This is a genomic window from Novosphingobium sp. CF614 (genome assembly GCF_900113255.1).
Taxonomy (GTDB): Bacteria; Pseudomonadota; Alphaproteobacteria; order Sphingomonadales; family Sphingomonadaceae; genus Novosphingobium.
Genome location: NZ_FOOR01000004.1, coordinates 227,036 through 274,902 on the forward strand (window position 1 = coordinate 227,036; position 47,867 = coordinate 274,902).

General features: G+C 63.6%; 51 protein-coding genes and 1 tRNA gene (1 of these 52 cut by a window edge). 20 read left to right on the top strand and 32 right to left on the bottom strand.

Annotation, left to right across the window (positions count from 1 at the left end; genetic code table 11):
* The 3 genes in view from BM052_RS07135 to BM052_RS07145 are tightly spaced (at most 32 nt apart) and all read left to right on the top strand, a layout consistent with a single transcriptional unit that may run on beyond the window.
* On the top strand, positions 1 to 682 hold the 3' portion of the coding sequence (locus tag BM052_RS07135; RefSeq protein WP_091144903.1) for an acetyl-CoA C-acetyltransferase. It extends 569 nt beyond the left edge of the window; the window shows 682 of its 1,251 coding nt (coding positions 570–1,251); the start codon falls outside the window, past its left edge; its stop codon occupies positions 680 to 682.
* Positions 683 to 714: 32 nt separating this feature from the next.
* Positions 715 to 1,944, top strand: coding sequence for a CaiB/BaiF CoA transferase family protein (locus tag BM052_RS07140; RefSeq protein WP_255406008.1), 1,230 nt, complete (start codon positions 715 to 717; stop codon positions 1,942 to 1,944).
* 19 nt (positions 1,945 to 1,963) lie between these two features.
* Positions 1,964 to 2,764: an NAD(P)-dependent oxidoreductase gene (locus tag BM052_RS07145; RefSeq protein ID WP_091145058.1), complete on the top strand. Its 801-nt coding sequence runs from the start codon at positions 1,964 to 1,966 to the stop codon at positions 2,762 to 2,764.
* A gap of 239 nt (positions 2,765 to 3,003) precedes the next feature.
* Here BM052_RS07145 and BM052_RS07150 read toward each other — a convergent pair whose 3' ends face one another.
* The 9 genes from BM052_RS07150 to BM052_RS07190 form a co-directional block, all read right to left on the bottom strand.
* Positions 3,004 to 3,807, bottom strand: a complete 804-nt coding sequence (locus BM052_RS07150; RefSeq protein ID WP_091144908.1) for an SDR family NAD(P)-dependent oxidoreductase — start codon at positions 3,805 to 3,807, stop codon at positions 3,004 to 3,006.
* Positions 3,808 to 3,883: 76 nt separating this feature from the next.
* Positions 3,884 to 4,687, bottom strand: a complete 804-nt coding sequence (locus tag BM052_RS07155; protein ID WP_091145060.1) for an enoyl-CoA hydratase/isomerase family protein — start codon at positions 4,685 to 4,687, stop codon at positions 3,884 to 3,886.
* 104 nt (positions 4,688 to 4,791) lie between these two features.
* On the bottom strand, positions 4,792 to 5,772 hold the full coding sequence (locus BM052_RS07160) for a DUF2889 domain-containing protein (protein ID WP_091144911.1): 981 nt from the start codon (positions 5,770 to 5,772) through the stop codon (positions 4,792 to 4,794).
* A 36-nt stretch (positions 5,773 to 5,808) separates the two neighbouring features.
* Complete coding sequence (locus BM052_RS07165) at positions 5,809 to 6,690, bottom strand: TauD/TfdA dioxygenase family protein (RefSeq protein ID WP_177198364.1); 882 nt, start codon at positions 6,688 to 6,690, stop codon at positions 5,809 to 5,811.
* Between the two features lie 140 nt (positions 6,691 to 6,830).
* Positions 6,831 to 7,655 carry an SDR family oxidoreductase gene (locus BM052_RS07170; protein ID WP_091144915.1) on the bottom strand — a complete coding sequence of 275 codons (825 nt, stop codon included), beginning with the start codon at positions 7,653 to 7,655 and terminating at the stop codon, positions 6,831 to 6,833.
* A 4-nt stretch (positions 7,656 to 7,659) separates the two neighbouring features.
* Positions 7,660 to 8,661 (bottom strand): LLM class flavin-dependent oxidoreductase, encoded by a 1,002-nt coding sequence (locus BM052_RS07175; RefSeq protein WP_091145063.1) that lies wholly within the window; start codon positions 8,659 to 8,661, stop codon positions 7,660 to 7,662.
* 52 nt (positions 8,662 to 8,713) lie between these two features.
* Positions 8,714 to 9,271, bottom strand: a complete 558-nt coding sequence (locus BM052_RS07180; RefSeq protein WP_091144916.1) for a nuclear transport factor 2 family protein — start codon at positions 9,269 to 9,271, stop codon at positions 8,714 to 8,716.
* 188 nt (positions 9,272 to 9,459) lie between these two features.
* Entirely contained in the window at positions 9,460 to 10,335 is an 876-nt protein-coding gene (locus BM052_RS07185) for a TauD/TfdA dioxygenase family protein (RefSeq protein WP_177198365.1), read from the bottom strand.
* An 82-nt stretch (positions 10,336 to 10,417) separates the two neighbouring features.
* Complete coding sequence (locus BM052_RS07190; RefSeq protein ID WP_218151527.1) at positions 10,418 to 11,653, bottom strand: cytochrome P450; 1,236 nt, start codon at positions 11,651 to 11,653, stop codon at positions 10,418 to 10,420.
* A 182-nt stretch (positions 11,654 to 11,835) separates the two neighbouring features.
* Here BM052_RS07190 and BM052_RS07195 point away from each other — a divergent pair, with 182 nt between their 5' ends.
* Positions 11,836 to 12,822, top strand: a complete 987-nt coding sequence (locus tag BM052_RS07195; RefSeq protein ID WP_091144922.1) for an LLM class flavin-dependent oxidoreductase — start codon at positions 11,836 to 11,838, stop codon at positions 12,820 to 12,822.
* A 73-nt stretch (positions 12,823 to 12,895) separates the two neighbouring features.
* Here the strand turns inward: BM052_RS07195 and BM052_RS07200 are convergent, their stop codons facing one another.
* The 4 genes from BM052_RS07200 to BM052_RS07215 form a co-directional block, all read right to left on the bottom strand.
* Positions 12,896 to 13,636 (bottom strand): SDR family NAD(P)-dependent oxidoreductase, encoded by a 741-nt coding sequence (locus BM052_RS07200; RefSeq protein WP_177198366.1) that lies wholly within the window; start codon positions 13,634 to 13,636, stop codon positions 12,896 to 12,898.
* Between the two features lie 100 nt (positions 13,637 to 13,736).
* Positions 13,737 to 14,336: a malonic semialdehyde reductase gene (locus BM052_RS07205; protein ID WP_091144926.1), complete on the bottom strand. Its 600-nt coding sequence runs from the start codon at positions 14,334 to 14,336 to the stop codon at positions 13,737 to 13,739.
* Positions 14,337 to 14,421: 85 nt separating this feature from the next.
* A complete protein-coding gene (locus BM052_RS07210) occupies positions 14,422 to 15,207 on the bottom strand; it encodes an SDR family NAD(P)-dependent oxidoreductase (RefSeq protein ID WP_177198367.1) in 786 nt (261 codons plus the stop codon).
* A 110-nt stretch (positions 15,208 to 15,317) separates the two neighbouring features.
* Positions 15,318 to 15,884 carry a TetR family transcriptional regulator gene (locus BM052_RS07215; protein WP_218151528.1) on the bottom strand — a complete coding sequence of 189 codons (567 nt, stop codon included), beginning with the start codon at positions 15,882 to 15,884 and terminating at the stop codon, positions 15,318 to 15,320.
* Between the two features lie 463 nt (positions 15,885 to 16,347).
* On the opposite strand from BM052_RS07215, the gene BM052_RS07220 reads away from it, so the two are divergent.
* Positions 16,348 to 17,133: a pirin family protein gene (locus tag BM052_RS07220; protein WP_143084763.1), complete on the top strand. Its 786-nt coding sequence runs from the start codon at positions 16,348 to 16,350 to the stop codon at positions 17,131 to 17,133.
* A 116-nt stretch (positions 17,134 to 17,249) separates the two neighbouring features.
* Here BM052_RS07220 and BM052_RS07225 read toward each other — a convergent pair whose 3' ends face one another.
* Positions 17,250 to 18,554 carry an amidohydrolase family protein gene (locus BM052_RS07225; protein WP_255406012.1) on the bottom strand — a complete coding sequence of 435 codons (1,305 nt, stop codon included), beginning with the start codon at positions 18,552 to 18,554 and terminating at the stop codon, positions 17,250 to 17,252.
* 849 nt (positions 18,555 to 19,403) lie between these two features.
* Here BM052_RS07225 and BM052_RS07230 point away from each other — a divergent pair.
* From BM052_RS07230 to BM052_RS07280, 11 genes are all read left to right on the top strand, one after another.
* Positions 19,404 to 19,724 (top strand): 2Fe-2S iron-sulfur cluster-binding protein, encoded by a 321-nt coding sequence (locus tag BM052_RS07230; protein ID WP_091144937.1) that lies wholly within the window; start codon positions 19,404 to 19,406, stop codon positions 19,722 to 19,724.
* A 124-nt stretch (positions 19,725 to 19,848) separates the two neighbouring features.
* A complete protein-coding gene (locus BM052_RS07235; RefSeq protein WP_091144940.1) occupies positions 19,849 to 20,691 on the top strand; it encodes a CoxG family protein in 843 nt (280 codons plus the stop codon).
* On the top strand, positions 20,688 to 21,557 hold the full coding sequence (locus tag BM052_RS07240; RefSeq protein WP_091144942.1) for an FAD binding domain-containing protein: 870 nt from the start codon (positions 20,688 to 20,690) through the stop codon (positions 21,555 to 21,557). Before BM052_RS07235 ends, BM052_RS07240 begins: the two co-directional genes overlap by 4 nt.
* Positions 21,554 to 22,030 carry a (2Fe-2S)-binding protein gene (locus BM052_RS07245; RefSeq protein ID WP_091144944.1) on the top strand — a complete coding sequence of 159 codons (477 nt, stop codon included), beginning with the start codon at positions 21,554 to 21,556 and terminating at the stop codon, positions 22,028 to 22,030. The genes BM052_RS07240 and BM052_RS07245 overlap by 4 nt, the downstream gene beginning before the upstream one ends.
* Positions 22,027 to 24,348, top strand: a complete 2,322-nt coding sequence (locus BM052_RS07250; RefSeq protein WP_091144947.1) for a xanthine dehydrogenase family protein molybdopterin-binding subunit — start codon at positions 22,027 to 22,029, stop codon at positions 24,346 to 24,348. The genes BM052_RS07245 and BM052_RS07250 overlap by 4 nt, the downstream gene beginning before the upstream one ends.
* A 25-nt stretch (positions 24,349 to 24,373) precedes the next feature.
* Positions 24,374 to 25,354: a thiamine pyrophosphate-dependent dehydrogenase E1 component subunit alpha gene (locus BM052_RS07255; protein ID WP_091144948.1), complete on the top strand. Its 981-nt coding sequence runs from the start codon at positions 24,374 to 24,376 to the stop codon at positions 25,352 to 25,354.
* Positions 25,351 to 26,343: an alpha-ketoacid dehydrogenase subunit beta gene (locus BM052_RS07260; RefSeq protein ID WP_091144951.1), complete on the top strand. Its 993-nt coding sequence runs from the start codon at positions 25,351 to 25,353 to the stop codon at positions 26,341 to 26,343. Before BM052_RS07255 ends, BM052_RS07260 begins: the two co-directional genes overlap by 4 nt.
* A gap of 118 nt (positions 26,344 to 26,461) precedes the next feature.
* The gene (locus tag BM052_RS07265; RefSeq protein WP_091144953.1) at positions 26,462 to 27,295 is read left to right on the top strand and encodes an SDR family NAD(P)-dependent oxidoreductase; all 834 of its coding nucleotides are present in this window, start codon (positions 26,462 to 26,464) and stop codon (positions 27,293 to 27,295) included.
* A gap of 175 nt (positions 27,296 to 27,470) precedes the next feature.
* Positions 27,471 to 28,649 carry a thiolase C-terminal domain-containing protein gene (locus tag BM052_RS07270; RefSeq protein ID WP_091144955.1) on the top strand — a complete coding sequence of 393 codons (1,179 nt, stop codon included), beginning with the start codon at positions 27,471 to 27,473 and terminating at the stop codon, positions 28,647 to 28,649.
* Positions 28,649 to 29,065, top strand: coding sequence for a Zn-ribbon domain-containing OB-fold protein (locus BM052_RS07275; RefSeq protein WP_091144957.1), 417 nt, complete (start codon positions 28,649 to 28,651; stop codon positions 29,063 to 29,065). The genes BM052_RS07270 and BM052_RS07275 overlap by 1 nt, the downstream gene beginning before the upstream one ends.
* Before the next feature lie 65 nt (positions 29,066 to 29,130).
* The gene (locus BM052_RS07280) at positions 29,131 to 30,333 is read left to right on the top strand and encodes a cytochrome P450 (RefSeq protein WP_177198368.1); all 1,203 of its coding nucleotides are present in this window, start codon (positions 29,131 to 29,133) and stop codon (positions 30,331 to 30,333) included.
* A 208-nt stretch (positions 30,334 to 30,541) separates the two neighbouring features.
* Here the strand turns inward: BM052_RS07280 and BM052_RS07285 are convergent, their stop codons facing one another.
* Positions 30,542 to 31,366: a DUF1134 domain-containing protein gene (locus BM052_RS07285; RefSeq protein ID WP_091144962.1), complete on the bottom strand. Its 825-nt coding sequence runs from the start codon at positions 31,364 to 31,366 to the stop codon at positions 30,542 to 30,544.
* 265 nt (positions 31,367 to 31,631) lie between these two features.
* On the opposite strand from BM052_RS07285, the gene BM052_RS07290 reads away from it, so the two are divergent.
* Positions 31,632 to 31,723: transfer RNA gene (locus BM052_RS07290), tRNA-Ser, on the top strand.
* Between the two features lie 127 nt (positions 31,724 to 31,850).
* Here the strand turns inward: BM052_RS07290 and BM052_RS07295 are convergent.
* The 6 genes from BM052_RS07295 to BM052_RS19855 form a co-directional block, all read right to left on the bottom strand.
* Complete coding sequence (locus tag BM052_RS07295; protein WP_091144965.1) at positions 31,851 to 32,231, bottom strand: hypothetical protein; 381 nt, start codon at positions 32,229 to 32,231, stop codon at positions 31,851 to 31,853.
* A gap of 117 nt (positions 32,232 to 32,348) precedes the next feature.
* Positions 32,349 to 32,687, bottom strand: a complete 339-nt coding sequence (locus tag BM052_RS19390) for a hypothetical protein (RefSeq protein WP_143084764.1) — start codon at positions 32,685 to 32,687, stop codon at positions 32,349 to 32,351.
* Entirely contained in the window at positions 32,684 to 33,103 is a 420-nt protein-coding gene (locus BM052_RS07300) for a DUF5681 domain-containing protein (protein ID WP_091144967.1), read from the bottom strand. The genes BM052_RS19390 and BM052_RS07300 overlap by 4 nt, the downstream gene beginning before the upstream one ends.
* 212 nt (positions 33,104 to 33,315) lie before the next feature.
* The gene (locus tag BM052_RS07305; RefSeq protein ID WP_143084765.1) at positions 33,316 to 34,041 is read right to left on the bottom strand and encodes a hypothetical protein; all 726 of its coding nucleotides are present in this window, start codon (positions 34,039 to 34,041) and stop codon (positions 33,316 to 33,318) included.
* A gap of 282 nt (positions 34,042 to 34,323) precedes the next feature.
* Complete coding sequence (locus BM052_RS07310; RefSeq protein ID WP_143084766.1) at positions 34,324 to 36,657, bottom strand: phage NrS-1 polymerase family protein; 2,334 nt, start codon at positions 36,655 to 36,657, stop codon at positions 34,324 to 34,326.
* A 57-nt stretch (positions 36,658 to 36,714) separates the two neighbouring features.
* On the bottom strand, positions 36,715 to 36,906 hold the full coding sequence (locus tag BM052_RS19855; protein WP_091144974.1) for a helix-turn-helix transcriptional regulator: 192 nt from the start codon (positions 36,904 to 36,906) through the stop codon (positions 36,715 to 36,717).
* Positions 36,907 to 37,135: 229 nt separating this feature from the next.
* On the opposite strand from BM052_RS19855, the gene BM052_RS07320 reads away from it, so the two are divergent.
* Positions 37,136 to 37,486, top strand: coding sequence for a hypothetical protein (locus BM052_RS07320; RefSeq protein ID WP_091144975.1), 351 nt, complete (start codon positions 37,136 to 37,138; stop codon positions 37,484 to 37,486).
* Positions 37,487 to 37,507: 21 nt separating this feature from the next.
* Here the strand turns inward: BM052_RS07320 and BM052_RS07325 are convergent, their stop codons facing one another.
* The 8 genes from BM052_RS07325 to BM052_RS07355 all read right to left on the bottom strand — a co-directional run bounded on the left by BM052_RS07325 (position 37,508) and on the right by BM052_RS07355 (position 44,320).
* On the bottom strand, positions 37,508 to 38,797 hold the full coding sequence (locus BM052_RS07325) for a tyrosine-type recombinase/integrase (RefSeq protein WP_218151529.1): 1,290 nt from the start codon (positions 38,795 to 38,797) through the stop codon (positions 37,508 to 37,510).
* 131 nt (positions 38,798 to 38,928) lie between these two features.
* Positions 38,929 to 40,500, bottom strand: coding sequence for a recombinase family protein (locus BM052_RS07330; protein WP_091144978.1), 1,572 nt, complete (start codon positions 40,498 to 40,500; stop codon positions 38,929 to 38,931).
* Positions 40,493 to 40,918, bottom strand: coding sequence for a recombinase family protein (locus BM052_RS07335; protein ID WP_091144980.1), 426 nt, complete (start codon positions 40,916 to 40,918; stop codon positions 40,493 to 40,495). The genes BM052_RS07330 and BM052_RS07335 overlap by 8 nt, the downstream gene beginning before the upstream one ends.
* A complete protein-coding gene (locus BM052_RS07340; RefSeq protein WP_091144983.1) occupies positions 40,915 to 41,268 on the bottom strand; it encodes a hypothetical protein in 354 nt (117 codons plus the stop codon). Before BM052_RS07340 ends, BM052_RS07335 begins: the two co-directional genes overlap by 4 nt.
* Before the next feature lie 126 nt (positions 41,269 to 41,394).
* A complete protein-coding gene (locus BM052_RS07345; RefSeq protein WP_143084769.1) occupies positions 41,395 to 42,156 on the bottom strand; it encodes a hypothetical protein in 762 nt (253 codons plus the stop codon).
* Positions 42,153 to 43,766, bottom strand: a complete 1,614-nt coding sequence (locus BM052_RS07350) for a type IV secretory system conjugative DNA transfer family protein (protein ID WP_177198369.1) — start codon at positions 43,764 to 43,766, stop codon at positions 42,153 to 42,155. Before BM052_RS07350 ends, BM052_RS07345 begins: the two co-directional genes overlap by 4 nt.
* A gap of 70 nt (positions 43,767 to 43,836) precedes the next feature.
* The gene (locus BM052_RS19860; RefSeq protein ID WP_177198370.1) at positions 43,837 to 43,977 is read right to left on the bottom strand and encodes a hypothetical protein; all 141 of its coding nucleotides are present in this window, start codon (positions 43,975 to 43,977) and stop codon (positions 43,837 to 43,839) included.
* 37 nt (positions 43,978 to 44,014) lie between these two features.
* Positions 44,015 to 44,320 carry a hypothetical protein gene (locus BM052_RS07355; RefSeq protein ID WP_091144990.1) on the bottom strand — a complete coding sequence of 102 codons (306 nt, stop codon included), beginning with the start codon at positions 44,318 to 44,320 and terminating at the stop codon, positions 44,015 to 44,017.
* 226 nt (positions 44,321 to 44,546) lie between these two features.
* Between BM052_RS07355 and BM052_RS19865 the strand changes: the two genes are divergently transcribed.
* The gene (locus tag BM052_RS19865; RefSeq protein ID WP_177198371.1) at positions 44,547 to 45,206 is read left to right on the top strand and encodes a hypothetical protein; all 660 of its coding nucleotides are present in this window, start codon (positions 44,547 to 44,549) and stop codon (positions 45,204 to 45,206) included.
* A 51-nt stretch (positions 45,207 to 45,257) separates the two neighbouring features.
* Here the strand turns inward: BM052_RS19865 and BM052_RS07365 are convergent, their stop codons facing one another.
* Positions 45,258 to 45,680 carry a putative toxin-antitoxin system toxin component, PIN family gene (locus BM052_RS07365; RefSeq protein WP_091144994.1) on the bottom strand — a complete coding sequence of 141 codons (423 nt, stop codon included), beginning with the start codon at positions 45,678 to 45,680 and terminating at the stop codon, positions 45,258 to 45,260.
* Positions 45,664 to 45,900 (bottom strand): ribbon-helix-helix domain-containing protein, encoded by a 237-nt coding sequence (locus BM052_RS07370; RefSeq protein ID WP_177198372.1) that lies wholly within the window; start codon positions 45,898 to 45,900, stop codon positions 45,664 to 45,666. The genes BM052_RS07365 and BM052_RS07370 overlap by 17 nt, the downstream gene beginning before the upstream one ends.
* 183 nt (positions 45,901 to 46,083) lie before the next feature.
* Here BM052_RS07370 and BM052_RS07375 point away from each other — a divergent pair, with 183 nt between their 5' ends.
* Positions 46,084 to 47,163, top strand: a complete 1,080-nt coding sequence (locus BM052_RS07375; protein ID WP_143084771.1) for a hypothetical protein — start codon at positions 46,084 to 46,086, stop codon at positions 47,161 to 47,163.
* Positions 47,164 to 47,167: 4 nt separating this feature from the next.
* Here BM052_RS07375 and BM052_RS19405 read toward each other — a convergent pair whose 3' ends face one another.
* Positions 47,168 to 47,749, bottom strand: a complete 582-nt coding sequence (locus BM052_RS19405) for a hypothetical protein (RefSeq protein ID WP_143084772.1) — start codon at positions 47,747 to 47,749, stop codon at positions 47,168 to 47,170.
* Between the last annotated feature and the right edge of the window lie 118 nt (positions 47,750 to 47,867).

Below are 47,867 nucleotides of genomic sequence, written 5' to 3' on the forward strand. Positions count from 1 at the left end.
CCAGGAAGGCCGCTTCGCGAAGTCGCTGGTTCCCGTGATCGACGACGAGGGCAACGTCGTGCTCGATCATGAGGAATATCCCCGGCCGAACACCACGGCGGAAGGACTGGCCGAACTCAAGCCCGCTTTCGCCATGTTCGTCGACATGCCTTCCGCGCCCGACGGGCCGACTTTCGGCGGGCTCATCAACCAGGTCTACCCCGACATCAAGATCGAGCCGGTCCACCATGCCGGCACCTCCTCGGGCAATGTCGACGGTGCGTCGGCGCTGCTGCTCGCTTCGGAAGCGGCGGTGAAGAAGTACGGCCTGAAGCCGCGCGCCCGGATCGTCGCCATGGCCAATCACGGCGAACATCCCACGCTGATGCTGACGGCGCCCTCCGGCGCGGTAACCAAAGTGCTGGCCAAGGCCGGGCTGACCAAGGACGACATCGACGTCTGGGAAATCAACGAGGCTTTCGCCGCGATCGTCGAAAAGGTCATTCGCGACCACGATATTGATCGCGCCAAGGTCAATCCCAACGGCGGTGCCATCGCGCTGGGCCATCCGATCGGCGCGACCGGCACCATCCTGGTCGGCACTGCGCTCGACGAGCTGGAGCGGACGGGCGGACGCTACGGCCTCATCACCATGTGCACCGCTGGCGGCATGGCCCCCGCGTTGATTATCGAACGCGTCTGAACGCGTAACTTTCGAAAAGGTTCTGAACAACCATGGCAGTCAAGGTAATGGAAGGCGTCCGGGTCCTGGAGGTGGCGCAGTTCACTTTCGTCCCGGCCGCAGGCGCGATGCTGGCGGACTGGGGGGCCGACGTCATCAAGATCGAGCACCCGCTGCGCGGCGATACCCAGCGCGGGTTCCTGAACCTTGGCGGCGTGCATCTCGATCCACTGCGCCATACGCTGATCGAGCATCCCAACCGGGGCAAGCGGAGCGTCGGTCTCGACGTCTCGACGCCCGAAGGCCAGGAAGTGCTCTATGAGCTGGCCAAGCAGTGCGACGTGTTCCTGACCAACTACCTTCCCCAGGTGCGCCAGAAGAACAAGTTCGACATCGAGCATATCCGCGCGGTCAACCCGAACATCATCTACGCCCGCGGCTCGGCGCTCGGCAACAAGGGGCCGGAACGCGAGGTCGGCGGATTCGACGGGTCCTGCTTCTGGGCGCGCAGCGGCATCGCCCATACGATGACTCCCGAGGCACTGGACGGCCCGCTTTCACAGGCCATTCCGGCATTCGGCGATTCGATTGGCGGCATGTTCATCGCCGGCGGCATTTCCGCGGCGCTTTATCACCGTGAAAAGACCGGCGAGGCGATCGAACTCGACGTTTCGCTGCTCAGCACGGCGTCCTGGGCCTGCGGCGCGATCATCTCGCAATATCTGGAAACAGGCGTGGTCAACCGGAACACCATGCCGGTTTCCGGCGGTAACCCGGTCAATCCCTTCATCGGCTACTACCGCACCTCGGACGGCGGCACGATCAACTTGTGCACGCTTTCGCCGACCGGCCTGATCCGCAGCCTGTTCGAGCACGTCGGCGTGCCCGAGGCGGCGGACGACCCGCGATTCGCCGATGCGCAATCGCTGTTCAAGAACGCCCAGGCCGCCAGCGCCATCCTCGTCGAGGCGTTCGCGAAGCAGTCCTTCCAGTACTGGCGCGAACATCTCAAGACCTTCAAGGGCCAGTGGGCGCCGGTCCAGTCGATCGCGGACCTGCTGACCGACGATCAAACCCTTGCCAACGACGTCATCTTCGAAGTGGACGCGGCCGACGGCGGCAAGCCGCTCAAGCTGGTGCGCGGGCCGGTGCAGTTCAACGGCGAAGCGCAGGTCGCCACCCGCGCGCCGCAGGCCTCGGAACATACCGAACTGGTGCTGATGGAAATGGGCATCGACTGGGATCGGATAGAAGAACTCAAGGCCAAGGGCGCCATCGCCTGATGCCGGGATGGGAATGGCGATGACCGGCTCGCGGATCGGCTTCATCGGGCTGGGCAACCAGGGCGCGCCGATCGCGCATCGCATCGTCGATGCCGGCCTTGCCCTCACGGTCTGGGCGCGCCGTCCCGAAGTGCTGGAGGCCTATGTCGCCAAGGGCGCGACAGCCGCGACCAGCGTGGCAGACCTCGGCGCGGCCTGCGATCATGTCGGCATCTGCGTCTCCGCCGATGCCGACGTCATCCAGGTGTGCGACGAGCTTGTCCCGGCCATGCGCCCGGGCAGCCGCGTCGTCATCCATTCCACCGTCCTGCCGGAAACCTGCATCGCCCTTGCGCGGAAATGCGCGGCTCGCGGCGTCGCGCTGATCGACGCGCCTGTCAGCGGCGGCGCGGCACGGGCCGAGAAGGGTGCGCTGACGGTGATCTGCGGAGGTGACGAAGCGGTCTTCGGAGCAGTGCGGCCCGTGCTGGAGACATTCGGCAAGGACATCGTGCTGCTCGGCCCCGTCGGCGCGGGACAGCGCGCCAAGATCATCAACAACGCCCTGCTCGCGGCCAATATCGCCACCGCCCACGCGGCACTCGGCGCCGGCGTGGCCATGGGACTGGATCGGGCCGCGCTGGCCCGGACGATCCGTTCCAGCAGCGGCTACAGCTTCGGCCTGGAAGTGAGCGCGTCAACGCCCTCTCCCGCCGATTTCAAGGGTGCCGCGCTGTTGGTCAAGGATGTGGGACTGCTGGAGGCGGCATTGTCCGACGATCCTGGCGCGGCCGTGCTGAGCGCCACCGCGCGGCCTTACCTGACCGAAGCGATGGGATAATCCGACCCCTCATTCTGGCCCTCAACGGGGGGCCTTGCTGCTCTTCTCGCGTGAAACCTGCCCCGGCCCCTCAACGCGTTCTTTGTCGGCGGCCGTGCTGCGAGTCCACGTGGATGAGCTAATACTAACCTGCATTGATAAGAACTCACCCACTTTTCCTTCGTCTTTGTGAGCCGCCGAAGGCGGCGCGGGATGGCGCCGGCCGGTCCATCCCGCTCCGGCGGCATGCCCGAAGATGCTCAGATGGCGAAGCTGTAGCCGCCGTTCACCGGATAAGTCTGCCCCGTGATCCACGCCGCCGCCTTGGAGCACAGGAACGTGGCCATCCCGGCGACATCCTCCGGCTTGCCGTAACGGCGAATGACATAGCGCGAGACATAGGCCTTGGCCCGTTCGGTCTGGACATATTCGGCAAGCTGCTCGGGAGGCATCGGCGGCTCGAGCGTGGACAGCGAGATCGCATTGCAGGTGATGTTCCAGCGCCCCGATTCCTTGGCGATCGCGCGCACGAAGCCCGCCGCGCCGGCCTTCGCGGTGGCATAGGCAGCCAGCCGCGCCTCGCCGACCCTGCCGGCGTCGGAGACGATCGCCACCACCCGGCCGCGCCGCGCTTCCACCATGTTGGGAATGAAGGTGTGGCAGCAGTTCATCACGCCGAACATGTTGGTGCGAAAGTACTTGTCCCAGGCCGAAGGATCCTCTTCCCAGAACATCGCCGAAAAGCCGATGTCATCGACCGGGCCGGCGTTTCCGGCATTGTTGACCAGGATCGTCGGCGTGCCGAGCGTGTCCTTGATCGCCTGGTTGGCCGCGCGCACCGCCGCGATGTCGCCAACGTCGAAGGGCACCGCCATGGCCGGCACGCCGGTGGCGCGGATTTCCCCAGCCACGGCCTCAGCCCGCTCCGCCACATAGTCATTCACCGCGACGCCGCCGACATTGTGCCGCGCCAGTTCGCGCGCGATCGCCCGGCCTGCGCCCTGCCCGGCACCGGTCACGATCGCCACCTGGCCTTCCATATCCAGCAGATCCTGCTCACTCATCACTGTCATCCTTGAATAGTCGGTTCATCGCGGCCGGCGGCCACGCAACGGTGAAATATCGGGCGGACGCCGCCCGTCAGCCGCCCTTGGTTCCCTTGCCGATGTTGGAAACATGGGCGTCGTGAATCTTCGAATAATCCGGCATCAGCATCAGCGCGGAATTGGCCAGGCGTTCGACCGAGGCGGCCTGATGCGCGCCCAGATCGCGCGCAAGCTCGATGGCGATCTTGGCAGTTCCCATCTGCTCGCTGTTCTGCCGGGCCAGATGGCGGCAGAAGGCCATGACCTGTTCGTCGAAGGTTTCCGCCGGGAAAACCTTGTGGACCAGCCCCATCATCCGCGCCTCCTCGGCATCGACTTCCATGTTCGCCATGACCAGGTAGCGCGCCCAGGACGCGCCAACCATGCGCGTGAGGCGGCTGACGCCGTTGGTCGCGGGCAGGATCGCGAACTTGCCTTCGGGAAAGGCATAGCGCGCATTGGTCGATGCCAGGCGGAAATCGCAGGACAGCGACATTTCGAGCCCACCGCCCACGCACGGCCCTTGGTGGGCGACGACGAAGGGCTTTTCGATCGCCTCCATCTCGTCCCAGATCCGGCGCATGTCGGAGGGCATGCGGCGATGCATCTCGCGGATTCCCGAACCGGTCTTCGGGCGTTCGTTGCGCGATTCCTTGAGATCCGCGCCGGCCGAGAAATACTTGCCGGTCGAACGGATCAGCATGATCTTGAGTTCGGGCGTATCGCGCAGGCGGTCCACCGCATCCGAAAAGGTCCGCATCATCGCGATATTGATGGCGTTGTATTTTTCGGGACGGTTGAGCGTCACGATCAGGATGCCGTCATCCTCTTCAACCAGGACCAGCGGCGCTTGCTCCATCGTATCCATCCTTTTCTCGGGCCTTTCCTCGGGGGCCGTCTGTACGTTGCAGCCCGCCATAGCTCCCTATCCCGCCGCCGGCGGAGGGGGAAGGAGTCTTGACCTCATGCGATGGCGGCAAGTCGATCGAACAGCATGCCGATGTCTTCGAGCGCACGGAACGTATCGTTGAGGTGCGTGCAGGTGGATGGCCCCACGAAACTGCGGCGCACCTCGCGGCGAAGCCCGTCGATCGACATGCCCGCCAGCCGCGCGGCGCTGCCGCCCGAAGCCGGGCATTCCGGATAAGGCAGCGGCCCGGCATCGGCACTAACCGAAACGAAGCGCCGCTCGTCCGGATCGAAAGCCACGAGCAGGCGCCATTCGTGGATCACCGTCTCCACGCCGTGGCGGTCGACATGGCTGTCGCGAAAGAAACAGTCGGCACGGCCGAGCCCGTCCTCCTCCCACAGATCGGTCCGCCGCGCGCGGCGCGTACCGTGGGCGGCGAGCGGCGCGAACGCGTGCCACGCAAGCGGATCATGCTCTCCCGCCAGCGCCGGGGACCGGGGGCCGACGAGGAGCGGCGGCCCCAGATCGGAATAGCCGCTCACCAGGGTCCCGCCTTCCGCCCAGCCGGCGCAGAGATCGACCGGCAGCGCGTTCTTGCGTGCCATGGCGATCTTCACGCCTTCGGCCCGCAGCGCGCGGCCGTTACCCATGACGGCGGCCGGAAAATCGTCAAACAACTGCGCGCGGATGGTGTGCGACCCCACTTCGCCTGGCAGCAAGTCCTCGATCGACTTGCGAAATCCGGAATAGGCGCCCTTGCCCGCAAGCGCGGCCAGCGCCGGCTCCGGCGGCTGGCTGGCGATGCCGATGATCGCGACGCGGTTGTAATCGACCGTCGCTTCGATTCGCGCTTCGTCGAGGACAATGGCTTGTCCCCGCACGTCGGTCAGCAGGTCGCGCCCCGAAGCGACATGGGCGACCAGGCCGTCAAGCCCTTCGGGGCGATTGGAATCGTGCGTCGTCGTTCTGCGAATCGAAGCCGCTCGGCGCGGCGGCGTGGCAGCGACCGGCGCATTGCCGGGGTGTTCTGTCATGCCGGTGTCGGTATCACACGCGCCGCGCGGCGCAAGTCAGGCGCCGACAGTCGTGAACCTGGGCCGCTTGCTGGCATTGGCGCTGGGCGGCGGGGCGAAAGTCTTGCGCAAGGTGCGTGCCGGACCTTCATAAGTCACGTTCGGACGCGCATGCTGCAGGGCGATATTGTCCCACATCACCAGATCGCGTTCGCGCCACTGATGCGTGATCTCCGCCTCCGGGCGATAGAGGTGGTCGAACAGTTCGCCCAGCAGCGCCTCACTTTCCGCTTCCTCCATGCCGTCGATCCGCTGCGTGAACTGAGGCGTGACGTAAAGAATGGTGCGGCCCGTGCGCGGGTGGCGATGACCGATCGGCAAGCGGATGGTTTCCGCTTCGTCGAACTTCGAAACCAGCACGTCCGCGTCACCGCCGCTGCGCTGCTGATAGGAAGCATCCTGTCCGTGGATCGCATAAAGCCCTTCCACCCGGGCGCGCAGGTCATCCGGCAGGGTATCCCAGCCATGGGCCGCGCTGACGAACATGGTCGGGCTGGTCGGCTGTTCGACCTTGAGGCCGTAGAGCGACAGCAGACGGAACACATCGTCGCGCCACATGTAGTCCGAATGATAGAGCAGCCGGCCGACGGGGGCGTTTCCGCCCTCTTCCCGGTTCGAGACCAGCAGTTCGCGCCGGGCAGCGGGCGAATCGAGGCTTTCGGCGGGATTGGCCAGCGGGTCCTCGCCGATCAGCAGCAGCGAGAGGTAGGTCTGGAACCGCAGATCGGCATCGATGTCCCTGAACACCAGCAAGCCCCGTTCGTCGAACAACTGCCGAAGCTGCGCGATCACGTCATCGGGCAGCGGCACCTTGGGCTCGACACCCGAGATCTCCGCACCAAAGCCGGGACGGATCTCCTTTACTTGCAGACTTGCCATGGCAACCAATCTCCATCTTGCCGCCGGCATTGGCTCCGCCCGTCAAACGCGGGCGGCCAGCCGGCCGAATATTACATAGCATGTGCTATACGATAGCATCCGGCCGGCACAAGGCGCAAGCGGTACGATACCGCCGCTGTTCAACCTTCGCCGCGCATGCCCTCGAACGCTTTTTCGAGCGCGACATGCCTCGCATGGGCCAGCGGCCACCAGCCTCGGCCATGCGTGATGATATAGGGAGCATTGTCCTCGATGCCACGCAGAACGCTCGCCGCCACTTCATCCGCCGTTCCGATCTCCAGCGGGCTGGAACCCGCATGCGATGCGTCGTCCGGCTCCCGCCCGGCCGGAAGCCGCATGTCTCCGCCAAGCTTCATGCTGCTTTGCGCGATGCCGGTGGCGGTCATGCCCGGACAAAGCACCGAAACCCCGACCCCATGGGGCGCGAGTTCGACACGCAGCGTTTCGGACAGGCCGACGACACCGAACTTGGCGGCCGCGTAGCTTCCGCCGATAGCCTGGCTGGGTCCGCAAATCCCCGCCATCGAGGAGGTATTGACGATGTGGCCATGCCGCCGTCCCCGCATGTCGGCGGCGAACGCCGAAACCCCGTTGAACACGCCGGTCAGATCGACGGCAACGATACGGTCGAACGCTTCCGGAGCCATATCGGCGAGTTCATATCCGAACGAGGCGATTCCGGCGTTGTTGAACAGCAGGTCGACCGGCCCGAAGGCGGCTTCCGCCTCGGCCTTGGCATTGGCCCAGCCGGCCCGGTCGCGGACATCGAGAACGACACCGCGAAACGCCTCCCCGCCGCCGGCCAGTGCGGCGTCGATGGCCTCCGCGTCGACATCGGCGACGGTGACGCGGATGCCCCGTTCGGCCAGTGCCTTGCCTACTCCCAGGCCGATGCCGCTCGCACCGCCGGTGATGAAGGCGTGCTTTGCGCTTGCCAGTTCCATTTCGTTATCCTCTCTGTGATTGAAGTGCCCGCAAGCGCGGCATCGCCTGCTCCAGCAGGCGCAGGCAGCGCCATCCCGCCTCCGGCGATAGCCCGCCCAACAGCGGCATGAAACCCAGCGTCGCATGCGGCGGCAGATTTGCCGCGTATTCCAGCATCTGGTCCGGCGTCCAGACCCGGAATATCCCGGCGGCGCGCATGGCCTCCTCGGTCCCGAGTCCGTGGAACGGCGACTTGTGCATGCCGGTTTCGTCAGCCCAGGCGGCATAGGATGAGGCGACATGGACGGCGTGCGGCAACAATTCCGCCCAGCCGGCCTCGACGTCTTCGGCGAGGTGGATGCACAGCGGCCGGCCCGGACCGTGCATCGCGCGCGGCACCTGGCCGCGCTCGCGCATTTCGGACTCGTACAGCGCGAAGAGCTTGGGATTGGCGGGCGCGAAGCCAAGATCGAAGCGCGCCGCACGGATCGCCGATGCCTTGACGCCGCCACCGACGAGCAGGATGTCCCTGGGATCCTGGACCGGAAGCGGGCGCACCAGGATATCGCGGCCCTCGCCGTCGAAGGCTTCGCCCGAGAGCGCGCGCAGGATCGTCTCGATCCCGCGATCCATCAGCTTGGCCCGATCGTGCAGTGAAACCCCGAACCGCGCGAATTCCGAAGGGACATAGCCCGCTCCGAAGATCACCTCGACCCGGCCCCGGCTGATCTGGTCGACGATCGCGATGTCCTCGGCCACCTTGAGCGGATCGTGCAGCGGCAGCACCACCGCGCCCAGGTTGATCCGGATGCGCCGCGTGCGCGCCGCCACCGCCGCGCCCATCAGGAACGGATTGGCGAGATAGCCGTCGTCGCAGCCGTGGTGCTCCATAAAACCGACCTTGGTCATGCCGATCCGATCGGCGAACTCGGTCATTTCAAGCGCCGCGGCATAGATGTCCCGCACCGGGGCGCCGAACGATGGCGCGCGCATGTCGAAAAACAGGCTCGTGCGGAATTGGCTCATGATCGTGTCACCGTTACTCTCCCGCCCGGCCGCCGGCCAAGCCACCCTGCCCTCAACGCGGCGACGTGCCGCGCGCGTTCCAGAACTCGTTCCAGCTCGGCCAGATGTCCGGCAACTGCCCGACCTTGAGCGCGGCGGGATCGACATTGACGCCGCCGCCGTGGCTGGGCCGGGTCAGCGCATCGGCCAGATACCAGCGCTGGAGCCTGCGCCGTTTGAAATACCAGGTGCCGTCGCGGCGGACATAGTTGTCCCAGTACTGGATCTTCCCGAGGTGCCATTCCCCGTTCATCTCCAGTTCGTCGTGGCAGGTCACCACTCCCGTCGCCTCCTCGGCGGAAACGAAATCGATCACTTGATTGCCGACGAAATGGATCGAAGTGCCGAACCGTTCGAGCGAGCGACCGTACCATTTCTTGATGGCCTCGCGCCCATATTCGTCGCGCCCCACGCGCACATCCTCGACGAACAGCGCGGCCAGATCATCCAGGTTGCGGGTATCGACCGCCAGCGCATAGCGCGAAGCGAGCTGCCTGATCTGATCGAGCGCCTCGACGCGCTCTATGCGCTCCTCGAGATTGGCGGGGCGCCATGTGGTTTGCGCGGCCATGCCGTTTTCCCTCCCATTCGTGATGCGGCAAGCTGGCGCAATTGCGCCCCGATGATCTCATGCGGATTAGACATGCGGTCAGTAGGCTTGCCGACGACCTGCCTGAATCCGCCTCGTGCCGCCGCCGAATGCCAACGCTGGAGGGTGCCGCGGGTTCGCCGCGCTGGCGCAGCGAACCCGCGGAGCGGTCAGGCTTCGGCCACGCTCGCGTATTTCGGTCCCTTAATCATGGACTTGGGGAACGGTGCGAGCGTCTTGCGCAAGGTGCGCGCCGGACCTTCGACAAGGACGTTGGGCCGCGCATGCTGGAGCGCGAGGTTGTCCCAGACGATGAGGTCTCCCTCACGCCAATCGTGGGCCAGTTCCACGCCCGGCGCGTAGAGGTGATCGAACAGCGCCTCAAGCAGCGCGTCGCCTTCCGCCTCGGGCATGCCGGCGATCTTCTGCGTGGTCTGCTGGCAGACGTAGAGAATCGTCTTGCCGGTGCGGGGATGGGTTAAGGCGATCGGTGTCGTCACGAAATCCTCGCCGGTCTGGTAGGTGGACACCAGCACGTCGGGGTCGCCGGCGGCGCGCTTGCGATAGACGTCCTCGTCATAATGCTGGATGGCGGAGCGTTCCTGAACCTGCCTGCGCAGATTTTCGGGCAGCGTCTTCCAGGCCTCGACCGCGCTCACGAACATGGTCGGGGTGGCAGGCTGGCCCACGTCCTTGCCGTAGAGCGAGATCAGGTCGACCCGGTCCTTGGCCGACCACATCTGGTCGGAATGGTAAAGCAGGCGGCCATAGGGCGCCGCCCCCTTCGGTTCACGGTTGGAGATCATGAACTTGTCATTGAGCGGCAGCGCGTCGGGATCGGGCACGTCGTTGCCGATCAGGAGTTCGGACAAATAAGTCTGGAACTTAATGTCCGCCTGGATGTCACGAAACACCAGCAGACCGCGTTCGTCGAACAGCTTCCTGAGCGTGCCGATGGTTTCATCGTCAAGCGGTACGCGCGGTTCCAGGCCGGATACTTCGGAACCGAATGCAGGGCTAAGGTCCCTCGCCGTGATCGCAGGCATTCTCTCATTCTCCATTATTATGTCCGGCGGCAGGCCGGCCGTGTACAGGCAGATTGCAGGAACGCCCTTTGGGGGGCGGACATCACCACGTCAGCAGGACTTTATCGACACCGCCGCCGACGCGGCTATTGTCGACCCGCAGCTCCGCCGGGTCGATCGCCAGGCGCGCGTTGGGGAACCGCCGGAACAGCGACAGGAACACGGTCTTCAACTCCATTCGGGCCAGGCTCATGCCCAGGCAATTGTGTGCGCCGTGCCCGAACGAAAGATGGCCCGTGTTCTTGCGCGTGGGGTCGAATTCCTCGGGCCGCTCGAACACGCGCGGATCGCGGTTGGCGGCGGATTCGGAAATAATCACCAGGTCGCCCCGGCGGATCGTGACGCCGCCGATCTCGATATCCTCGTTCGCGTAGCGCATCAGGCCGAAGTTATGCGCGGAGGTGATGCGCAGCACTTCCTCCACCACCTGATCGATCCGCCCTTCCGGATCGGCCATCAGCCAGTCCCGGCGGGAGGTATCACTCAGCAGATAGAGCACGCCGAAGTCCATCCGCACCACGGTGGTCTCATGACCTGGAAACACCAGCCCGGCGGCGAACGAATCGATGGAGCGGACCTTGAAGAAATCCGGGTCCTCGTCCTGCGCGCGGATGAAGTCGGAAATGACGTCCGGCCCCAGGTGGTCCCGCTTCTTCTCGATCAGTCCGCGCATGTATTGCTGCAGCTCGCCGGCGGCGGCCATGGCGTCCGCGCCATTCTGCGTGGCGCCCATGCGATGGGACAGCCCGATCACATAGTCGCCGTCCTCGATCGGAAAGCCCAGCAGCGCCGCGATCACCAGCACCGGCAGGCGAAAGCCCAGCAGCTCGTGGAAGTCGACCGGCTGGTCGGGATCGCGGTCATGCGCGGCCTGCATGTCATCCAGGCAGCCGTCGGTGAGTTCCTGGACCCAGTCCTTGAGCAGCATGAGCCGGCGCGGCGTAAATCCGGGCGCGAGCAGCTTGCGCAGCCGCACCATCAGGTCTTCGAAGTCCACGCCGCCCATGGGATGGGAATGCATCGCCGCATCCGACATGCGCGAGGCGTTCTTGGGATCATGGTGCGTGTAATAGCCGAAGCGGCGATCGGCGAAGACCTGCTTGGCCTCTTCATAAGCCACGACGACCCAGGCCGGATCACCGGTCGGCGTCGTAACGGGAATGATCGGTGCCCGCTCGCGCAAAGCGGCATAGATCGGCGAAATCCGCAGCACCTCATCGCGTGGGAACGGCATTTGCATCGTTTGCATTGCTTCGATCACCGTTACCGAATCCGCCATCCTGCATTCTCCCAATGCTGACCCACACGGCTCCGTCTAATTACAGGACCATGATATAATATGTGAGTCGACAAACACATTGTACTAGACTGCTAAATTAAGGCAAGCTACCACGACGCGCAACCATCAATCCGCGAGATCCGCCAAGCCGGGCTCGTCCCCAACCAACCAGCCGGAGCAGCATGACACCCCTATCGATCCTAGACCTTTGCCCGATTGCCGAAGGCGAAACCGCGGCGGATGCCCTGCGCCGGTCCCGCGAACTCGCGCAGGCGGCGGAACGGCTCGGCTATCATCGTTTCTGGGTGTCCGAGCACCACAACATGGGCGGCACCGCCAGCGCGGCGACGGCGGTGGTCATCAGTCATGTGGCCGCCTCGACGCGGTCGATGCGCATCGGATCGGGCGGAGTCATGCTGCCCAACCACGCGCCGCTGGTCGTCGCCGAGCAGTTCGGCACGCTGGAAGCGCTCTACCCCGGCCGCATCGACCTGGGGCTTGGACGTTCTCCGGGCACCGACGAATTCACGGTGCGGGCACTGCGGCGCGATCCACGCGGATCGGAGCGTTTCGCCGCCGATCTCCAGGAATTGCAGGTGTTCCTTGGCAAGGCGAGCCCCGGCCAGCCGGTGCGCGCGATCCCCGGCGAAAGCACCGACCTGCCGATCTGGATCCTCGGATCGAGCCCATCGAGCGCCCGCCTTGCGGCGCAGAACGGGCTCGCCTTCGCCTTTGCCGCGCATGTGACACCCAACGGGCTGCTCGAGGCGATCGAACTCTACCGGTCCAGTTTCATCGCCCGGGACGGACGGTCCACCCCGCGCTTCATGCCCTGCATCAATGTCTTCGCGGCGGATACCGATGCGGAGGCGCGGTATCATTTCTCTTCCGCGCAGATGGGGCTCATCAATTTCTTTCGCGGCAAGCGAGGCCCGGTCCACCCTCCGGTCGATGACATCGAGGCGATATGGACGCCGCAGGAAAAGGCCATGATCGAACACATGCACCGCCTTACCATCGTGGGCTCCGGCCAAGCCGTCCGGGAACGCCTGGAAGCCTTCGCCGCCGCCACCGGCGCGGACGAGATCATGATCGCCGGCAACTTCTTCGATGCCGGCGCACGCATCCGGTCGCTTGAACTGATCGGCGCCATGAACGCAGGCACCTGAACGCCGGCACCTGAACGCAACGAGGCGGCCGTGAAGACCGCCTCGTCATTATGCCTGACAAGGCCCGGCGACCTCAAGCGAGCATGCAGCCCCAGCCGCCGTCGAGCGGGATAAGCACGCCGTTGATGTAGGCCGCGCGATCCGATGCCAGGAACGCCGCGAGTTCAGCCGCGTCTTCAGCGGCGCCGGGCCGGCCAAGCGGATTGACCGTCGCACGCTTGGGCTGCGCCTCATATCCCGCGCGCCCCATGCCCTCGGTCAGGATCATGCCCGGGCAGACCGCGTTTGAACGGATGTTGTACTTGCCTGCCTCCACCGCGAACTGCCGCGTCATCATCGCCACGCCGGCCTTCGCTATGTTGTAAGCACCGCTGCCGACCGAAGGGATGAGGCCCGCCAGCGACGACCAGTTGGTAATCGTTCCGCCGCCGGTTTCCTTCATCGCGCGCACCGCGTGCTTGGCGCCGAAGAACATGCCCTTGAGGTTGATGTTGAGCATCTTGTCGAAATCGGCCGCCTCAAGGCTTTCAAGGAGAGCGCCCGAACCGATGCCGCCGACGTTGAGCATGGCATCGAGCCGGCCGAACTTGCTGACGGCAAGGTCGATCATCGCACTGACCTGCGCCTCGTCGGAGATGTCGCACCGCGTGGCGACGGCCTGGGCGCCGATGTCGGCCGCCGTCTGCTCCTGGGCACCGCTGATGTCGGACACCAGCACCATGGCACCCTCACGCGCGAAAATCCGCGCGCAAGCCTTGCCCATGCCGGAGCCTGCGCCGGTTATGGCCGCGACTTTTCCTTCAAGAAATCCCATCGGATTCTCCATCCCTCACCGCCCCCGGAAAGGGGGCCTTTCAAATTGTATGCAGCCGGTCGGCCCGATCAGCCTTGCCGCGGACCGGCCGGCTCCATCGTCACAGGATCCGGCACGCCTCTTCGAACGACAGGCGCGGATTGCGCGGCCAGACGCCGGCGGGATCGCCATGGCCGATCGCACAGATGAAGTTCGATTTCACCACGCCATCGGGAAAGAATTCCGCGTCCACGCCGGCATTGTTGAACCCGGAGATCGGCCCGCAATCGAGCCCCAGCGCACGCGCCGCCATGATGAAATAGGCGCCCTGCAACGAACCGTTGCGGAACGCGGTTTCGACCGCCAGCGTCTCGTTGCTGGCGAAGTAGCCCTTGTAGGCATCGCCGCCATGCGGAAACAACTGCGGCAGCTTGTCGTAGAACTGGAGGTCGTGGGCAACGATCACGCTGACGGGGGCCGCCATGATCTTGTCCACATTGGTCGGCAGGATATGGGGCTTGAGACGCTCCTTGGCCTCGGCGCTCGCCACCATCACGAAGCGCGCCGGACAGCTGTTGGCAGAAGTCGGCGCCATCCGCGCAAGATCGTAGACCTGCCGCAGCAGTTCCTCGCTCACCGGATCGGGCTTCCAGGCGTTCTGTGTCCTCGCTTCCAGGAACAGCTGGTCGAGTGCTTGGTCGTTGATTGCCGTGCCGGTCACTGAAATCTCCTTGAATTCAAAATTGGTCTGAAGGCGAGGCCCGGCGGATTCCGCCAGGCCAGCCCTTGCAATCTGGCGTCCCCGTTCAAAGGTCGGGTGAGATCGGCCTCATTTCCTCGACATCGCCGCCATGGATCGGCATCAGCGCACCGGTGATGAACGAGGCCGCCGACGAAGCGAGATAGACCGCCCCCAGTCCAATATCCTCGGGCGACCCGAGCCGCCTCATGCGGGTGGAATTCTTGGCGACATCGCGGATTTCGGGCCGTTCCTCGAAAACCTTGGTCAGCGCCGGCGTTTCGATCGGGCCTGGAATGATGGCGTTGACCCGCACCTTCGGCCCGAGATCGGCGGCCATCAGCTTGGTCATGTGAGCCAGTGCGGCCTTCGCGACATAGTAGGACAAGTTGCCGCGCGGCGCCCGGTAGGCCCCCGGCGACAGAATATTGATGATCGAGGCGCCAGGCCGCTCCAGAAGATGCGGCAGCGCCAGGCGTGACAGTTCGAACGACATCGAAACGATCAGGTGGAAATGCTTTTCCAGCAGTTCGTAGCGGGTATCGACGAAGCTGGGGGACATGCCGCCGCCGGCGTTGTTGACCACCACATCCAACCCGCCCAGTTCGGAAACCGTTCGGTCGACCAGGCCGGGAAGCTGCTCGGCATCGGCGATATCGGCGGCAATGGCCACCGCGCGTCCGCCGGAAGCGCGGATTTCGGCCGCGATCCCGTCAATCTCGCTGGTGGTGCGGGCCGTCACCGCGACAGCGGCGCCCGCCTCGGCGAACTTGCGCGCGATGCCGGCGCCGATGCCGCGCCCGCTGCCCGTGACAAGCGCGACCTTGCCTTCAAGCGAAAGGCCGACCGTCATCGCGACAGCTCCTTCACATGAACGAAAGGCGCGAAGCATTCGCGGTTTTTCAAGCCGATCACCCTATTCTCCCATTTTCGTGTGTCTGTGTGTTTAAATGGTTCGTGTACTTAAACGGTCCGCGCCCATTCGGCGCCCCATTCGGCGCAAAGACGCGTGAGCGCGGCGAAGCCTCGCTCAACCATCGTGTCCACTGTTTCTCCGCACTCGCCGTTGCCCCAGGCCCTGATCGCCTCGTTGAACACGCCAAGCGCCACGCGCGCGGTAATCATCACTTCCTCGTCAGGACTGGAAAGCCCTTTCCGCTCGGCCAGCGCTTCGGCAATCCCATCGAGCCAGGTGCGGTTGAGATCGTTGTAAAGCCCGCGCAGCGTAGCCGAGTTCGCCACCGCCAGACCGGCGCGCAGGGTATGTTCCGGATCCACGTTGGGAACCCAAACCTGAAGCATTGCATGGCGCACCGCCGCCAATCCGCTCTCGCTCGCCGGACGCGAAAGGATAACCCTGCGCAGCTCCGGCAAATGGCCGTCCTGCTGACACAGAACGACATCCGCCTTGCTGGGGAAGTAGCGAAAGAAAGTGGTGGTCGAGATTTCAACCTGCGCGGCGATCTGCTCCACGGTCGTCGCTTCGTAACCCTGGCTGGCGAAGAGATCGAGCGCGGCCTCCTCGATCATGATCCGGGTCTTCGCCTTCTTGCGTGAACGGAGCCCCTCCGCGGGCTCATCGACCCTTACAAATTTCACCTGTGACGTCATGCCGCGAAGGCTGGCACAAAACGGGGGGCAATGCAAATATATTGGTTCACATGCAAGTGTGGGTAAGCTCACGTTATTGAGTTGAAAGTCGACTCCGGGCTACCCCGGCCAATGGTCATGCACCTGCTGGACTTGTCTATCCGCGACGCTGCCGACATAGTTGGATGATTCGGCGTTCATAGCATGGTCCGACTCGCAAGGACTGTCGATACGCCAGCAGTGCGGGCAACGCGCAGGCGACCGGGAGAGAGATTGTGAGAATGACGATCTACGCCTGCTTCAGGCCCGCACCGCCGGGCCGGAAGCGATGGCGCGGGCCGTCGCCGAGGCCGGCGCGACTTTGGCCAATCCGCGCAAGCGCATTAGCGGCAGGGGAAGCACAATGCCGAAAGTCTCAGTAGTTCCGCTGGAAAAGATCGTGCCGGTCGAAACTCCCCCCGGGTTTTCGGGCAAGGCAAGCACGGCTGCCTACCTTGCGGGCGGCAGGGACCCGCTGCACTTGCATCTCCATTCCGTCGAACCGGGCGCCAGCTTGCGCATCGGCCCGCTGGCCGTCGATTGCCTCGCCTATGTCTGGACCGGTGAAGTGGAAGCTGACGGACATCGCCTCGCGGCGGGATCGAGCCTGGTGGTGGAACACGGCGCCGCTCTTGCCATCACCGGCGGCCTCGCCCCCGCAAAGCTTCTGACCTTTGCCGCCGCCGATGTTCCGCAGAGCGCGCGACCGGGCGGGCATGTCCATCTGCTGCCGGTGGAGCGCGTCGAACGTGTCTCCGGCATGATGCAAGGCGTCAATGGGGGCATGCATTTCGATTCGGCGTGCCCCACCTGCGAAATCTGGCTGCACGAAAACGAGTTCACGCCCGCCTTCCTCACCCCGGAAACGGAGCGGCGCAGCCCGCATTCGCATACCGAGGATGAAATCATCTTCGTGACGGCAGGCCAGATGAAGCTGGGCAACCGGCTGTACGGCCCGGGCACCGCGCTCGCGGTCTCGGCCGAGACCATGTATTCCTTCAACCCCGGTCCGGAAGGCCTGAGTTTCATCAATTTCCGGGCCGCCACCCCCGGAGACATCCGCCGCGCCGATGGCAATTCATCCAGCGAGACGGGCGGGTGGCGCCGGCAGCTCGGCGGCAAGCGGCCGGACTATATCGAGCCGGCATAAAGCATCGATCAAGCTCGGCCCGACTGGGGACCAACCAGGGACCAGCCGGGACCGAGGCGTGCTCACGGCGTCGAAACGCTTGCCGGGCGGGGGGACGCCCCCGCCCGGCCTGCCGTTCAGGCGGCCTCGGCGTGGCGCGAGAACATGCCCACGATGTCGCCCGAGGTGACGACGCGTTTGTCGCCGGCCGCCAGCGGCGCCTCGCCGCCCTGCGATTTGGGCGTGGTGTCGACGCCCTTGGCCCTGGCGGCGGCGCGTAGCGCGCCCACCGTCAGATCCTCGCGCTTGTTGTACTTGAACATGTCGAAATTGAAGAAGCGCATCGCGTTGCGGTGCGTGATCTTCTCGATCTGTTCGTCGGTCAGGTGGTTGACCGTGCTCCAGAGCCGTTCCGGCGCTTCCGGCCACAGGCAGTCGGAGTGCGGATAATCGCATTCGTAGGCGACCATGTCCTCACCGATGTCGGCAAGGTTACGCAGGCCGAACTCATCCTCGATGAAGCAGTTCAGGAAGTGCTTGCGGAACAGCTTGCTCGGCTTCTCGTCCTCGAAGGTCGAATGAGTCCAGGCGTGGTGCCGCGAATGGCTGAAATCGCAGCGCTCGAGGAAGTAGGGAACCCAGCCGATGCTGCCTTCGGACAGCGCGATCTTCATCGACGGATAACGCTTGAGCGCCTCGAGGTTGAGCCAGTCGGCGGCACCGACGGCGATCGCCATCGGCATCGTGCTGATCCACGCCTCGATCGGCGTTTCCATCGAGGCGTGCGGCGCCGGGTTGCCGGTGCCGATGTGCAGGCACATGGTCATGTCGGCGTCGGTGATCGCCTTCCAGAACGGTTCCCAGTACGCGTTGTGGATCGATGGCAAGCCGAGCATGGTCGGGTTGTCGGTCAGCGAGACCGAGGTGCAGCCCTTGGCGGAGAGGCGTTTGATCTCCTCGACAGTGGCATCCATGTTCCAGATCGGCAGGATGCCGCACGGGATGAACCGGCCGGGATGGGCGGCGCACCATTCGTCGACATGCCAGTCGTTGTAGCCGCGCAGGTGAACCAGCGCCTGGTCCTTGTCCGGCACCTTGCTGAACAGGCTTCCGTCGAAGCTGACGAAGCTGCCGAAGCAAAGCGACGCGGCGATGCCGTTGACGTTCATGTCGTCGACCCGGGCGTGGACGTCGTAGACGCCTTCCCGCAACTGCTCGAGCGAGGTCGGCTCCATGCCGAATTCCTCGAGCGGCCGCCCGACGACGGCGTTGAGGCCCACCGACGGCAGCTTGCGGCCCTGGTATTCCCAGTAGCTGGTGCCGTTGTCGGTCTTCCTGAACTTGGGCGCGGTGGCATAGGCATCGCCCGACAAGTGCTTGTCGAACATCTCGGGCGGTTCGCTCATGTGATCATCGACGCTGATGATGACCATATCGTTCATTTCCACAGGGACTCTCCTCGAATTCAGTTTCTGTCCGGATTGCGGACATGACACTCCGGACGCCGGATCATGTCAATTCCCGTCCGGAACGTTTCCGTCTGGCCGCGCCGGAGCCGGATCGATCCCGCACCGAATCAGCGATGTTCCGCCGCGACCAATGCCCCGGCGGAAACGCAGCCGCCGGGCATCAAGGCGACCGAATCGCACGGCGCCAGCATCGACAATTCTATCCACGGTTTCACATGCATCCAATCGGCTTGTCAGCGGGTATGTCAATCAGACATGAAGCAATGCCCGTCTCGGCCAAAATCGCCCTCGCCACGGCATTCGCGGCCGGTTTCACCGCACGCAGCGCGTGCTCCCGCCTCGCCTCGCGATCACGCCGGGGGCCGCAAGATTCGGACCATTTGGCGGAATGCCGCGGCGGCGCAGACGCGGTGCCGGGCGGCAAGGCCGCCAGAACCGCAGCGCCCGAGCGTGTTGCCCCGGTACACTCCGAACCGCCGCGCCGGTCTTCCGCCCCCGCCTGTTCATATTGACCGGTCCGCACCATCCCAATACGCACGATTCAAATCAAAGCTGCCCAACGTTCACGGGTTCCCGCGCGCGTCATGCGGTCGTTGCCGCCGGTCGGAGGCACTGGCTGGCGATCGGCACGGGCCTGGGGACGATCCGTCGCCGGTCATTCGGAGCAGCCCCCCGCGATCTGCGAAGAGGAGGAAGAATTGTCGTTATATAAGGGTTTACCAGACAACTGCGCAGTTTGGTCGGTTACCGCGGTTGCCGGGAAGCCCGCGATGACAGGTTCCTTGAACGGGGCTAAAACCCCTACCAAGGAGGGCTGAGCCGATGGCCAAGGTGACTTACGTTACCCATGACGGCACCGAGAACGCGGTTGAAGTGCCCGCCGGGCTCACGCTCATGGAAGGCGCCATCCAGAATGGCGTCGAGGGGATCGAGGCGGTGTGCGGGGGCAATTGCTACTGCGGCACCTGCCGCATCTATGTCGCGGCGGAGTGGCTGGAAAAGCTGGTGCCGGCGGCGGAGGAAGAACTTGCCATGATCGAGGCTTCGGGCGAGGAGGCTCCCAACGCCCGCCTCGCCTGTCAGATCCCGATGACCGACGCCCTCGACGGCATCAGGGTGACGACGCCCGAATTTCAGAAATGACATTTCACGCATTGCCCCCGCACGGCGAAGCGGCAGCCTCGCCTTGCAGGACAGCAGCAGTTGAACCGCTCGCAGGGTCAGAATTCCGAAAAGGCCAGAAATCCGCCAAGGAGCGTCGCGAACGATGAAAATGAATGGCGAGCAGGTGATCGCCGCGCCGCGCGCGCGGGTCTGGGATGCCTTGAACGATCCGGAGGTGCTCAAGCAGTGCATCCCCGGTTGCCAGTCGCTGGAGAAGGAGGCCGATGATCGGCTGAAGGCCACCGTCGCGATCAAGATCGGGCCGATCGGCGCGCGCTTCAACGGCGCCGTCACTTTGTCCGAGCTTGACCCACCCAATTCCTACGTGATTTCCGGCGAAGGCCAGGGCGGCACCGCCGGTTTCGCCCGGGGCGGCGCGCGGGTCACGCTGGCGGACGAGGGCGGCGCGACCCGGCTGACTTATGCCGTCGACGCCGAAGTGGGCGGCCGCCTGGCGCAAGTCGGCGGCCCGATCGTCGATGCCACCGCCAAGCAGCTCGCCGGGACATTCTTCAAGCGTTTCGGCGCGATCGTGGCGGCCAGCGAGGAAGCCGCCTCGGCGCCCGCAAGCGCGGGTGAAGCGCCGAGCGCGGCGCAACCCGCCGCGACGGCGGCGGCGCCCAGTCCGGTTCCAGGCCCAGTTTCGGGCCCTGCCCCGACCCCCGTCCCAAGCTTCGCCCCGGTAACGCCGATGCCGCAGCCGCAATCCGCACTGCTGCCCTGGATCGTTGCCGTGCTGCTTGCCGCACTCGCCGGATTCCTCGCGGGCGGTGCGGGCGGCGGCCATTCGCAGCCTTGGCAAGGTGCGGTCCTGGGCATCGCCATCGCCGCCGTCGCGCTGATGGGCTATCTGTGCGGAAAGCGCTCGGGGCCGGTGGTGGTCACGCTCGACCCGGCGGTTTCCCAGCTGATCGCACGGCCCGCCCCGGCGGGCAGCGGATCATGAAGCCCGCACCTTTCGACTACGTCGTGCCGGATACCGTCGAGGAAGCGCTGGAGCACCTCGATCGCGGTGCCGGCGATGCGACGATCCTGGCCGGCGGACAGACCCTGCTGCCGCTGCTGGCGCTGCGCATGTCGACGCCCGGCGTCATCATCGACATCAACCGCATCCCCGCGCTGCAAGGCATTTCCTTCGGCGGCGGGGCAACCCGCATCGCCCCGGTCACGCGCCAGAACGCGGCGCTGGGCAATGGCGACCTGGCGGCGGCCCTGCCCATGCTGACCACCGCAATCGCGCATGTCGGCCATTTCCAGACCCGCAATCGCGGCACTGTCGGCGGGTCGATCTCGCTGGGCGAACCGGCCGCGGAACTGCCCGCCGCCGCCGTCGCGCTGGGCGCCGAGATCGAGGCGCGCTCGCTGAACGGCGAGCGGCGCATCCCGGCGGAGGAATTCTATATCGGCCCTTACGCCAGTGTCCTGGAAATGGACGAACTGGTCACCGCGATCCATTTTCCGGACTGGGCACCCGGTTCGATCACCGTGTTTCACGAAGTGGCGCGCCGCCCCGGCGATTTCGCGCTGGTCGGGCTGGTGGGCGCGCTCACGCTCGAACAGGGGCGCATCGCCCGTGCCGGGCTGGCCTGGTTCGGCATGGGTCCCACGCCGATGAAAGCCGCCCAGGCCGAGGCCGCGCTGATCGGCCAGACGCCCGCGCAGGTCGACTGGAAGGCCGTGGCCGACCTCGCCGTATCCGAAACCGATCCCTTCGACGATCATTCCGCCGATGCCGATTACCGGCGCAACGTGGGGCGCAGCATCTTCGCGCGCACGCTGGCCGAGGCACTGGACCAGGGAGCCATGGCATGAGCGACCACGCAATCACGCTGACAGTCAACGGCAGGCAGTACACCGAACAGGTCGAGGCGCGCATGACCCTCGGCGATTTCCTGCGCGAGAAGCTGGGCCAGACCGGGCTTCACCTCGCCTGCGAACATGGCGTCTGCGGTGCCTGCACGATCGTCGTCGATGGCCTGGCCGTGCGGTCCTGCCTGATGTTCGCGGTTCAGGCCGATGGAACCGAGATCACCACGGTTGAAGGCGTGGCGGCGGCCGATGGCACGCTCAATCCGGTGCAACAGGCCATGCGCGAATGCCACGCGCTGCAGTGCGGCTTTTGCACGCCGGGCGTGGTGATGACGCTGACTTCGCTCACCACGGGCGAGAACGAGCCCAGCGAGGAAGCCCTGCTCAAGGCCATGTCCGGCCACTTGTGCCGCTGCACCGGCTATCAGGGCATCCGCAAGGCGATCAAGCAACTGACGGCGGGAGAAGCCGCATGAGCGTCCCCATCAGCGGCGCCGGCCGCTACATCGGCCAGCGCGTGCTGCGCAAGGAAGACCTTCGGCTCCTGACCGGGCGCGGCCAGTTCGTCGATGATATCGCGATTCCCGGCGTGCTCCATGTCGCCTACGTCCGCAGCCAGATCGCGCGCGGCCGCATCGTCTCGATGGACCTGGAGGCGGCGCGCGCCCTGCCCGGGGTCCGCGCGGTGCTGACCGCCGCGGACCTTGGCCAGTTCAACGTGCGCCTGTCGAACATGCACCTGCATGAAAACAACGGCCCGATCACCCTGCCGTTGACAGCGGAATACGTGCGCTATGTCGGCGATCCGGTGGCCATGGTGGTCGCCGAAAGCCGCTACATCGCCGAGGACGCGGTGGCGCTCGTCTATGTCGAATACGATGAGGAAGACCCCCTCATCACCGTCGAGGACGCGATGACCGGTCCGCTGGTCCATGCCGACCGGGAGAGCAACGTCCTTCTTCAGATCGGCCTGCCGCCAAACCCCGAGTACGAGCGTATCCTCGCCGGCGCGGCCAAAGTGGTGACCAGCACGCTGCGCCACCAGCGCATCGCCCAATCGACCATGGAGACCCGCGGCTGCGTTTCCAACCCGACCGGGATGGGCGAGCTGACCGTCTACATCGGCTGCCAGAGCACGCACATCGCCTCGGCCGCGATCGCCATCGCCTTCGGCCTTTCCGAAAACCAGGTCCGCGTCATCGCCCGCGACGTCGGCGGCGGTTTCGGACTCAAGGCCCAGCCCTGGCGCGAGGAAGCCGGCGCCATCGCCGCCAGCCTGCTGCTGCGCCGCCCGGTCAAGTGGATCGAGGACCGGCTCGAAGCGCTGACGACTTCGTGCCCCGCGCGCGAATCGGACATCACCACGACGATGGCCTTCGATGCCGATGCGAAGCTCCTCGCGATGGGCGTCGTCTACAATTCGAACAACGGCGCCTATCCGCACATGCCCGACGCCGGCATGCCGGTGATGATGTTCATGCCTGGCCCTTACCGGGTCCCGGTCTACCAGTTCACCGGCAAGGCGTGGTTCACCAATACGGTGGGCCTGGGCGGCTACCGCGCGCCCTGGGCGATCGAATCGCTCGCCCGCGAATCGCTGTTCGACAAGGCGGCGCGCGAGTTCGGCATCGATCCGATCGAGATCCGCCGGCGCAACCTGCTGACGTCGAGCGAAGTCCCGGCCCGCAATCCGCTGGGCATCGAGATCGACAACATCACGCCGATCGAATGCCTGGACAACCTGCTGACCAAGATCGACGTGCCAGCTTTCCGTGCCGAACAGGCCGAAGCCCGCAAGCAGGGCCGCTATCTGGGCCTGGGCATCGCCACCTACATCGAGCCGACCGCCGCGAATGGCATCTTCCCGCTGCTGAGCGATCATGCGCAGATCCGCATCGACCATGCCGGCAAGGTCATCGCCAACCTCAGCACCCATTCGCAGGGGCAGGGGATCGAGACCACCCATGCGCAGATCATCGCCGAGCAGCTCGGCGTCAGCGTCGACGATGTCACCATCTACCAGGACGATTCGACCCGCAGCGGCTTCGGCCCGGGCGGGGCGGGCAGCCGCCAGGCCGTTGTCGCCGGCGGCGCCATCATCCGCACCGCGCGGCTGCTGACCGACAAGATCAAGGCCATTGCCGCCCATGCGCTCAATGCCAACCCGGACGATATCACGATCGAAGACGGCATGGTCAAAGTCGCCGGCGCCGAGGCCATGTCCCGTTCGCTCAGGGAAATCGCCGAGCTTGCCTATGGCGATGCCAAGCGTTTGCCGCCGGGCATGGAAGCCGGGCTCGATGCGCAATATCGCTACACCGCACCGCGCATGTTCACCCATGCCACCGCCGCGCATGCCTGCGTGGTGGAGGTCGATGCGGAAACCGGCTTCGTGCAGATCAAGCGCTGGATCAGCAGCGAGGACTGCGGTGTCCAGATCAACCCCGCGATCGTCGAGGGCCAGATCGCCGGCGGCGTGGCGCAGGCGATCGGCGTCGTGCTGCATGAAGAGTTCACGATCGATGCCCGCGGCAATCCCACCGCGGTGACGTTCAAGGACTATCACCTGCCGGCGATCACCGACGTGCCGATCTTGGAATATACCCATATCTCCACGCCTTCCGATAGCGAAGGCGGCTTTCGCGGCGTGGGTGAAGGCGGTATCATCATCGGTGGGCCGACCCTGCTCAACGCGGTCGCGGACGCAATGGTCCCGTTCGGCACTTTGCCCGACGACCTGCCCATGACACCGTCAAAATTGCTCAAGCTCATGCATTCGGAAATGCCCGCCTGACCGGCGGCGAACCACGAGGAACGCGATGACCAACGCCTATATCCCCGACGGGCCCACCCAGCTTGCGATGTTCCGCAAGATGGCGCTGCTCAAGATCAACGACGAAAAGACGCGCAGGGCGATCAGCACCGGTCGCCTGGTGATGTCGTTCTACAGCTATCGCGGGCAGGAAGTGATCCCTTCCGCCCTGGCGGTGAACCTGCGCGATACCGATTATCTCTGCACGATCTATCGCGGCATTCACGACATGCTGGCCAAGGGCATGCCGCTGAAGGACCTCTGGGCGGAAGTCGCCGGCCGCATGGACGGCACCTGCAAGGGCAAGGGCGGCCCGATGCACCTGACCTATCCGGCCAAGGGCATCATGGTCACCACCGGCATCGTCGGTTCCTCCATGCCGATCGCCAACGGGCTTGGCTGGGGCGCGCAGCTGCAGGGCCGCGACGACGTTTCGGTCGCGACTTTCGGTGACGGCGCCGCCAACATCGGCGCGTTCCACGAATCGCTGAACCTTGCGGCGGTGTGGAAGCTGCCCGTGGTCTTCGTCTGCCAGAACAACCGCTACAGCGAGCACACCGCCTATTCGACGGTGACGCCGATCGAACGCATCTCCGATCGCGCCGCAGCCTACGGCATCCCGGGCATCCATGTCGACGGCAACGATCCCGTCGCCATGTACGCCGCCGCCGCCGAAGCCATCGCGCGTGCCCGCGCCGGCGAAGGCCCGACGCTGATCGAGGCGATCACGTTCCGCTTCAACGGCCACGTCTTCGGTGATCCGGCCGGCTATATCCCCAAGGAAGAGCTGCAGACCGCGATGGCAGCCGATCCCTACCCGCGCTACCGCGCCAAGCTGATCGCCGAAAGCCTCGCGACCGAGGCGGAACTCGCCGAAATCGAAGCCGATTGCGAAGCCCAGATCGAAGAAGCGATCGCCTTCGCCCTGAATTCGCCCTTCCCGGGCCTCGAGGAGCTGTCCTCGGACGTTTACGGAGCCGCCGCATGAGCCAGGACAAGCCAGTCACCATCGTCAACGCCCTGAACGCGGCGTTGACCGACGCCATGGCCGACGATGACACCGTATTGGTCATCGGCGAGGACGTGGGCGATCCCGAGGGCGGCGGCGTCGTCGGCGTAACCGCCGGCCTTTCCACCCGCTTCGGCGATCATCGCTGCCGTTCCACCCCGATTTCCGAGCAGGCGATCATGGGTGCGGCGATCGGCGCCAGCCTGATCGGCTTCAAGCCGGTGGCCGAAATCATGCTGATGAACTTCACCGCCGTGGCCATGGACATGATCGTCAACCACGCCGCCAAGCTGCGCTACATGTCGGGCGGGCAGACCAGCGTGCCGATCGTGATCCGCTGCATGACCGGCGCCGGGCTCTCCACCGGCGGCCAGCACTCCGACTTCGTCGAAGCGTGGTTCGCCCATACCGCCGGCATGAAGGTCGTCGCGCCTTCGACCACCGAGGACGCCTATGGCCTGATCCGCAGCGCGATCGACGATCCCGATCCGGTGCTGGTGATCGAGAACACGCCGAACTACGGCGCCAAGGGGCCTGCCCCGGTCGCCGGCCACCGCGTGCCGATCGGCAAGGCGGCGATCCGTTCGGAAGGCAGCGACGTGACCATCGTCGCCTATTCGCGCACCGCGATGGAAGCGGTCGCCGCGCTTCCGGCCATGACCGAAGCCGGCATCAGCGCCGAAGTGATCGATCTGCGCTCGATCCAGCCTTGGGACGAGGAAGCCGTGCTCGCCTCGGTCGCCAAGACCGGGCGCTGCCTGGTCGTGCATGAGGCGGTCACCCCCTTCGGCCCCGGCGCCGAGATCGCCGCGGTCGTGCAGGAACGCCTGTTCGGCAAGCTCAAGGCCCCGGTCATGCGCTTCGGCGCACCGTTCAACCCGGTGCCCTTCAGCAAGTCGCTGGAAGACGCGCATATCCCCAAGGCCGCGCGGATCGCCGAACGGGCGATCGCGATGGTGAAGGGCTGAACATCAAGCGTGGGCGGGCTCCATCACCAGGGCCCGCCCATGCGATCAGTACAACAAAATAATCAGAACCCTGGCCCCGTCCATCCGCCGGCGCCACGGCGCAAGAAGGACGATGGGAATGACTGAACTGGCGAACAAGGTTGCAATCGTCACCGGCGGCAGCGCCGGAATCGGCTTCGGGATCGCCCAGCGGCTCGCCAGCGAAGGCGCGCGGGTCGTGATCGCCGACATCAACGAGGCGGCGGGCCACCAGGCGGTCGCCGCGCTGGGGGCCAACGCCTCGTTCTGGCGCACCGACGTCGCCGATCAGCAGCAACTGCGCGATCTCGTCGATCATGTCGCCGCCGACTGCGGCCGGCTGGACATCATGATTAACAACGCCGGGATCGGCGGCGCCAACCACCCGCGCCTGCTGGACGACGATCTTTCCGATTTCCACCAAGTCATGGCGATCGACCTGCTTGGCGTCATGGCCGGCACGCGCGAAGCGGCCCGCGTGATGCAGGAGAACGGCGGGGGTTCGATCGTCAACATCTCCTCGATCGGAGGCATCAACGCTTCAGCCGGCAACTGGACCTACCACGTCGCCAAGTCCTCGGTCATCATGTTCACCAAGTGCGCGGCGATCGATCTTGGCGCCATGAACATCCGGGTCAACGCGATCGCCCCCGGCAACATCGAAACCGAGATTCTCGGCCGCAGCATGGGTGCGAACCTGTCGCCGGAAAAGCAGGCCGAACTCGCCGGCTCCCTCCGCCAGTTCATCATCTCGCGCCAGGCGCTGAAGCGCCAGGGCAAGGTGGAGGATATCGCCGAAGCGGTGCTGTTCTTCGTGACCGACCGATCGCGCTACGTCACCGGCACGCTGCTTCCGGTCGACGGCGGACTGGTCGCCGGCACCGCCCGGTCGTCTGGCGGCGTCGAAGGCCTGAGGAAGCAGGCGCAGGCCTGAACGCGGGGACAGTCGGGCACCACCTCGAAAAGGTTCGCATCGCCTTGACCGAGGCCATGCTCACGACCTATATTGTCAGTCGGGTGACAGATTTGGCGCGTGCCGGATCCGTCACGGATTCGGTGTTGTCCGGCGCCTGCGCCGATCAGCGCCGCGATGCTGGGAGAGACAAGCAATGAGTGGCAATGGGGAACGTTTCCCACGCGGCCAGGCGGCTATCGTCGGGATCGGCTGCACCGAGTTCTCCAAGGACTCGGGAGTCAGCACTTTCGCGCTGGCGACGCGGGCCATCCGCGCGGCGATCGCCGACGCCGGGCTGGAAATCGGCGACATCGACGGACTGTGCACTTACGGCACCGCCGACTCGGTATCGCCCAACCTGCTGGCCCAGGCTCTCGGGATCCAGAGCCTGAACTATTACGTCGACCAGTACCTGGGCGGCAGCGTCTCGATGTCAGTGATGGGCCAGGCGACCCTGGCGGTCAGCGCCGGCGTGGCCGACTGCGTGATCTGCTACCGCGCGATCAACGGCCGCTCGGAAATCCGCAAGAACGGCGCCGGTGCCGGCCCCGCCCGCGCGCCGTGGGACATCCAGTTCAAAATGCCTTCGGGCTACATGGTTCCCGCCCAGGAAATGGCCATGAACGCCCGCGCCCACATGCTGCGCTACGGCACCACCAGCGAGGACCTGGGCCGCATCGCCGTGCTGAGCCGGACCAACGCGCTCGACAACGAGCGCGCCATGATGCGCAAGCCGATCACGCTGGACGACTACATGGCCAGCGAGTGGATCGCCGAACCGTTCCACAAGCTCGACTGCTGCCTTGAAACCGATGGCGCGGTGGCGGTGGTGATCGTCAATGCCGAACGCGCGCGCGACCTTCCGCACCGCCCGGTGCTGATCCAGGGCGCCGCCTGGGGCGGCGGCATATCGATCGCCAACAACGGCTTCGACGATCTTGCCGAATCCCCCGCGCGCCCGATCGCCGATCGCCTGTTCAAGTCCGCCGGCATGAGCCCGCAGGACATCGACTTCGCCGAATTCTACGATTGCTTCACCTACCCGGTGCTTTCGCAGATCGAAGGCTACGGCTTCTGCAAGGCGGGTGAAGTGCCCGGCATGCTGAAGGACGGCGCGTTCGACCGCGCAACCGGCACGCTGCCGATCAACACCCACGGCGGCCTGCTTTCCGAAGGCTATATCCACGGCATGAACCACGTCTACGAAGCGGTGCAGCAGATCCGCGGCGATGCCGCCCATCGTCAGGTGAAGAAGCACGACGTCGCGCTGGTGACCGGCCAGCTCGGCTATGTCAGCGGCTATTCCTCGGCCACGATCCTGAGGGGTGCGTGATGGCCGAACGTCTCGTCAAGCCGATGCCCGACCGCGATACGGTCGCCTATTGGCAAGCCCTGGCCGACGGCAAGCTCGTCGTCACCCACTGCCATGACTGCGGCCACTGGACCTGGCCGCCGCGCCCGATCTGTTCGGGTTGCCATGGCGACAACCTGGCGCTCGACGAAGTGAAGGGCACCGGCGAAGTCTATAGCTGGATCGTCGTCCACCGCTCGACGACGCCCGACATGATGCAATATGTGCCCTATTGCCTTGCCCTCGTCCGGCTCGACGAACAGGCCGACATCTACATTCCCGGCCGCTTGATTTCGGACAAGGAAGTCCATCGCGGCATGCGGGTACGCGTGGTTCCTGAGAGGATTACCGATCACCTTGGCGACCTTGCCTGGACAACCGAAGACGTCCCGGCCTGAGCACGCAATTCGGCTCGCGGCCGCGGAACCCGAACAAAGACAAATCAGGGATGCAACCGAAACCCATGACGCAAGAACCCCTCCCCTATCCGTTCGCGGAACCCACCCGCCTCGACGTCGATCCCCGCTATGAGGAGATCCGCAAGCAGGGCATCGTGCGCGTTCAGCTGCCCTATGGTGAGCCGACTTGGCTTATCACCAGTGTCGCCGATGCCCGCATCGCTTACGATTTTCGCAAGTTCGGCCGTACCGAGGGCCTGAAGCACGCCATTCCGGGCCTGCACAATACCGAACAGATCAAGATCCCCTCGCTGCTGCTGCACATGGATCCGCCCGAGCACACCCGCATCCGCCAGCTGGCCGCCGGGGCCTTCTCGCCCGATCGCATCCAGAAGCTGTCGGAATGGGTGCAGGGCATCGTCGACGAACTGTTCGATGCGATCGAGGCCGAAGGTCCCGGCGCCGATTTCATCAAGATGTATTCCCACGTGCTGCCGGTGCGCGTGCTTGCCGGCGTCCTCGGGATTCCGAAGGACAAGGCCTTCGAATTCAAGCAGTGGATCGATATTTCCTCGGACTTCAACAATTCGCCCGAAGTCAAGCTCGATGCCCGGACCCGCACGCTGGACTTCATTCGCGACCTGATCGCCCAGCGGCGCGAAAAGCCGGAGGATGACCTGCTTTCCGTACTGGTCCACGCGCGTGACAACGAGGACAAGTTCGAAGAGGACGAACTGGTCAGCCTGGCCATGGCGCTGTGGCACGGCGGCTTCAAGACCACGCTTTGGCAACTGAGCACAACCGTGTTCACGCTGATGACCCACCCCGATCACTGGCGCGAACTGAAGGACAAGCCCGAGATCATGAACGCCGCGCTCAACGAGCTGTGGCGCTGGATTCCCAGCTTCAAGTACGGCGTTCCCTTCGGCTTCTGGGCCAAGGAAGACGTGACTTTCACCAATGGCCAGGTGGTGAAGAAGAACGAACCGGTGCTCGTCGAATTCGCCGTGGTCAATCGCGACAACGCGGTCTGGCCCGATGCCGACAAGCTGGACTTCCACCGCGTCAAGCCGCCGCAGCATTACGCCTTCACCGCCGGCGCCCATTCCTGCGTCGGACAGCATCTGGCCAAGCTGCAGATCCGGCTGACGGTCGAAACCCTGATCCGCCGTTTCCCCACGCTGGAACTGGCGATCCCGGCCGAAGACGTCGCATTCGACCCCGCGTCGTTCATGCGCAGCATCCTGTCGCTGCCGATCAAGTGGTAAGCGGCCACGACGAACATTGATCTCGTGCTGATCGGGTAGCTGCGTTTACGCCGCAACCCGATCAGCACGCCTGTGCACCGCACGGAAAATTCGCGTGACACCAATGGTTCCGGGGAATGACTGGCCTTTCCGGTAAGTCCGGGAAGGACGGGTCATGCGATGAGGCCATTGGCATCACAGGCACCTGCCGCCACAGGCACGAACGCGCTCAGAACGGCACCCAGTTCTGCTTGTGCGAGAACTTCATATAGCCGACGTTAGCTCCCAGCCGCAGGCCGGCGCCGGCGCGGACCGGGATCAGCACGACATTGCCGCGCCGCAGATAGCTGACGGTGAAGCCGCCGATGAGATAGGCCTGCCCCTCGCCCGCGCCGAAGCGCTTGTAAAGATCCTCGCTATCGTAAAGATTGTAGACCAGCACGAAGGCATTGCCCGCGTTGGCACCGGCGTCGAAGCCGATCGAGGGACCGGTCCAGTATACCGGCCGCTCGCCCTCCACCTTGTGGTGCAGCGTGCCCGAACCATAGCGCAGGCCAAGCGCGAAAGCGCCGCCGGCTTCGCGGCCCACGATATAGGCGTTGGGCTCGCCCTGTTTGGCCAGCAGATCCTTGATGAGGTCGGCAAGGCCCTTGGCGCCCTTGCCGAACACGCCCTCAGCGGCGCCGATAAGATCGTCCTCGCGATAAGTGGAGCCGGCATCCGGTGCCTGGGCAGTCGGCGCGGGGGTCGACATCGGGTTGGCATTCCCGCCGGCGATGCCGCCATCGGCCGGCATCGGCGTGCCGTTGGCGCTGGCCGGCGGGGCAGGCTCGGTCGAAGGCAATTCGCTGGAAGGGGACGAGGAAAAAGTGGTGCCCCGATTGATATCCGCGTCGATCGCCGTGTCGGGATCGACGGTGGTGACTTGCGCGAAGGCGGGCGCGGCGGGGGTGATCGCCGCGAGCATCGCCGCCGCCAGTGCGACAGCCTGAACACGAAGCGGCCGGCGGGCGCGGCGACGCACCTTTTCTGGTTCCTGGTTGCGAACTGGCATATGACGACCCCTCCTCGCGCGAATGGCAAGATATAGCTTGTGGACCCGAACCCCGCTCACGGCGCGGCACGAACGGCGGCAACCCACAAGAATCCACCACGCCTGACCCCGCAATGAACGGTCGACAGACCGAGTCCGTTTTGCGGCGGGCCGAATCCGAAAACGCATCGGTCGGCACATTTCCCGCGAATTCGCCCAAATACGATGCCACCGCCCCTTGCCGCCCGCAAAGGGCCTCGCTATAGCGCCGCCCTGAGCCGCATCCGGAGACGTGGGTGAGTGGCTGAAACCAGCGGTTTGCTAAACCGTCGTGCCCTTAAGAGGGCACCCCGGGTTCGAATCCCGGCGTCTCCGCCAGCGCCTACGATTGCTCGGCCGTAAGTGACTGTTTACACTGTACTTTCCCGGCCACAGGGGGTCTTGTGGTCGGCGATATCACCATCTGCCCACCATATCCGACTGCATCGTTATGCGACGGCTTGCATCAAGCCGAGCCTTCGACTTGCATCATCCCATGCGTCCACGCCAGCGAGCCCAGCACGAAGTCACGCCACGCTCGATCCGCATCGTCCGCTTCTGACAGCAGGTTGCGCAGCTTCGCTTCAGTCATGCCATCGCGCGCCAGCATCATCACTGTTTCAGCGTTGATGTTGATCGTGTCGCCCTCGCGTGAAACCGGCACGTCCGCATCGTAGCGACACCGCGAAGCGACTGAGAGTTGCCCGCGAATCGGATGGGCCATGATCTCGGTCGCCCCGATCTCGGCGCAATAATCAGCGAACGGGACGAGCCGCATCCGCAACTGTGACCATTCGAACACGATGGCCTGCCGGACGTTGTTGATTAGTATCGCGTGATTGTGCATTGTTTTTCCTTTGGGAAATTAGGGTTCGGTTCGCCGATGGCTAAAACGATAAAATTCATTGTTCGCTCCATTTCTGCCGGGAGTTTTATTCGGTTGTCTCTTTTGGCCGGTATTTGCTCAGCCCGGTTCGATCATCGCTCGATAGTCCTCTGCCGGATCACCGCTGCGCATCGGCTCAGGCGGAAACAGCTTGTCCCGCAACGACTTGGGCCGCAGCACCGGAGCACCCGCTAATTCGCGATGATCTGCGGTATCGTTGAGATACTGCTCATAACGCCAAGTTGGCCCATGCAATTCGATTATTTTCCTGTTCCATTCTTCATATTCTTGCTTCCATTCAAAATATCTGTCACGCTCCCATTGCTCACAATGAAACAATTTATGTTCAATTGATCCTTCGCGCAGCGTAAAATCTATTATATCCTTTAACGCTTTTCGGATGCTTATTTTACTCATTTCTTCACCGCATCCATGAACGCACGAAATTCTTCGATTTGCGCTTTGATTTCTTGAAGGTCCGCCGCTTCACCAGCACTTCGAAACGCTTGTGCCAGCCGGGCAGCTTCGTCCGGAGAGAGTTCAGCGTTGGCGGCAGCGTCGATGATCGCGCGCGGATCGCTGGAATCCAGTTCCACGGGGCGGCCACCTTTTGGTAGGACATAATCGAGAACGATGCGGATTGCTGTCATGTTGCCTTGCCGAACCTGCTCTTCGAGTGCATCTAGGGCGATATCGCCCATGCCTTGAACCCGAAGGACCGCGCCCTTGCTCGCCTTGTTTCGGCTGCCCGGCTTTCGCCCAGGATTGCCCGAACCGGGCAGAAACTGGCCAGTTGCGGGGTCTTTGGCGTAACTGATCGGCGTCACGGTCATCGTTTAAATCCAGGTTGTTTGACAGCCGCGCTCAACAAGCCAGGCAGCGAGTGAAGCGGTGTTGATTCTGCCGCGTTCCGTCACCGGAAAGCCGTGCCCCCGACGCCAATTGCACGCCACGGCTCGACTGATGCCAAGTCGCGAATACGCCTCCCCCGGTGCGATCCGGGGCACCGGGGGCAACGTGACGACACGGGGCGACGTGATCGGCCTCATGCGGCGAGAACACGCGCCAGTGCGTCATCGGCGGTGATGTGAAGCGCGGCGGCAAGGTATCCCACCAGGTGTTGGAGAACCGACTCGTTCGCTTCCACGGCATCGAGCCTGCCACGGTGATATGCCCCGGCAAGCTCCGCCTCTGCCTGTACGGCGGGGGCATCAGGGCCAACAGCGAGCAATCGTGCCAGTGATGGCTTGCGGGGCGCGGAAGCGTTCAGGCCGGCTCTTTCGATATGATAGAGCGGCAGCGCCCGCTCGCGTGCCAGTTCGACCGCTTGCGGCGGCAGTTCGGCCAGGTTGCCCGGTTCAAGGATCGCGGCCAGCTCCACCGCGCTTGCGCTGGCGATCTTGCCCATCTTGCCACCGATGCCGCCCTGCCGGAACGCAGCCCTGATCTCGGGGCCGTTCACCTTCGCGGCATCGGCGATGGTGGGCGGTGGCGTCAGGGCGCGGGCATCGGCTTCGGCGGTCGCTCGGGCGTCGGCCAGAGCGGCATTGAGCGCGGACTTCGAAGCGGCCAGCAGCGGCCCCGCTTCGCGTGCAATCCGAGCCGGAGCCGCTTCGGGCTTCATGACTGTTTCAACCTCGGTGGCGCGACGCGTGAAGGCGTCGAGCACCGGCACCAGTGGCGCCATGATCTCACTGTTCGGGATATGCACGGGGGCACCGTTAGCCGTGAAGACCGGTCCGCGATCCGTTTCGTTTCTGGTAAATGGCATGTCATGCTCCAAGGTAAAAGTAATCCCCGAAGCATGACATGTAATATTCGTTCGTCAAGAAGAAAATACACGCAACAAACTTACCATCGTGAAAGTGTATATTGTAGAATATGACGTTATATCGTTATGACTGTTAATTCTCGATCACAGGGCGGCGGAACAGTCGGGACAGCAAGAACACCCTTTTCAGAAACTCTATAAATCCACTGAGCGATTAACTGCATAACTCAAAAAAATTCTCAGGTTTCCGGTTTAGCTGTTCTTGCTGTTCCGACTGTTCCGCTAGCCGCCGAACGAGAAGCGACCGCGAGCATCCGCCACCGCTTCCTTCACCTGTGGCCGCTTCGCAGCACCGGCAATATCGTCCGGCGACAGTTGACCGCGAACGATCAGCGGGCGCTCCCATCGGCCAGATACCTTGAACCGCTCGCCTGTCCGCATCCCGGCGCGCGTCGCCTCATGTCGGCACCAATCTTCGGATTTGGTGTCATCTCCGACGAACCGGTGCAGATCGGAAACGAACGCCAGATCGCCGGGCCATTCGTCCTTGAATTGACGAACCGCATCTTCTGCGTCGGTCACAAGGGATGCGAGAGCCTTGGCCTTCGCAGCGCTCATGGGCGCATGTTCGTGTGGGTTGAAGCCGCTCAGATTCAACGTAGCGAGATAGTGTTGCACACTGGCAATGAAGGCAGGGTCTTCCATGTCGTCATGCAATCGAGCGTACCATTCAGCCGGTGCACAGGCGCTCGGGTTTTCAATGACGATGATGCGACGATCCGAATTATCGAATGGCAGCGCATCAGCGTGATTGGAGAACATAAGCCATCGGCAACAATTCTTCTCGACCGACTGCGCACCGTATTTCGGGTTCAGGTGCCGATATTCCTCCGTCACCTTTGATTTGAGTTGTTCGGCCTTGGTCCATCGTTCCCGGCTGTTGCCTTCGCGAACCTCGTCCACAGTGGCCAGCAACTTCATGCTCAACCGGCCGTTATAGGCACCGAACAGCGTGTCGGTTGACACGTTCGCAGCCACGTAGCCGCGCAACACCCGTGTCAGGATGCTGGCTAACGTGCCGCGTCCCGTGCCGGTTTTCGGCGTGAACATGAGATAGGCGGTGTGCGGCAGTTCGCCCGGCCGCCGGACAATATGGGCGAGCCACTGCGTGAAGCGAAGCCGCTCAGATTCGATCGGCACCAGATAGGCCAAGTGCTGCACGAACGGCTGCACGCGATTGTGCCAGTCGGCTGGCGGTTGCAAAGTTGTGGGCGGGGTCCACAGGTTGAACGCTCGGTCGCCAGCCTGTTGCCGCTCGGGCGATCGGCAAAACTCGCCGTCGCCGGGCACCCATGCCAGCACGTCCGCACTGCGACGGTCCCGACTGGCCAGCCATGCGCCGATCACCGGCACCTCTTTGATGACCGGCGCACCCCATTTATCAAGTTTGCCCGTATCGATTGAATGCTTCGAAGCGGCCCATTCGTTCACAGCGTCGGCTTTCGACCGCATTCGCTTAGACCGGCGCGACACGACTAGCGAACCGGCGCCAACGAACACCAGATCGGCAGTGGCCTGTTCAAGCGTCAGCACCTCGGGAAACGCATCCGCCGCAAGATCGTCGCCGATCCGCTCATCATCGCGCAGCCGTTGCGCGCGGCTGAAAAATGGCCGGTCGGGATCGGCCACAGCTTTGACAATGGCGAGCCGGGCCTTGCGCTCATCATCGCGCCACAGCGCCGAACGCTTGAACAGCCGCAACATTCGCGCAGGGTTGCACCCGGTCCACCACGCCAGCGCATTGCATAGCGCCAGATCGGCGCTCGAATGATCGAACATGCGGTCCTGCCCGCCGTCATCGGGCCAGTGCTGCCCGAGTGCTGCCGGATCGGCGTCCCACATCTCAGCGAAAGTGGCCTTAATACCGAACCGCGCGAGCGGGCCTCTGCTCGCCGTCGCGCGGCGGATCAGATCATCATCATCGGCGGGGCCATCATAGCCGTCGCGCGGCTGATCGATCCAATCGACGGCGGGATGATCGGCTTCGGTTTCGGCATTGGGCACCCATGCCGCGAGCGTTGCCGTCCAATCATCTCCGGTCCACGCGGTCCACCCGTCGCCGCCGATGGCCATGAACCGCTTGGCCGGATATACCTCCACGCGCTGGCCATCGGCGACGAATTTGCGGCGCTTCCCCGACAGGGCTGTACCGTTGGCCACGCCGACGCCGTGCAGCCCTTTGCCCGACTGAGATACCTCCCAGGCACCCGGCAGCGCGGCATGGATTGTGGCGGCTTGGGCATTATAGGCACCTGTGGCCGGATCGCGGCAATCGTCCAGATCGACAAAGACAAAAGGGTCGGCTTCGGTAAAGACGAACCCGATGCCGTTAAATCCACCAGTGGCGTAGGCTACGCAGGCTTCGACCCAGGTGCACCATGTGGCTGGGTCGGTCGAACTTGCGTGCGCGCTGGTCACGGTGAACGGCACCTTGCGGGGCTTTGGCTCGCCGGGCTTCTGGATCAATCGCCACAGGACGAACTGCTCATAGGGCTTGAGGGCTTCGGGCACAGCGGGAACGTCTTGCGCCATCGGCGCGACCGTATTAGCTTTCATTGTGGTAACTCACTACAGCCCGACCCGCCTGCGACCGGCGCGGTCGGGCGCTTCATTTCAGGCAAGATCGTCGGCGGTCGCGCGGTTACGACTTTCCCATTCGATCAGGTCGGCCACAGCCCAGCGCTTGAGGCCGGACGGCAGGACGATCGGAACCGGGAAGTCGCGCTCATCGCGCATCCAACGATAGATGCTGTGCTTGGAAATCGCATAGCGCGCAGCTACGCCGTCAATTGGAAGAAAGCCCATGGCGGTGGTCTCTCGGATCGATGATGTGGGGAGCGCCGGACATCCATCCGCAGCGCACCGGGTCTGCCTCCCGGCCCTCCGACATCCATCGGCACCTCGGGGTCTTCCTCCCCGCATTGAGCCATCCGGCCCCTTGCACCCTCAACCATCCAGCCTGCGGGCAACACTGCGTTGCAGCGCCGTTCAATAAAGGGCAAGTTGGCTCATTCGTCAAGCCGGGGCATTTCCAATGTATCAAGTTTTATCGTTGGCGTTTCTCATGCTTCAAGGCTCCGCCAATCTTATTGGCGAGATAGGAGAAAACTTAGCGAATCCTCCTTTCTTAGAACTAGAGACATCAAAAAGAACTATAGACTTGCAATTGTGCATCGCCGACGCCGTATCTAAGGAATTGAACTCAAGCTTCATCCCCTCTGCCGATGGCACGATGCTTATGGTTACGCATTTCCCTTGGAACGGTTACAACAACGTTCCATTGATTGTGCAATTTGTCGAGGGTAACGGTCAAACTAAACTGATCTTCACTGCGGCTCGTCCGTACAAGGGGAAGGCCTTGGAAAACATCAGACGTTGCCTCTGAATGAGTTAGAACGAAGAACGGTCATGCCACCGCCCCTCTGATCGGCACCACATCTGCACCGTGGTCGCCGGACACGTAAGCAGCCCAATCAGCCATGAGGCGCACGCGCTTCGGCATGAGCGAGCCACGTTGATACGCAGCTTCAGCCTTGTCCGCCAATTGGTGCGCGAGTGCATGTTCGATCACTTCGCGCGGATGACCCGTGGTTTCACCGCCCCAATCACGGAAGGTGGATCGAAACCCGTGGACCGTCAGATCAGCCCGGCCCATGCGCTTGAGAACTGCCGCAAGCGTCATATCGCTCATGGGCACACCCGACTTGGAGCCGGACCAGATCAGCCCCTTACGATCATCCTCCGGCGTGGCCAACAGGATCGCGACGGCAGCATTAGACAACGGCACAACGTGCTCACGCCCGGCCTTCATGCGATCAGCCGGGATCGTCCACACTGCGCGAGCAAGATCAATTTCGGACCATTCGGCATTGCGCACTTCGCCCGACCGTGCCGCTGTTAGGATTGTGAACAGCAGTGCCTTTGCCGCTGTGCCTTCGCGTTCGCGCAGCGCCACCATGAAGGCCGGTGCGTCAGCGTAGGGCAGCGCGGCATGATGCGTGGCGCGCTTCGCTTCTTTCGACATCTCCGGCAGGATCGGCTCAAGGCAATTGCGCCATGCTGCCGGGTTGTCCGCGCGGTGATGGCGCGCGATGGCGTAGCCAAATACCTTTTCCATGCGCTGCCGCACCCGCGTGGCCGTCTCATGCCGTGCCGACCACAAGGGTTTTCCGTCCGCCTTTTCCACGGGCTGCATCAACACACCCTCAACGGCGTTCCGGTCGATCGTCGCGACAGGCTTGTCGCCGATGAGAGGATAGACCCAAGTTGCGAGCGTCGACTCCCATTGCTTTCGGTGCTTCGCATTTTTCCACGCGTCACGTTTTGCGGCCAGGAACGTTACGGCCACGTCGCGAAATGTGGCCGGCTTTTCCGTTCCGCGCCGGTCGGCCACAGGGTCACGCCCCGCCCTGATCTCCGCAGCCATCTTTCGCGCTTGAGCGAGCGAGACGCTGCGGCTGCGATCCTCAGGATCGTATGGGCCCAAGCCCAACTCGCGCCGCTTGCCGCCGATCGTCGCCCGGAATATCCACGACATCGAACCGGCAGGCGTGATTTGAAGCATCAGGCCTGGAGGACGACCGCCAACCGGGATGCGAGCACTGTGCTTTTGCCCCACGTCCGCCATCCTCGCCGTCGCCCGGGCGATTTCGGCGTCGAGTGCTTTGGGGTTCAATTCCTTCGCGACGACCGGCATTTCGTATCACCATCTACCCACCAAAAACATGTGCAACACCATGCCTCTCAGTGATCCACTTTGCAACTCGGCAGATTTTGGATGGGCAAATTTTCCGCAGAATCCCTTCGCTTTGGGTTAAGGGTAGGTCGTCAAGGGGGCCTAGGGGGGTCTTTTGTGGCGGACGGCGTCTCCGCCATCCTATAATTTCCGGTTTTCATTGCCTCCAAGGCTTTGAAAATCGGGGAAGTTTTCGGGGTTCGAAACCCTTGATTCCGCGCATATGTGATACGGTCGGCAAAGACGAGCCGAATGACGGTTTGCTTGTCCTCGATGCGATCACTTTTCCAAAGATTAGAAGGCTTTGAGAGGAAGGCATTGGCGAGTTCGAACATTTCGCCGAAGGGCCGTAGCGGCTTGCCTGCATTGCTGTGCCGTTCGGAGAGCACGAGTTTCTCGCGTTCGAGTTGCGCAATGCGCTTCTCGTAAGCGACGATCACCGTCTCGCTGGAAGTCGAAGAAACGATCCGCTCAAGCAGCCGCGCGATTTCTTCGTCGGCCTTGGTGACCGCGCGCTTGAACGCGCTCGCCGTCTGCTGCGCCTGCTGGCGCTGCATCTCCCACGCATCGGTGAACATGGCGCGGAAGATTCTCAGCATCGAAGGCGAAGGCTCCATGCCGTCCAGCAGCTTGTCGAACGCGCCCTCGATCTCGACTCGGCGGATCGATTTGCGGTAGCTTTGGCAATCTCGATTGAAGCACATGTAGTATGGATGCTTGTCGCCGGTCTTGCTGCGCGACCAGTTGGCGGTGAGCGGGCGTTCACAATCGGCGCAACTCACGCAGCCGCGCAAGGGGAAGTCGGCGCTGATGTCGGGCCGCGCGGCGGCATAGCTGCGCCCTTTGAGCCGCGCGTGAATCTTCTCGAAGGTGGCGAAGTCAATCAGGCCTTCGTGTTTGCCCTTGCGGAGCGACACACCCCATTCGGGGCGCTCGATCATTCCGGCATAGATCACGCGGTTGAAAATGCGATTGACGGTTTCGATGGTAACGGTGCCGTGGCGCGTCTTCGGGAAATCCGGCTGGCTCTCGAAAAAGCGGGCAACCTCCGCCTGACTCTGGAATCGGCCCGAGGCATAACCTTCCATGCCTTCCTGCATGATCGAAGCCAGCGGCTCATCGCGCACCATCACTTTGCCGTGGCCTTCGAGATTTTCGAAGCGCAAGCCCGTGGGCGCGAAAAAGGGCCAGTATCCCTGACGTATGCGCGCCTCCTGGCGATTACGCACCTGTTCGGCATTCTTGACGCGGGCATGGGCGCTAACCGAAGCAAGCAGGTGTTCTATCAACTGGCTGTCGCTGTCCTCGCCGAATTCTATGGACGGGCTTTCGAGCACGCCGCCTGCCTTGGCGATTGCGGCGCGCAAAGTCAGGTGCGCTTCGAGCCCACGTGCAAGCCGCGAGATATCGTCGATCAAGACGCGGATGTTCTCCTTGCGGTGCTGGTGCAGATAGGCGAGCAACATCTTCATGCCGGGACGCTCGACGAGGCTTCCGGATACCGCCTTGTCCTCGAAGGTCCGGACAACGGTATAGCCTTTCATCCGCGCAAACTCGGAACAGCGCACCGCCTGACTCTCCGCGCCATGCCCCTTGGCAACCTGCGCGGCGGAAGAAACACGCGCATAAATGACGGCCTTGGTTTTGATCGCGGTCCTATCCATGGGCGTCCTCGCATTCTGCCACGCTGGTGAGCAGGTTTCCGATGAGCGCGCCAGTTGGATCATTGTCGAGAGGGGCGGAGGGCAACATCAATGTCGCTCCCGCTTCCGTGATCGCGGCGCGTAGCTCAAGACGTGTTTTCATCCGCCGCGAGAGACGCGCAATGTCATCCACAAGCACGACCAGATTGTCGGCGCGATGCTGCTCAAGAAAGCCGACCATGGACCTGATACCAGGGCGCTTGGTGGCGGCGACTTTTTCCTGCGCGTCGCGGAACACCGCGACGACATCGAGGCCGTTCCGGCTTGCAAGATCGCGGCCCCGCGACTCCTGCACGGTCAGGGAATCTTTGCGGTCGGCCACGGTGCACGCGGCGACGTTTGTATAGATTACGGCTTTTTGCTTTGCTGGGGTGGTCATGACTCCTTCTCTTCCTGCGGCGATTGGCCCGCCGCGCTGTCAAAATGTTCGATCAAGAATTGATCCTGAAATTCTACCATGGCGGCTTGCGAGGTGCCGCAATCGACAGGCAATCCCCCGACTTTTCCACAAGCGATTTCCCGGATCGCGCGGGCGGCCTGTGCCTGCTGCGCGGGGTGAACGCCCCAGCCCAAATGCACGAGCGACTGGATGATCGACCAGAGCGCATCGAGCAGCGCCAGCTTGTCGGCCTCGCTGATCTCGTCGTCATCGAACAGCGACAGGTATTGCGTGAGATCGAACGTGCTCCCGGCTTGGTGCTCTACTGCTATCGGGGTGATCTCGTTCATCGGCGACCTCCTTGGCGCTCCCTGACTTATCCCTTCCATTTCCTTCGTCCTCCGAGAGAACAAAAAGGAAACATTGAGCCATATCCGACCCCGAGAAGTCAAGGAAATAATTCCTATTTTCAATAACTAACGGTTCTGATCGTGTTGCCGGATGGGCGCGGATTGCGGTTGCTGGCGCTGTTCGATGAAGGCTTCGCGGCGGGCCTCACGGGACTGATCGGGAGCGGGAGCATTCGGGGCCGAAGCCGGTCCAGACGCTTGGGTTTGCGCAGACTGCCGGGCCTGCACTTCGTGCGGGGGCGCTGGCTGGCGATCCTCGCGCCGCAATTCCTGGGTGCGGTCGTAAGCCTTGCGGGCCAGTTCCGAGACGCGCAGCAGCTCACTTCCGGCGAAGCTGTGCGTGTCGTGCGGCTGGCCTTCGGCATCGCGCCAGGTGCGCGCGAGCGTCGCCGAATAGAACGGCCCCTTCTCGCCCTCATTGCTCCAGATGCTGGCCTTGAGATTGCCATCGCGCAGCACGTCGCGCGGCGCGTTCCTTTCCATCGGCGGATCGGTGCGGTCGTCATCCATGGACTGGTTCCTTTCGTTCAATGCAATGCTGTCGTCGAAGTTGTGTGCATCGCGGCGTTCATCGTTCCACTGCGCATCGAACGCCGCTGCATCCGACCCCAGCGCCAAAGACGGCGACGGGCGCAGCACCGGCTGCGGGCGCTGGCGCTTGACCATGAAGGACTCGCGGCGCGCGGCGCGTTCGGGATTGTCGTCCGGACGCTGCGCTTCGAAGGACTCACGCAGCGACCCGGCGCGGTCGTACAGCGGATTGTCGGCACGCAAGTCGGCGTGGTCATGCGCGTGTGAGGCGCGGCTGTTTCGCGGCGCGTTCATCATTGCCACCATTTCCCTTTCTCAATGCGGTTCCACATGCCGTCGGCATATTGTGGGTAATGAGCGAACTCTGGCGGCACCGGCTCGCGGATCACACGCAGCCATGCGTGGCCGACGCGCGTTCTCACGCGCACGCGGTCAAGCGGCGGATAGAACGGATTGGGATGGAATCTTCCCGCCATGAAAGGCTGATCGAAATAGGCGGACTTCTCCGCGTCGATGGGATGAAGCAGGCCATCGGCGAAAATCACCTGGCGATTGGGCGGGCGCGTCAGCGCCTCTTCGGGCTTGAGCAATTCGCGGGGCTGGCTCGCGCGATGCACGGAGGCATCGCTGTGGTGCGCAATGCTGATCGCGGCCTGCACCGGGTCGCCACCGGCGAGCAGCGATTGCACGGCCTGTTGATAGGCAAGGTCCGATTGGGCCTGGCGCAGGCCGTCATCATATTCGAGACTCTGATAGCCGATCTGGCGGGACAGCCGGGTTGCGGTATCGATCTCGCGGATTCCGAAGCTGCTCTGCACCGCAGCGCTTACCGGAATGATCGTCTCAGCATTCGGCCCCGTGGCGCGGAGCTGGTCATGGCTCTGATAGACCGCCCAGGGCCTGATGCCGATCCCGGCTCCATAGGTGAACATGCGCGTGACCAGTGGAAAATTTCCGAGCTGCGCGCATTCGTCCAGTATCCACGTTTGCGAAGGAGCCTGCGGCGCGCGGGATTTGTAGATCATCCCCGCGACGAACAGCGCCTTGATGACCGGCGACCAGCTGTCGATGAACTCGGCTGGCGGCATCAGGTAGAAATGGCAAGCTTGCGTGCCGGTCATGTCGGCCAGCGAGGCGGTGAACGGCGGCGAGACCGAGGCCGTCAGCGTCGGATCGCTCAACGCGGCGACGGATTTCATCACCTCGCCCAGAATGCCGCGAAAGCCGCCGCCCGTATCATCGCGGCTCTGGGCGATTTCTTCCTCGACGGATTTTGAGATCGGGAAACCCGCCTCCTGCATCTCGAAGGCGAAGGAGAGCCATGCCGCGCTATTGCCGGGGATCAGGTTGATAACCTCGTAAAGGCGCGGCAGTGTCAGCACGCCATCGAGGCGGACGATGGTGAGAATGATCGCTTCGAGAAACGCCTGCCCGCGAGCCTCGAAGAACTCGGCATTGGCGCTACCGGATTTGGGCAGGATGTTCTGGCAGTAGACCTTGGTGTCGGACACCAGCGTCTTGCTGTCGATGCGGATATAATCGACCGGGTTGATGCGGTCCTGAGGCAGGCCATGCAGCGCCAGCGGATTCCAGTAATAGCAATATTTGCGTAGCAAAGTCTGATCACGGCTGATCGCGGCCAGCTCGCCCTTCATGTCGAGCACCAGCATCGAGCCTGAGTAAGTTCCAGCGCAGATGTTGTACGCGAGCACGTCGCGCAGCTTGCCCGAGCGCGCCCCGGCCTTGAGCAGCAGCCCACCCGCTCCGTTCCAGTAGAGCGGACGGCCTTCGAAAAAGCCGATCAGCAGGCTGTTGGCGGTCTTCTCGAAAAAGCCCGCCTCGCGTAGCTCATCGTCATCGACGTAGGCGGCGCGACCGTGGCGGTGGAGTTCGTTGTCGTCTGACATGGTTTTCGTCGTCCCTGCAAAGGCAGAAGCCGGGAGGCGGCGCATTGCCGCCTCCCGGCTCTCCGGATCGTCACGAGCACTGCGAGAGCAGCGCCACTCCGAAGAACATCAGCACGATCCAGCCCCACAGGGCGGAGCTGTTGTCCTTTTTCGGTGGCACCGGCTCCCAGACCGTGCCGATCGGGCGATACTTTTGCGGTTCCTTGGCCATTTTACGTCTCCTTGGTTTTTGGGTTGGGAGGGGATTGTCAGTGGCGGAAAATCAGGACGGTGAGGCGCGCCACGCCGAGGCGGAACGTGATCGCCAGCACCATCTGGCAGGCCCCGAAGGTGACGGCGGCGCAGCCAAGGCCCCACAGCACGGCGACGAAGTCATCCCAGCCGCCGCCGTAGTGCGGCTGCGTGAAGCCGAGCACCCAGGCGATGGTCGCGTGGTAAAGCAGCGGCGCGAGAAAGAATGTCAGCAGCAGTGCGCCCGAGCACGACAGGATATTGCTCCCGGTGGTGAAGGCGTCGCTGCCCGGCTTGCTGACGGATTGGCGTTGCGTGAGCACAAGTTCCTCCTTTCCGAAAGGCGCGCCTTTCGGTTGATGGTGAGAGACAAAGGGCCGCTTGGCCCCTGCGATCAGGTGGGTGTGATCTTGCGATCCATGCGTGGTGTGCTTGTGTGTGCGGGCCGTGACAATGGGCGCAGCCCGGCATCTAGGCGCTGGTGGAAGCAGAGCATCCCGGCGCTCACTTCAACGCGCTGAATCAGCGAGACGATTTTTGGAGGCGAAATTGCGCGACAACGATAGCCTACCGCCCGCCATGGCCAATCAGTTCAGTCGCGACTCCAAGATCAGCGAGGCGCAGACGATCAGGCTTGCCTATGCCTTTTGCGCGGGGCTGCCGGTGTCGGCGGCGGCTGGACTTGCAGGCGTCAGCGCAAAATCGGCGCGGGTGCATTATCTCGCCTTTCGCAAGCGCATCGCCATGCGTGCCTTCAACCGCTGGCACGGCAACGCGTCGATGCTGGTCAGCCACGATATCGAGATCACCGAAGTGCTGCTGCGCCCGGCCTTCTTCGATCTCCTGGCCGAGTGCCACGACAACGCCAAATGCGCACAGAACTACCGGCTCGGTTACCGGAAGGTCCGGGAGTGCCGAAGCTGCCCGCTGATCGGCAAGTTCAGCGACCTGGCGCTTGTTGGCGATGTCTATACGCTGATCGACGCCGTGCATGGCTTCTATCGCCGCATCGGCATCAAGTCGGAGGCAGACCGCGATCCGGTATCGCTATTCCGCGAGCGGCTGGCGCATACGGTCGCCATCGCAGCCGCCGCGCGGCACAGCCGCAAGCAGGCAAGCGGCCTGCCCGATCCGCTGGACAAGGATTATCTCTCGGTCGGAACCCTGCTCGACAAGCTGCTGGAAAATCTTGCCGGTGACCCGCTGTAAGCGGTGAAGATCAATCCCCGCCGTCAGCCCTCGCTTGTGCTCGCGCGGAGCTTAATCGGCGGTTCCGGCCAGACGGCGCAGGGCGTTGGCGGCGGTAACAATCTCGATACCCCGCACGGACCCCAGTGCCAACACGTCGGCCTTGTCGCCGGAGACGAGGAAATCGGCCTCGCCCGCCACGGCAGTCGCCAGGATGGGGTTGTCCTTGGGATCGGGCGAAAGCGCGATCTCGGGGAGATCATGGGCCATCACGGCTATGGCATCGATCGTGGCCAGAAGGTCTTCGGCATCGGCGCTACGGATATAAGGTCGCAGGCGCGGACGGCTCAGCACGTCGCGCAGTTCGGCAAGCTGTTCTTCTGACGTGACGAGTATAACCCGCCGGTCCCTGACCGCCGCCAGAAGCTGGCCGGGCGGACCGGACGCCGAGATCAGGGCGCTGACCAGGATGTTGGTATCAAGAACGAGCCGCACGGGTTTCCGCTACAGCTTCATCTGCCAATGCCTGCGCTTGCGCCGGGGAAAGACCATCATTGCCTTTCCAGACCGAGTCCAGCGTCTCCCAAAACACCGCCTGCCGCACCGCGCGGTCAACGAACAACGAAAGGTCGCCCTTCTTGCCGCCGAGCCGCGCCAGGTGGCTGCGCACGCTGCGGTTGGTTTCTTCCGGGATGACGAGGTTCCATCGGGTCATGCTGCTATCCATATCCTTTATGTTTATACACCTAAACACATAATATCATGCCGTCCCCGTGGCCGTCAAATTTGTGGGCGGCGGGCAAGGTGTTAAGATTTTTTAACCATATCTTAGCGCTTTGCCGCCTATCATGGTTGTGGTCCGCGAGAATGAGAGCAGCGCCGGGCCATGTGAGGGTGCATGGCGTATGATGACGCCGACATAGGCAGGCCCAAGGCCGCTATTCCGAAGAATTTTCAACCGCCTCCCGAATCTCGCGGCAGGCTTACCAATGATTTTTTGTCAGTAGACTCACTACGTGAGTCTACTCCCCTGCAGGGGAGCGAAACCGCTGTTGCCATGGTGGATTATCGTGCCGCCGACGACAGCCGCGAGCGCCACAATCTCGGAATGAATTTTCTCGCCGATGCCGCCGATAATCCCGACGCGGCTAATCCGGGCTTTCTGTTGCCAGGTGCACTCGCGAATGCGCACGCCGCACGGGTAGCTCAATCGGAACAGCGCCAGCGCGACGACGACCGGCGTTTTATCATCTCGCAGATCGAGGCGCGCAATCGCCAGATCGCCGAAAACCTCAAACGGCTCGAAATCTTGGACAAGCAGGAAACAGCTTTGCAGGATCACCTTGCCCGCTTGCGGCGCGGCGAGAAGGCCGAACTGGACGAAGACGGCAAGCTTGAGAACAAGGACGCCGAGGCCGCAGTCCGGGAGTATGAAGAACGCTACGGCGTTACCGTGAACCGCAACGACGCCGCGCAGATTGCTGTCATCCTGCAAGGCGTGCGGGATCAAAAGATTCTGATCCGGCGCGATAATGAAAGGCTGGCGGCGGAGAATGAGCAGGACCGGCAATCAGCGATCCGCATGGGCGCTGACCCGGCCTCGATCCCGGCGACCGTTAAGGCGCTGGAAACCACCGATGCCGGACGGCGCTCGCTGAACAATGCCACCGCAAAGATTGAATCAGCCGAAGTTCGCATCGCGGCGGTGGAGGCCCGCGCATTTGATGAAACCACCAAGGCACGGGCTGTCAGCGCAGCAACCATCCAAAATCCTGACGATGGTTTCGCAGCGTCCGTCGCGGTGCCGGTTGCCATTTCTGCCGTTTCCGCAGCCAGCAAATCCGATCCGACAAATCTGGGTCAGGCACCCGATGCAGGCAAGGCCTTCGAAACGGTGGCCATGCGGGCCGCTACAGTATCGGCCACCCGATCGCCCGAACCCTTGCCAGGCGAGAAGCCGCCGGTCGCCAAGGCGTGAAACGCTATCGCTGTGCAGCGCGGCGACGAGGGCCGACCACTTCATCATATCCGCGCGCGATCTCCGTCCTGATGGACGCCTTGTCCTGCGCGTCGGCATTCAGCAATGTCGCGGTAAGCTGCGAGTCAGCGTAGAACTCGACAACAACGCGCGCGTCGTGCCGCGTGGGGCCGTAGATCACGCCACGCAAGGGATATCCCGCCGCGATGGATTCCCCGGCTGCCGTCATGGCGCTGCTGGAGGGATTGCTGTCGCCGTAGATCACCAGAACGAGCGCGTCCTTCGAGAGCATCGCCGCGATCAGTTGCGTGCCCTCGACGCTAATGGCTCTCTCATCCCGGATCGGCACGTTGATTGTCTGCTGCGCGGCAGCGGTAGATGAAACAGTAAGAAGAACGAGAGATGCCGCAGCCAGAATTGGCAAGGAGTGGCGGTAACGTCGATCGTTACTTTTCGAAATATGCATTGCGAATGGCTTCCCGGTGAAGGTTTCAACCGAGGTTCGGGCGCAATCACGCGGCAGTATCTCAGCATCATTGCTGTTTTTCCTGTTGCAAAAGGGAACCCATTTGCGCTGCTCTGTCATGGCAAGGGAAAGCCGGGATTTTCAGTAAGTATCCCCCGGCAGAGCCGGGGGCTTTACGATGTGAGCCGCTCAAAGCGGCTGGTTCAGGTCGCTAACGCGGCCTGACGGTTTGGAACCG

Bases quoted from the DNA above. Each gene is read 5' to 3' on its own strand.
- BM052_RS07140 (WP_255406008.1), top strand. From the start codon at position 715: ATGGCAGTCAAGGTAATGGAAGGCGTCCGGGTCCTGGAGGTGGCGCAG.
- BM052_RS07145 (WP_091145058.1), top strand. From the start codon at position 1,964: ATGACCGGCTCGCGGATCGGCTTCATCGGGCTGGGCAACCAGGGCGCG.
- BM052_RS07150 (WP_091144908.1), bottom strand. From the start codon at position 3,807: ATGAGTGAGCAGGATCTGCTGGATATGGAAGGCCAGGTGGCGATCGTG.
- BM052_RS07155 (WP_091145060.1), bottom strand. From the start codon at position 4,687: ATGGAGCAAGCGCCGCTGGTCCTGGTTGAAGAGGATGACGGCATCCTG.
- BM052_RS07160 (WP_091144911.1), bottom strand. From the start codon at position 5,772: ATGACAGAACACCCCGGCAATGCGCCGGTCGCTGCCACGCCGCCGCGC.
- BM052_RS07165 (WP_177198364.1), bottom strand. From the start codon at position 6,690: ATGGCAAGTCTGCAAGTAAAGGAGATCCGTCCCGGCTTTGGTGCGGAG.
- BM052_RS07170 (WP_091144915.1), bottom strand. From the start codon at position 7,655: ATGGAACTGGCAAGCGCAAAGCACGCCTTCATCACCGGCGGTGCGAGC.
- BM052_RS07175 (WP_091145063.1), bottom strand. From the start codon at position 8,661: ATGAGCCAATTCCGCACGAGCCTGTTTTTCGACATGCGCGCGCCATCG.
- BM052_RS07180 (WP_091144916.1), bottom strand. From the start codon at position 9,271: ATGGCCGCGCAAACCACATGGCGCCCCGCCAATCTCGAGGAGCGCATA.
- BM052_RS07185 (WP_177198365.1), bottom strand. From the start codon at position 10,335: ATGCCTGCGATCACGGCGAGGGACCTTAGCCCTGCATTCGGTTCCGAA.
- BM052_RS07190 (WP_218151527.1), bottom strand. From the start codon at position 11,653: ATGGCGGATTCGGTAACGGTGATCGAAGCAATGCAAACGATGCAAATG.
- BM052_RS07195 (WP_091144922.1), top strand. From the start codon at position 11,836: ATGACACCCCTATCGATCCTAGACCTTTGCCCGATTGCCGAAGGCGAA.
- BM052_RS07200 (WP_177198366.1), bottom strand. From the start codon at position 13,636: ATGGGATTTCTTGAAGGAAAAGTCGCGGCCATAACCGGCGCAGGCTCC.
- BM052_RS07210 (WP_177198367.1), bottom strand. From the start codon at position 15,207: ATGACGGTCGGCCTTTCGCTTGAAGGCAAGGTCGCGCTTGTCACGGGC.
- BM052_RS07215 (WP_218151528.1), bottom strand. From the start codon at position 15,884: ATGATCGAGGAGGCCGCGCTCGATCTCTTCGCCAGCCAGGGTTACGAA.
- BM052_RS07220 (WP_143084763.1), top strand. From the start codon at position 16,348: ATGCCGAAAGTCTCAGTAGTTCCGCTGGAAAAGATCGTGCCGGTCGAA.
- BM052_RS07225 (WP_255406012.1), bottom strand. From the start codon at position 18,554: ATGAACGATATGGTCATCATCAGCGTCGATGATCACATGAGCGAACCG.
- BM052_RS07230 (WP_091144937.1), top strand. From the start codon at position 19,404: ATGGCCAAGGTGACTTACGTTACCCATGACGGCACCGAGAACGCGGTT.
- BM052_RS07235 (WP_091144940.1), top strand. From the start codon at position 19,849: ATGAAAATGAATGGCGAGCAGGTGATCGCCGCGCCGCGCGCGCGGGTC.
- BM052_RS07240 (WP_091144942.1), top strand. From the start codon at position 20,688: ATGAAGCCCGCACCTTTCGACTACGTCGTGCCGGATACCGTCGAGGAA.
- BM052_RS07245 (WP_091144944.1), top strand. From the start codon at position 21,554: ATGAGCGACCACGCAATCACGCTGACAGTCAACGGCAGGCAGTACACC.
- BM052_RS07250 (WP_091144947.1), top strand. From the start codon at position 22,027: ATGAGCGTCCCCATCAGCGGCGCCGGCCGCTACATCGGCCAGCGCGTG.
- BM052_RS07255 (WP_091144948.1), top strand. From the start codon at position 24,374: ATGACCAACGCCTATATCCCCGACGGGCCCACCCAGCTTGCGATGTTC.
- BM052_RS07260 (WP_091144951.1), top strand. From the start codon at position 25,351: ATGAGCCAGGACAAGCCAGTCACCATCGTCAACGCCCTGAACGCGGCG.
- BM052_RS07265 (WP_091144953.1), top strand. From the start codon at position 26,462: ATGACTGAACTGGCGAACAAGGTTGCAATCGTCACCGGCGGCAGCGCC.
- BM052_RS07270 (WP_091144955.1), top strand. From the start codon at position 27,471: ATGAGTGGCAATGGGGAACGTTTCCCACGCGGCCAGGCGGCTATCGTC.
- BM052_RS07275 (WP_091144957.1), top strand. From the start codon at position 28,649: ATGGCCGAACGTCTCGTCAAGCCGATGCCCGACCGCGATACGGTCGCC.
- BM052_RS07280 (WP_177198368.1), top strand. From the start codon at position 29,131: ATGACGCAAGAACCCCTCCCCTATCCGTTCGCGGAACCCACCCGCCTC.
- BM052_RS07285 (WP_091144962.1), bottom strand. From the start codon at position 31,366: ATGCCAGTTCGCAACCAGGAACCAGAAAAGGTGCGTCGCCGCGCCCGC.
- BM052_RS07295 (WP_091144965.1), bottom strand. From the start codon at position 32,231: ATGCACAATCACGCGATACTAATCAACAACGTCCGGCAGGCCATCGTG.
- BM052_RS19390 (WP_143084764.1), bottom strand. From the start codon at position 32,687: ATGAGTAAAATAAGCATCCGAAAAGCGTTAAAGGATATAATAGATTTT.
- BM052_RS07300 (WP_091144967.1), bottom strand. From the start codon at position 33,103: ATGACCGTGACGCCGATCAGTTACGCCAAAGACCCCGCAACTGGCCAG.
- BM052_RS07305 (WP_143084765.1), bottom strand. From the start codon at position 34,041: ATGCCATTTACCAGAAACGAAACGGATCGCGGACCGGTCTTCACGGCT.
- BM052_RS07310 (WP_143084766.1), bottom strand. From the start codon at position 36,657: ATGAAAGCTAATACGGTCGCGCCGATGGCGCAAGACGTTCCCGCTGTG.
- BM052_RS19855 (WP_091144974.1), bottom strand. From the start codon at position 36,906: ATGGGCTTTCTTCCAATTGACGGCGTAGCTGCGCGCTATGCGATTTCC.
- BM052_RS07320 (WP_091144975.1), top strand. From the start codon at position 37,136: ATGTATCAAGTTTTATCGTTGGCGTTTCTCATGCTTCAAGGCTCCGCC.
- BM052_RS07325 (WP_218151529.1), bottom strand. From the start codon at position 38,797: ATGCCGGTCGTCGCGAAGGAATTGAACCCCAAAGCACTCGACGCCGAA.
- BM052_RS07330 (WP_091144978.1), bottom strand. From the start codon at position 40,500: ATGGATAGGACCGCGATCAAAACCAAGGCCGTCATTTATGCGCGTGTT.
- BM052_RS07335 (WP_091144980.1), bottom strand. From the start codon at position 40,918: ATGACCACCCCAGCAAAGCAAAAAGCCGTAATCTATACAAACGTCGCC.
- BM052_RS07340 (WP_091144983.1), bottom strand. From the start codon at position 41,268: ATGAACGAGATCACCCCGATAGCAGTAGAGCACCAAGCCGGGAGCACG.
- BM052_RS07345 (WP_143084769.1), bottom strand. From the start codon at position 42,156: ATGATGAACGCGCCGCGAAACAGCCGCGCCTCACACGCGCATGACCAC.
- BM052_RS07350 (WP_177198369.1), bottom strand. From the start codon at position 43,766: ATGTCAGACGACAACGAACTCCACCGCCACGGTCGCGCCGCCTACGTC.
- BM052_RS19860 (WP_177198370.1), bottom strand. From the start codon at position 43,977: ATGGCCAAGGAACCGCAAAAGTATCGCCCGATCGGCACGGTCTGGGAG.
- BM052_RS07370 (WP_177198372.1), bottom strand. From the start codon at position 45,900: ATGACCCGATGGAACCTCGTCATCCCGGAAGAAACCAACCGCAGCGTG.
- BM052_RS07375 (WP_143084771.1), top strand. From the start codon at position 46,084: ATGGCGTATGATGACGCCGACATAGGCAGGCCCAAGGCCGCTATTCCG.
- BM052_RS19405 (WP_143084772.1), bottom strand. From the start codon at position 47,749: ATGACAGAGCAGCGCAAATGGGTTCCCTTTTGCAACAGGAAAAACAGC.